General features: G+C 73.0%; 48 protein-coding genes, 5 pseudogenes and 1 riboswitch. Of the genes and pseudogenes, 26 read left to right on the top strand and 27 right to left on the bottom strand.

What is annotated here, in order from left to right:
- From ACFSL4_RS16540 to ACFSL4_RS16525, 4 genes are all read right to left on the bottom strand, one after another.
- Positions 1-1,151: magnesium chelatase ATPase subunit I (locus ACFSL4_RS16540; RefSeq protein ID WP_381083196.1), on the bottom strand; the 1,151-nt coding region annotated here is incomplete at its 3' end.
- 178 nt (positions 1,152-1,329) lie between these two features.
- Positions 1,330-4,980 carry a cobaltochelatase subunit CobN gene (gene cobN, locus ACFSL4_RS16535; protein WP_381083194.1) on the bottom strand — a complete coding sequence of 1,217 codons (3,651 nt, stop codon included), beginning with the start codon at positions 4,978-4,980 and terminating at the stop codon, positions 1,330-1,332.
- Entirely contained in the window at positions 4,977-6,485 is a 1,509-nt protein-coding gene (locus tag ACFSL4_RS16530; protein ID WP_381083192.1) for a cobyric acid synthase, read from the bottom strand. The genes cobN and ACFSL4_RS16530 overlap by 4 nt, the downstream gene beginning before the upstream one ends.
- A complete protein-coding gene (locus ACFSL4_RS16525) occupies positions 6,482-7,438 on the bottom strand; it encodes a cobalamin biosynthesis protein (RefSeq protein ID WP_381083190.1) in 957 nt (318 codons plus the stop codon). The genes ACFSL4_RS16530 and ACFSL4_RS16525 overlap by 4 nt, the downstream gene beginning before the upstream one ends.
- Before the next feature lie 101 nt (positions 7,439-7,539).
- Positions 7,540-7,678, bottom strand: a riboswitch (cobalamin riboswitch).
- Between the two features lie 303 nt (positions 7,679-7,981).
- Between ACFSL4_RS16525 and ACFSL4_RS16520 the strand changes: the two genes are divergently transcribed.
- A complete protein-coding gene (locus ACFSL4_RS16520; protein ID WP_381083188.1) occupies positions 7,982-8,203 on the top strand; it encodes a DUF397 domain-containing protein in 222 nt (73 codons plus the stop codon).
- 270 nt (positions 8,204-8,473) lie between these two features.
- On the opposite strand, the gene ACFSL4_RS16515 is transcribed toward ACFSL4_RS16520, so the two are convergent.
- From ACFSL4_RS16515 to ACFSL4_RS16500, 4 genes are all read right to left on the bottom strand, one after another.
- Positions 8,474-8,926, bottom strand: a complete 453-nt coding sequence (locus ACFSL4_RS16515; RefSeq protein WP_381083186.1) for a hypothetical protein — start codon at positions 8,924-8,926, stop codon at positions 8,474-8,476.
- 41 nt (positions 8,927-8,967) lie between these two features.
- Positions 8,968-9,825: a helix-turn-helix domain-containing protein gene (locus ACFSL4_RS16510; RefSeq protein WP_381083184.1), complete on the bottom strand. Its 858-nt coding sequence runs from the start codon at positions 9,823-9,825 to the stop codon at positions 8,968-8,970.
- A 252-nt stretch (positions 9,826-10,077) separates the two neighbouring features.
- Positions 10,078-10,296 carry a hypothetical protein gene (locus tag ACFSL4_RS16505; protein ID WP_381083182.1) on the bottom strand — a complete coding sequence of 73 codons (219 nt, stop codon included), beginning with the start codon at positions 10,294-10,296 and terminating at the stop codon, positions 10,078-10,080.
- Positions 10,297-10,310: 14 nt separating this feature from the next.
- Positions 10,311-11,591, bottom strand: a complete 1,281-nt coding sequence (locus ACFSL4_RS16500) for an inorganic phosphate transporter (RefSeq protein ID WP_381083180.1) — start codon at positions 11,589-11,591, stop codon at positions 10,311-10,313.
- A gap of 233 nt (positions 11,592-11,824) precedes the next feature.
- On the opposite strand from ACFSL4_RS16500, the gene ACFSL4_RS16495 reads away from it, so the two are divergent.
- From ACFSL4_RS16495 to ACFSL4_RS16485, 3 genes are all read left to right on the top strand, one after another.
- On the top strand, positions 11,825-12,553 hold the full coding sequence (locus ACFSL4_RS16495; protein WP_381083178.1) for a class II aldolase/adducin family protein: 729 nt from the start codon (positions 11,825-11,827) through the stop codon (positions 12,551-12,553).
- Between the two features lie 99 nt (positions 12,554-12,652).
- Entirely contained in the window at positions 12,653-13,783 is a 1,131-nt protein-coding gene (locus tag ACFSL4_RS16490; protein WP_381083176.1) for an alpha/beta hydrolase, read from the top strand.
- Positions 13,784-13,971: 188 nt separating this feature from the next.
- Positions 13,972-15,459: a hypothetical protein gene (locus ACFSL4_RS16485; protein WP_381083174.1), complete on the top strand. Its 1,488-nt coding sequence runs from the start codon at positions 13,972-13,974 to the stop codon at positions 15,457-15,459.
- Positions 15,460-15,466: 7 nt separating this feature from the next.
- On the opposite strand, the gene ACFSL4_RS16480 is transcribed toward ACFSL4_RS16485, so the two are convergent.
- Positions 15,467-15,880: a VOC family protein gene (locus ACFSL4_RS16480; protein WP_381083172.1), complete on the bottom strand. Its 414-nt coding sequence runs from the start codon at positions 15,878-15,880 to the stop codon at positions 15,467-15,469.
- A gap of 250 nt (positions 15,881-16,130) precedes the next feature.
- Here ACFSL4_RS16480 and abc-f point away from each other — a divergent pair, with 250 nt between their 5' ends.
- The 8 genes from abc-f (at position 16,131) to amaP (ending at position 22,517) form a co-directional block, all read left to right on the top strand.
- Complete coding sequence (gene abc-f / locus ACFSL4_RS16475; protein WP_381083170.1) at positions 16,131-17,729, top strand: ribosomal protection-like ABC-F family protein; 1,599 nt, start codon at positions 16,131-16,133, stop codon at positions 17,727-17,729.
- 372 nt (positions 17,730-18,101) lie between these two features.
- Positions 18,102-18,323: a helix-turn-helix domain-containing protein gene (locus ACFSL4_RS16470; protein ID WP_043439149.1), complete on the top strand. Its 222-nt coding sequence runs from the start codon at positions 18,102-18,104 to the stop codon at positions 18,321-18,323.
- A gap of 166 nt (positions 18,324-18,489) precedes the next feature.
- Positions 18,490-19,281, top strand: a complete 792-nt coding sequence (locus tag ACFSL4_RS16465) for an enoyl-CoA hydratase/isomerase family protein (RefSeq protein ID WP_381083167.1) — start codon at positions 18,490-18,492, stop codon at positions 19,279-19,281.
- A gap of 854 nt (positions 19,282-20,135) precedes the next feature.
- Positions 20,136-20,612: an Asp23/Gls24 family envelope stress response protein gene (locus ACFSL4_RS16460; RefSeq protein ID WP_381083165.1), complete on the top strand. Its 477-nt coding sequence runs from the start codon at positions 20,136-20,138 to the stop codon at positions 20,610-20,612.
- Between the two features lie 35 nt (positions 20,613-20,647).
- Positions 20,648-20,833, top strand: a complete 186-nt coding sequence (locus ACFSL4_RS16455) for a hypothetical protein (protein ID WP_381083163.1) — start codon at positions 20,648-20,650, stop codon at positions 20,831-20,833.
- 3 nt (positions 20,834-20,836) lie between these two features.
- Positions 20,837-21,271, top strand: a complete 435-nt coding sequence (locus ACFSL4_RS16450) for an Asp23/Gls24 family envelope stress response protein (protein WP_381083161.1) — start codon at positions 20,837-20,839, stop codon at positions 21,269-21,271.
- Positions 21,268-21,933, top strand: a complete 666-nt coding sequence (locus tag ACFSL4_RS16445; protein WP_381083159.1) for a DUF6286 domain-containing protein — start codon at positions 21,268-21,270, stop codon at positions 21,931-21,933. Before ACFSL4_RS16450 ends, ACFSL4_RS16445 begins: the two co-directional genes overlap by 4 nt.
- Positions 21,930-22,517 carry an alkaline shock response membrane anchor protein AmaP gene (gene amaP, locus ACFSL4_RS16440; protein WP_381083157.1) on the top strand — a complete coding sequence of 196 codons (588 nt, stop codon included), beginning with the start codon at positions 21,930-21,932 and terminating at the stop codon, positions 22,515-22,517. The genes ACFSL4_RS16445 and amaP overlap by 4 nt, the downstream gene beginning before the upstream one ends.
- Positions 22,518-22,605: 88 nt before the next feature.
- Here amaP and ACFSL4_RS16435 read toward each other — a convergent pair whose 3' ends face one another.
- From ACFSL4_RS16435 to ACFSL4_RS16415, 5 genes and pseudogenes are all read right to left on the bottom strand, one after another.
- Positions 22,606-23,361: an SDR family oxidoreductase gene (locus tag ACFSL4_RS16435; RefSeq protein WP_381083155.1), complete on the bottom strand. Its 756-nt coding sequence runs from the start codon at positions 23,359-23,361 to the stop codon at positions 22,606-22,608.
- A gap of 5 nt (positions 23,362-23,366) precedes the next feature.
- Positions 23,367-25,148 carry a glycoside hydrolase family 15 protein gene (locus ACFSL4_RS16430; RefSeq protein WP_381083153.1) on the bottom strand — a complete coding sequence of 594 codons (1,782 nt, stop codon included), beginning with the start codon at positions 25,146-25,148 and terminating at the stop codon, positions 23,367-23,369.
- Positions 25,149-25,245: 97 nt separating this feature from the next.
- A pseudogene (locus tag ACFSL4_RS16425) lies at positions 25,246-25,476 on the bottom strand (hypothetical protein); the annotation flags it as partial.
- A 62-nt stretch (positions 25,477-25,538) separates the two neighbouring features.
- A pseudogene (locus ACFSL4_RS16420) lies at positions 25,539-26,033 on the bottom strand (sigma-70 family RNA polymerase sigma factor); the annotation flags it as partial.
- A gap of 90 nt (positions 26,034-26,123) precedes the next feature.
- Positions 26,124-27,683: pseudogene (locus ACFSL4_RS16415) on the bottom strand (sodium:solute symporter family protein); the annotation flags it as partial.
- 5 nt (positions 27,684-27,688) lie between these two features.
- Here ACFSL4_RS16415 and ACFSL4_RS16410 point away from each other — a divergent pair.
- Both ACFSL4_RS16410 and ACFSL4_RS16405 read left to right on the top strand, forming a co-directional pair.
- Positions 27,689-28,264, top strand: a pseudogene (locus ACFSL4_RS16410) (carbon starvation CstA family protein); the annotation flags it as partial.
- Complete coding sequence (locus ACFSL4_RS16405; RefSeq protein ID WP_381083151.1) at positions 28,261-28,449, top strand: YbdD/YjiX family protein; 189 nt, start codon at positions 28,261-28,263, stop codon at positions 28,447-28,449. The pseudogene ACFSL4_RS16410 and the gene ACFSL4_RS16405, both read left to right, overlap by 4 nt.
- Positions 28,450-28,720: 271 nt before the next feature.
- Here ACFSL4_RS16405 and ACFSL4_RS16400 read toward each other — a convergent pair whose 3' ends face one another.
- From ACFSL4_RS16400 to ACFSL4_RS16385, 4 genes are all read right to left on the bottom strand, one after another.
- Entirely contained in the window at positions 28,721-29,512 is a 792-nt protein-coding gene (locus ACFSL4_RS16400; protein ID WP_381083149.1) for an SURF1 family cytochrome oxidase biogenesis protein, read from the bottom strand.
- 47 nt (positions 29,513-29,559) lie between these two features.
- Positions 29,560-29,793, bottom strand: a complete 234-nt coding sequence (locus ACFSL4_RS16395; RefSeq protein ID WP_381083147.1) for a hypothetical protein — start codon at positions 29,791-29,793, stop codon at positions 29,560-29,562.
- A 92-nt stretch (positions 29,794-29,885) separates the two neighbouring features.
- Positions 29,886-30,884, bottom strand: coding sequence for a DEDDh family exonuclease (locus ACFSL4_RS16390; protein ID WP_381083145.1), 999 nt, complete (start codon positions 30,882-30,884; stop codon positions 29,886-29,888).
- 114 nt (positions 30,885-30,998) lie between these two features.
- Positions 30,999-31,727, bottom strand: a complete 729-nt coding sequence (locus tag ACFSL4_RS16385) for a TetR/AcrR family transcriptional regulator (protein ID WP_381083143.1) — start codon at positions 31,725-31,727, stop codon at positions 30,999-31,001.
- A 100-nt stretch (positions 31,728-31,827) separates the two neighbouring features.
- Between ACFSL4_RS16385 and ACFSL4_RS16380 the strand changes: the two genes are divergently transcribed.
- The 7 genes from ACFSL4_RS16380 (at position 31,828) to ACFSL4_RS16350 (ending at position 38,508) form a co-directional block, all read left to right on the top strand.
- Positions 31,828-32,625 (top strand): acetoacetate decarboxylase family protein, encoded by a 798-nt coding sequence (locus ACFSL4_RS16380; protein WP_381083141.1) that lies wholly within the window; start codon positions 31,828-31,830, stop codon positions 32,623-32,625.
- Positions 32,625-33,509 (top strand): SDR family NAD(P)-dependent oxidoreductase, encoded by an 885-nt coding sequence (locus ACFSL4_RS16375; protein ID WP_381083417.1) that lies wholly within the window; start codon positions 32,625-32,627, stop codon positions 33,507-33,509. The genes ACFSL4_RS16380 and ACFSL4_RS16375 overlap by 1 nt, the downstream gene beginning before the upstream one ends.
- 11 nt (positions 33,510-33,520) lie before the next feature.
- On the top strand, positions 33,521-34,804 hold the full coding sequence (locus ACFSL4_RS16370; RefSeq protein WP_381083140.1) for an amidohydrolase family protein: 1,284 nt from the start codon (positions 33,521-33,523) through the stop codon (positions 34,802-34,804).
- Complete coding sequence (locus ACFSL4_RS16365; protein WP_381083138.1) at positions 34,801-36,027, top strand: amidohydrolase family protein; 1,227 nt, start codon at positions 34,801-34,803, stop codon at positions 36,025-36,027. The genes ACFSL4_RS16370 and ACFSL4_RS16365 overlap by 4 nt, the downstream gene beginning before the upstream one ends.
- A 76-nt stretch (positions 36,028-36,103) precedes the next feature.
- The gene (locus tag ACFSL4_RS16360; RefSeq protein ID WP_381083136.1) at positions 36,104-36,814 is read left to right on the top strand and encodes a VIT1/CCC1 transporter family protein; all 711 of its coding nucleotides are present in this window, start codon (positions 36,104-36,106) and stop codon (positions 36,812-36,814) included.
- A 99-nt stretch (positions 36,815-36,913) separates the two neighbouring features.
- On the top strand, positions 36,914-37,810 hold the full coding sequence (locus ACFSL4_RS16355) for a sterol desaturase family protein (RefSeq protein WP_381083134.1): 897 nt from the start codon (positions 36,914-36,916) through the stop codon (positions 37,808-37,810).
- Positions 37,807-38,508, top strand: coding sequence for a lysoplasmalogenase (locus tag ACFSL4_RS16350; RefSeq protein ID WP_381083132.1), 702 nt, complete (start codon positions 37,807-37,809; stop codon positions 38,506-38,508). The genes ACFSL4_RS16355 and ACFSL4_RS16350 overlap by 4 nt, the downstream gene beginning before the upstream one ends.
- A gap of 61 nt (positions 38,509-38,569) precedes the next feature.
- Here the strand turns inward: ACFSL4_RS16350 and ACFSL4_RS16345 are convergent, their stop codons facing one another.
- The 4 genes from ACFSL4_RS16345 to ACFSL4_RS16330 form a co-directional block, all read right to left on the bottom strand.
- Positions 38,570-39,562: a CopD family protein gene (locus tag ACFSL4_RS16345; protein ID WP_381083415.1), complete on the bottom strand. Its 993-nt coding sequence runs from the start codon at positions 39,560-39,562 to the stop codon at positions 38,570-38,572.
- Positions 39,563-39,719: 157 nt separating this feature from the next.
- A complete protein-coding gene (locus ACFSL4_RS16340; RefSeq protein ID WP_381083130.1) occupies positions 39,720-41,117 on the bottom strand; it encodes a CoA transferase in 1,398 nt (465 codons plus the stop codon).
- Positions 41,118-41,218: 101 nt separating this feature from the next.
- Positions 41,219-42,739, bottom strand: a complete 1,521-nt coding sequence (locus tag ACFSL4_RS16335; RefSeq protein WP_381083128.1) for a S8 family peptidase — start codon at positions 42,737-42,739, stop codon at positions 41,219-41,221.
- 71 nt (positions 42,740-42,810) lie between these two features.
- On the bottom strand, positions 42,811-44,358 hold the full coding sequence (locus tag ACFSL4_RS16330) for a S8 family serine peptidase (protein ID WP_381083126.1): 1,548 nt from the start codon (positions 44,356-44,358) through the stop codon (positions 42,811-42,813).
- Between the two features lie 382 nt (positions 44,359-44,740).
- Between ACFSL4_RS16330 and ACFSL4_RS16325 the strand changes: the two genes are divergently transcribed.
- From ACFSL4_RS16325 to moaA, 3 genes are all read left to right on the top strand, one after another.
- Positions 44,741-45,097, top strand: coding sequence for a DUF485 domain-containing protein (locus ACFSL4_RS16325; RefSeq protein WP_381083124.1), 357 nt, complete (start codon positions 44,741-44,743; stop codon positions 45,095-45,097).
- Positions 45,094-46,713, top strand: a complete 1,620-nt coding sequence (locus tag ACFSL4_RS16320) for a solute symporter family protein (RefSeq protein WP_381083122.1) — start codon at positions 45,094-45,096, stop codon at positions 46,711-46,713. The genes ACFSL4_RS16325 and ACFSL4_RS16320 overlap by 4 nt, the downstream gene beginning before the upstream one ends.
- A 174-nt stretch (positions 46,714-46,887) precedes the next feature.
- Positions 46,888-47,877, top strand: a complete 990-nt coding sequence (gene moaA / locus ACFSL4_RS16315) for a GTP 3',8-cyclase MoaA (RefSeq protein WP_381083120.1) — start codon at positions 46,888-46,890, stop codon at positions 47,875-47,877.
- Between the two features lie 86 nt (positions 47,878-47,963).
- Here the strand turns inward: moaA and ACFSL4_RS16310 are convergent, their stop codons facing one another.
- Positions 47,964-48,233 carry a hypothetical protein gene (locus tag ACFSL4_RS16310; RefSeq protein ID WP_381083413.1) on the bottom strand — a complete coding sequence of 90 codons (270 nt, stop codon included), beginning with the start codon at positions 48,231-48,233 and terminating at the stop codon, positions 47,964-47,966.
- Between the two features lie 281 nt (positions 48,234-48,514).
- The gene (locus ACFSL4_RS16305) at positions 48,515-48,952 is read right to left on the bottom strand and encodes a DUF3099 domain-containing protein (RefSeq protein WP_381083118.1); all 438 of its coding nucleotides are present in this window, start codon (positions 48,950-48,952) and stop codon (positions 48,515-48,517) included.
- A gap of 243 nt (positions 48,953-49,195) precedes the next feature.
- Here ACFSL4_RS16305 and ACFSL4_RS16300 point away from each other — a divergent pair, with 243 nt between their 5' ends.
- Complete coding sequence (locus ACFSL4_RS16300; RefSeq protein WP_381083116.1) at positions 49,196-49,480, top strand: GlsB/YeaQ/YmgE family stress response membrane protein; 285 nt, start codon at positions 49,196-49,198, stop codon at positions 49,478-49,480.
- Positions 49,481-49,541: 61 nt separating this feature from the next.
- Here ACFSL4_RS16300 and tyrS read toward each other — a convergent pair whose 3' ends face one another.
- The 3 genes from tyrS to ACFSL4_RS16285 form a co-directional block, all read right to left on the bottom strand.
- Positions 49,542-50,810 (bottom strand): tyrosine--tRNA ligase, encoded by a 1,269-nt coding sequence (gene tyrS / locus ACFSL4_RS16295; RefSeq protein WP_381083114.1) that lies wholly within the window; start codon positions 50,808-50,810, stop codon positions 49,542-49,544.
- 56 nt (positions 50,811-50,866) lie between these two features.
- The gene (locus tag ACFSL4_RS16290) at positions 50,867-52,261 is read right to left on the bottom strand and encodes a metallopeptidase TldD-related protein (protein WP_381083112.1); all 1,395 of its coding nucleotides are present in this window, start codon (positions 52,259-52,261) and stop codon (positions 50,867-50,869) included.
- An 82-nt stretch (positions 52,262-52,343) separates the two neighbouring features.
- On the bottom strand, positions 52,344-53,867 hold the full coding sequence (locus ACFSL4_RS16285) for a TldD/PmbA family protein (protein ID WP_381083110.1): 1,524 nt from the start codon (positions 53,865-53,867) through the stop codon (positions 52,344-52,346).
- 737 nt (positions 53,868-54,604) lie between these two features.
- On the opposite strand from ACFSL4_RS16285, the pseudogene ACFSL4_RS16280 reads away from it, so the two are divergent.
- Positions 54,605-54,973: pseudogene (locus ACFSL4_RS16280) on the top strand (hypothetical protein); the annotation flags it as partial.

Here is a 54,973-nt window from a genome sequence, read left to right as displayed (position 1 = left end):
CCGGCGGCCTGCGGCCGCCCGTCCTCACCGGCCTCGGGCCGCGCGCCGGTGACACCGCCCTGCGGCCCGGCGTCTGGCTGTCCGCCGCCCCCGCCCGGTCCGCCGCCGTCGGGGCCCGGGTCGGGGCCGGGATCATCGTTGCCCGAGAACTCCTCCAACGTCTCGTCGAGCTTGTCCTCGTCGAGCCCGGGGGCGTCGAAGGGCGAACGTCGTCTGCGATGCGGCAGCGCCAACAGCGCCGCCTGCCGCACGTCCTCGGCGAGCACGTCGGTCCGCCCGGCCCACGCCGCCAGCGCTGTCGCCGTCCGGGCCATCACGATGTCGGCCCGCATCCCGTCGACCTCGAAGGCCGAGCAAGTCGCCGCGATCTGCCGCAGCGCCCCGTCACCCAGCCGCACCGACGGCAGCAGCTCCCGCGCGGCGACGATCCGCTGCCGCACGGCGGCCTCCTCGCCGGCCCAGCGCGCGGCGAAGCCGGCCGGGTCGTCGTCGAAGGCGAGCCTGCGCCGCACGACCTCCACCCGCTGGTCGGGCTCCCGTGAGGCGGCCACCTCGACCGTGAGACCGAAGCGGTCCAGCAGTTGGGGACGCAGTTCGCCTTCTTCGGGGTTCATGGTCCCGACAAGCAGGAACCGTGCGGCGTGCCGCACGGAGACCCCCTCACGCTCGACGTAGGAGGCGCCCATCGCCGCCGCGTCCAGCAGCAGATCCACGAGGTGGTCGTGCAGGAGGTTGACCTCGTCGACGTACAGGATGCCGCGGTGCGCGTCGGCCAGCAGTCCCGGCTCGAACGCCTTCACGCCCTCGGCGAGAGCCCGTTCGATGTCCAGGGCGCCCACGAGCCGGTCCTCGGAGGCGCCGACGGGCAGCTCGACCATGCGCGCGGGCCGTCGCGTGCCCTCGGCCGCCCGGTGCGGCCCGTCCGGGCAGCCCGGGTCGGGCGCGGCGGGATCGCACGAGAAACGGCACCCGGAGACCACGTCGACCGTCGGCAGCAGCGCCGAGAGGGCACGAACGGCGGTGCTCTTCGCGGTGCCCTTCTCGCCACGCACCAGCACGCCACCTACCGCCGGGCTCACCGCGTTGAGCAGAAGTGCCAATCGGAGGTCGTCCTGGCCGACAAGCGCACTGAAGGGATAGGGCGTACTCACGCAGTGATCACTCCTTCGGGCGATGTACGACAGAACGATTCGAACGATTCGTGGCCAAGCCGAAGAACCGCCAAGGCTGAAGTCCGGGCTCCGCCAACGCGGGGATGGTCCGCCCATCGACGCTCCGGGACTGGACGAGGACAAGTGCTCCCCGCCGCCGAGGGGATTTCGAGGGAGATCACGCGTCCCCCTCCAGATCTCCCTCAAGTTCGAGGTAGGTCGCCCGGAGCCGGTCCAGGGTCTCCTGGTCCGGCTCCGCCCACAGCCCCCGGTCAGCCGCCTCCAGCAGCCGCTCGGTGATCCCGCGCAGTGCCCACGGGTTGGACTTCCTCATGAAGTCCCGGTTCTCCGGGTCGAAGACGTACTCCGTGCTGAGCCTCTCGTACATCCAGTCGTCGACCACACCCGCCGTGGCGTCGTACCCGAAGAGGTAGTCCACGGTCGCCGCCATCTCAAAAGCACCCTTGTACCCGTGCCGCCTCATGGCGCTCATCCACCGCGGGTTGACGACACGCGCGCGGAACACCCGGTGTGTCTCCTCGCCCAGCGTCCGAGTCTTCACCTGGTCCGGTACGGCGGAGTCGCCGACATACGCCTCCGGGCTCGCGCCCGTCAGGTGCCGCACCATGGCCACCATGCCGCCGTGGTACTGGAAGTAGTCGTCCGCGTCCGCGATGTCATGCTCTCTCGTGTCGACGTTCTTCGCCGCCACCGCGATCCGCCGGAACGCCGTCTCCATGTCGCCGCGCGCCGCCCGGCCGTCGAGTCCGCGCCCGTACGCGTAGCCGCCCCACACGGCGTACACCTCGGCGAGGTCGGCGTCGGACCTCCAGTTCCGCGCGTCGATCAGCGGCAGCAGTCCCGCGCCGTACGCGCCCGGCTTGGAGCCGAAGATGCGGGCGGTCGCGCGCCGCCGGTCGCCGTGGACGGCGGTGTCCTCGTCGGCGTGCGCCCGCACGAAGTTCCGCTCGGCGGGCTCGTCCAGCTCGGCGACCGCCCGTACGGCGTCGTCGAGGAGGCCCACGACGTGCGGGAACGCGTCGCGGAAGAAGCCCGAGATACGGACCGTGACGTCGATGCGAGGGCGGCCCAGCTCGGCGAGCGGCACGATCTCGAAGCCGGTCACCCGGCGCGAGGCGTCGTCCCACACCGGGCGGCAGCCGAGCAGCGCGAGGATCTCGGCGATGTCGTCGCCCTGGGTGCGCATGGCGGACGTGCCCCAGACGGTCAGGCCCACGGACCTGGGGTACTCGCCGGTGTCGCCGAGATGGCGGGCGACCAGCGAGTCCGCCAGCGACTGCCCGACCTCCCAGCTCAGCCGCGAGGGAATGGCCTTGGGGTCGACGGAGTAGAAGTTGCGGCCGGTCGGCAGGACGTTGACCAGACCCCGGGTGGGGGAGCCCGAGGGCCCGGCCGGGACGTAGCCGCCGTCGAGGGCCGTGAGGATGTGCCCGATCTCGTCGGTGGTCCGGGCCAGCCGGGGCACGACCTCGGCACACGCGAACTCCAGGACGGCCACCGCGTCCGGCGGATCCGTGCCGAGCACCTCCCGCACGAGGCCGGGCACGGCCCCGGCGTCCCAGGCCCGCGCCTCCATGCCCTCCGTGAGGCGGCGGCACAGCACCTCCAGGAGGTCGATCGCGTCCGCCGCGGTACGGGCGGGGCCTTCGACCAGGTCCGTCAGCTCGGCCGGCACCTTCACCGGGGCGCCGGGCCGTGCGAGCAGGTCCTTCTCCACCAGGCCGAACTGCCCGGCGAGCGACGCCCGCAGGCCCGGGAGCGCGTTCGCCCGGCCGCCCCACACCTGCGCGGCGCGCAGCACGGCGAGCACCAGGTTCACGCGCGGCCCGCCCACCGGGCCGCCGCCCAGCACGTGCAGTCCGTCACGGATCTGCACGTCCTTGATCTCGCACAGATAGCCGTCGATGTGCATGACGAACTCGTCGAACGCGTCCTCGTCCGGCTGCTCGTCCACGTGCAGGTCGTGGTGCAGCTCGGCGGCCTTGACGAGGGTCCAGATCTGGGCCCGTACGGCGGGCGCCTTCGCCGGGTCCAGGTCGGACACCAGCGCGTACTCGTCGAGCAGTTGCTCCAGTTTCGCCAGGTCGCCATAGGTGTCGGCGCGCGCCATCGGCGGTACGAGGTGGTCGACGACGGTGGCGTGCCCGCGCCGTTTGGCCTGGGTGCCCTCGCCGGGGTCGTTGACGATGAAGGGGTAGACCAGGGGCAGCTCGCCGAGGACGGCGTCCGGCGCGCAGCCCCGGCCGAGTCCGAGGCCCTTGCCCGGCAGCCACTCCAGGGTGCCGTGCTTGCCCATGTGCACCACGGCGTCGGCCCGGAACGTGTCCTCCAGCCAGCGGTACGCCGCCATGTAGTGGTGCGACGGCGGCATGTCGGGGTCGTGGTAGATCGCGATCGGGTTCTCGCCGAAGCCGCGCGGCGGCTGGATCATCACGACGACGTTCCCGAACCGCAGCGACGCCAGCACGATGTCGTCACCGTCGACGTACAGGCCGCCCGGCGGCTCGCCCCACGTCCGGGTCATCGCGTCCCGCAGCTCCGGGTCGAGAGCCTCGAACCACGCCCGGTAGTCGGCGAGGGGCACCCGCGCGGGCGCGGCGGCCAGCTGCTCCTCCGTCAGCCACTCCACGTCGTGGCCGCCGGCCTCGATGAGCCGGTGGATCAGCTCGTCGCCCTCCGCGGGGTGCCCCTCGACGGCGTACCCCGCGTCGCGCAGCGCGTCCAGGACCCGTACCGCCGACGCGGGCGTGTCCAGGCCGACCGCGTTGCCGACCCGCGAGTGCTTGGTCGGGTAGGCGGTGAAGACGAGCGCGATCCGCTTGTCGGCGTTCGCCGTGTGCCGCAGCCGCGCGTGCCGTACGGCGATCCCGGCGACCCGCGCCGCCCGCTCCGGGTCGGCCGCGTACACCGGTACGCCGTCCGGGCCCTGCTCCTTGAAGGAGAAGGGGACCGTGACGAGGCGGCCGTCGAACTCCGGGATCGCGACCTGCATGGCCGCGTCCATGGGGGAGAGGGCGGCGTCGGACTCCTCCCACGCGGCGCGGGAGGAGGTCAGGCACAGGCCCTGGAGCACCGGGACACCGAGGTCCGCGAGTGCCCCGACGTCCCAGGACTCCTCTCCGCCGCCCGCCGACGCCTGGGAGGCGTGCGTGCCGCCGGCGGCGAGGACGGTGGCCACCAGGGCGTCGGCCCCCGACAGCAGTGCGTACAGCCCCGGGTCGGCGCCGCGCAGCGAACCGCAGTACACCGGCAGGGCGTTGGCGCCCTTCGCCTCGATCGCGTCGCACAGCGCGTCCACGAAGGCTGTGTTGCCGCTCAGTTCATGGGCCCGGTAGAAGAGCACGCCGACGGTGGGCCGCCCCTCGACGTGCCCCCGCTCCCCATGGACCCCGTACTCGGGCATCGTGCGCGGCTCGACGAACCCCTCGCCGGTCAGCAGCACGGTGTCGGACAGGAACCGGGCCATTTCCGCGAGGTTGGCGGGGCCGCCCTCCACGAGGTAGCGCAGCGCCTCGGACACGACCCCCGCGGGCGCGGACGACTCGGCCATCAGCTCGGCGTCGGGCACGGACTCTCCGCCCAGCAGCACGGTCGGGACACCGGAGGCCCTCAGCCGGGCGAGCCCGTGATCCCAGGCTCGCTTGCCGCCCAGCAGACGTACGACGGCGATGTCCGCGCCCTCCAGGAGGGCGGGCAGCTCGGTGTCGACGTCCACCCGGACCGGGTTGCCGATCCGGTAGGGCGCGCCGGAGGCACGGGCCGCCAGCAGATCCGTGTCGGCGGTCGACAACAACAACACTGTGCTCATGCGGGCGCTCCCGGGGGAATGAAGGGCAGTCCTGGCGGCGCGCCCGACTCGATGAGCCGCCACAGCGCGTCCGTGTCCGCGTGCTGTTCGATCAGGTCGCCGAGCCGGTCGAGCTGCTCCTCGCGCAGCGCGGCGAACGACGTGTCGGGCGCGGGCACGAAGCGGCGGCCCGCGGCGGCCGCCACCTCGCGCAGGAACGCCCGCCGGAAACCGTCCGCCTCCAGGGAGCCGTGCCAGTGGGTGCCCCAGGTCTGACCGGCCCGGCAGCCGTCGAGGAAGGGATCGCCACCGGTGACCTCGGCGACCCCGTGGTGGATCTCGTACCCCTCGACGCGCTCGCCGAGGGCCTCGCCGGAGGGCCGGGTCAGGGTCTTCTCCCGCGCGAACCGGACCCGCACCGGCAGCACCCCCAGCCCGTCGACGTGTCCCCTGCGGCTCTCCACCTCGTCCTCGATGTGCTCGCCGAGGATCTGGAAGCCACCGCAGATGCCGAGGACCGGGCGTCCTTCCGCGGCCCTGCGCACCAGGGCGTCCGCCAGGCCGCGCTCGCGCAGCCACTCCAGGGCCCTGACGGTGCCGCGGGTGCCGGGGACGACGACGAGGTCGGCGTCGGCCAGCTCCTCGGGCCTGTCCACGAACCGGACCACCACGCCCGGCTCGGCGGCCAGCGCGTCCACGTCGGTGAAGTTGGACATGAGGGGGACGGCGCACACGGCGACCCGCAGCACGTCCTCGCCGACCGGCGCGGCGATCCGCGACTCGCGCACGGCACCCCGGAGGGACACCTGCAGCCCGTCCTCCTCGTCGATCCCGAGGCCGTGCCGGAACGGCAGCACGCCGTACGTCCGCCGTCCGGTGAGCCCGTGCAGCATGTCGAGCCCCGGCTCCAGCAGTGAGACGTCGCCGCGGAACTTGTTGACGAGGAATCCGGCGACGAGCTCCTGGTCCTCGCGCGAGAGCAGCGCGACCGTGCCGAAGAAGGAGGCGAAGACGCCACCGCGGTCGATGTCGCCGACGACGAGGACGGGGAGCCGGGCGTTGCGGGCGATCCCCATGTTCACGATGTCGGTGCGCCGCAGATTGATCTCGGCAGGACTGCCGGCCCCCTCGCAGATCACCGCGTCATAGGTGCCCCGCAACTCGGCGAGGCAGTCCAGGACGGTGCCGAGAAGCTGCCGTTGCCGCCCCCCGTGGTACCCGCGCGCGCTCAGCTCGCCGACCGGCCTGCCGAGCAGCACGACCTGGCTGCTTCGCTCGCCGCCCGGCTTGAGCAGTACGGGGTTCATCAGCGCGGTCGGCTCGATGCGGCACGCCTGGGCCTGCATGGCCTGCGCCCGCCCGATCTCGGCACCCTCGCGGGTGACGAAGGAGTTGAGGGACATGTTCTGCGCCTTGAAGGGCGCGACCTTCACTCCCTGCCGTACCAGCCAGCGGCAGATCCCGGCGGTGACGACGCTCTTGCCGGCGTCGGAGGTGGTGCCGGCGACGAGGAGTCCGCCGCTCATGACGTCCGTCCCTTCGAGAGAAGCCGTCGGGCCATGAGGCGCCCGGCGAGGGTGACGCCGAGCGCGAGCCCGCTCACCCGGCGGGAGAGCCGTACCGCCCGTTCGATGTCGTCCGTGCGCACCGCGCTCCCCGCCACGTTGAGGACGGGCCGGTGCTCGACACGGCCCCCGTACGACAGCGTTCCGCCCAGCCGTACGCCCAGGGCGCCCGCGAACGCGGCCTCCACCGGGCCCGCGTTGGGGCTCGGATGCCGCGCGGCGTCGGCACGCCAGGCGCGCACGGCGCCGCGCGGGTCGGGGCCGGAGGCCGCGGTGAGGAGGGCGGTCAGCCGCGCCCCCGGCCATCCGGCGAGGTCGTCGAGCCGGGCGGAGGACCACCCGAACCGCCGGTACCGGGGCGAGGTGTGACCCACCATGGCGTCGAGGGTGTTGACGGCACGGAAGCCGACGAGCCCGGGCACACCGGCGACGGCTCCCCACACCAGCGCGCCCACCACGGCGTCGGAGGTGTTCTCGGCGACGGACTCCACGACCGCCCGCGCGATCCCGTCGGCGTCGAGTGCCTGGGGGTCCCGTCCGCACAGATGGGGCAGCCGCGCACGGGCGGCCTCGATGTCCCCTGCCTCCAGGGAGTGCCCGACGGCCCGCGCCTCCCGCGCCAGGGACGTCCCCCCGACAACAGCCCAGGTGGCGGCGGCGGTCAGGGCCAGGGACGCGGCGCGCGAGGGGCGCGCGGCGGACGCGGCCAGCGCCGCGGTCGCCACGGCGCCCCCGGCGCACACGGCGGTGTGCAGCGCGCCCCACCCGCGGTGGTCCCGCCACAACACCCGCTCCACGACGCCCGCGGCCCGCCCGAACGCGGCGACCGGATGCCCTCGGCGCGGATCGCCGAGCAGGAGGTCACCGAGGAGGCCGGCGGCGGCGCCGTACGCGAAGACGCGATCGGCACCCATCGGTTCAGCCGACCGTGGGGTCGGGCAGGGGGCGGGTACGGAACCTCGATCGGCAGCCGCGCATGGCGATATGTCCTCACTCAGGGTGTCCACGCCCTGGTTCGATGAGACCGGCGGTGAGAGTTCCTGGCTCCCGGGACGTTCCTTCCCGGTGACAGTGGCGGGACCGCGCCGGACTTGCACCGGCTTCCTCTCCTGCCGCCGTGGTGGCCCCGGCAGTCCACCACGCCTCCGGAACACCCGTCAACTGGGTCTTGACCTGCGACGCTGCGGTGTGCTGAGCCCCACACCGCTGAAATATCGTCAGCCACCCGAATCGGCGCTTTCTGCGCTCTTTCCGCGCGGAGAAGCTGGGAAGACTAGGGACGGCACTACGAACGAATCGGTATGACCAACGCGGAGAGCGCCGACGAGCGGCATTGGGTGATTCGTTGCGGGGAGACGAACCTGGTGTGGCCGGGCCTCTGTTGCCTGTGGCAGCGGTGGGACACGGCGCTCGGGAGCGTCACGGTGAGGACGCTGTGTCGGTGCGCTGACTGGTGAGTGGAGGTCGGTGTGATCGGCAGGGACCCGACGGGGCGGGTGTGGCGCAAGAGCAGTCACTCGGGAGGGGACAACAACGACTGTGTCGAAGTGACCGTGGAGACAGCGCACGTGCTCGTGCGTGACTCGAAACGGCGGGCCGGGCCGGTGCTCGTCTTTCGCCGTTCCGCGTGGTGTGGTTTGCTGGCTGGACTTGAGAACCCGGCGGCCGACGGTTTCTGAAGGGGCCGTCCAGAGGGCGGGAGGGGACCCGTATGGCAGACAGGGCCAGGGATGTCTCGGCACGCGCGGGCGGTCCCCGCACTCCGCGCCCGTCCTTGTCGGCGGCGGCCCCGCTGGCACTCTTCTCCCTGACCACGGGGGTGTTCGCGGTGGGCGTCGGAGCGCTCGCCGCGCTGCTCGTACCGGGATCCACGGCGCGGGCCCTGGTCTGGCTCGTGGTGACGATCGTCGCGGCCGCCAGCGCCGGCCTGTGGTGGGGCCTCACCCCCGTCACGGAGCGTCTCCGCGTTCTCGACCGGGCTGTGGCGACGGTTCGTCCGCGGGGCTCGGGGACCCGCTGAGCCCGGGGGCGCGCGGCGCCGACGAGCGGCCGCGCAGCGACCGGCCGACGCAGGCCGCGAGCGCGGTGACGGCGGCCGCGCCGAGCACCCCCACCACCGTCGTGGTCAGGGGGGTCAGAGCGTCCAGCGCGAGGCTGGGCGCCACCCGGGCGGACACGGCGATGCCGAACAGCAGGACGCTGCCGCACGCCGTGCCCAGCAGCAGACGGCCGCCCGGGAGCCGTGTGCCGTCCTCGCCGCCCGTGTGCTCCGCCTCATGGAGCGCGGGGGCGCCCTCGTGCGGCCCGGCGGGCCGCGGCGGGACGCCCGGCGGCCTGCCCGTCGCGACGAAGCGGAGCGTGCGCAGCCGCCTGTACCAGTCAGCGATCCCCAAGGCCGCCATGGCCCCTCCCCGTTGTCCGCCCGGGCCGTTCTTCCCGGGCTTCAGCTGTTGTCGAGACTCTCCTTGACCGCGTCGATCAGCTCGATCATCCGGTCACCGTCGTACGCCTTGTTGCTGATGTCCTCGAAGCACTCCTGGTAGCGGGACGTGAGGTCGAGGTCGTCCCGGTTCGCCACGCTGCCGGTGGCGCCCTCCAGATAGAGCAGGTCGTCGTCGTCCTTGAAGCCGAGCAGGGTGAAGGACCCGCCCATGCTGTAGTGGGCGCCCGCCGTGAACGGCAGCAGGCGCATGGTGACCCTGGGGTGCCGGGACATCGTCTTGAGGTGTTCCAGCTGACGTCGCATCACCCCCGGTCCGCCGATGACCCTCCGCACGACCGCCTCGTCCAGCACGATGCTCACGTCGGGCCCCTGCTCGCCGTCGAAGATCCGCTCCTGCCGGGTGGTGCGCAGCTCCGCCGAGCGCCGGGCCACTTCGGCGGTCTCGCGGGGTTCCAGCTGGGCCATCGTGTAGTCCTCGATCTGGAACAGCGAGTAGACGACCGACGGGTGGTAGAAGCGGATCGAGGTCGCGGCGCTCTCGTAGCCCAGGTACTGGGCGAACTGCGGCCGCACCATGTCGCTGTACGGCGCCCACCAGGACGGCCCCTTCGAGCCGCGGGCCGCCTCCTCCAGCTCGCCCACCAGCCCGGGGTCCGTCACCCGGTACAGCTGGAGCAGGGCGCGCAGGTCCGTGACGCTGAGGCTGACCGTGCCGGCTTCCAGCCGGATCAGTTTCGACAGTGACCACTCCAGCGCGTCGGCCGCCTCCCGCTGGGTGAGACCGGCTTCCTCCCGCGCCTTGCGCAACTCGATACGGAGCCTGCGTCGGTTCAGGCTCGGATCGATGTCCCTGGCCATGTCGCTCCCTGCTACACGTCGTCTTCGGCTGGTCGGGCGGCCAACGTCGGGCAGCAACTCATCCATTAGAGTAGGTGAGTTGGGCGTAGGCGGCCAGAGTCATGCCGCTTCGCCACCTGTCTTTTCGACGTGGTCGTATGCGGGGTAGACCGTAGCAAATCGGCATATATCTAACAAAGATCAGCCCCCGCAGTGATCGTCACTGCGGGGGCTTGGCCGTGCGCGCCCGAGCGTGCGGACGAGCTGCGGGGGTTACTTGGCCACGATCAGATAGATCCCGTACGACACCGCCGCCGCGCACGCCGCGAAGCAGACGTACGCGCCGGTGGCCGCCAGGGCGGCCGTGCCGCCACGCGCCGTCTCCTTCTTCGTGAGGCCGACGACGCCCAGGGTGAACAGGCCCACCAGGGCCACGGTGACGATGAGGCTGACGCCGAAGACGGAGCCGAGGGCTGCCCAGTCGATCTTCATGGGGGTGTACTCCCTTATACCGTCGCGGGGCGGGTCGGCTCCGCGGAGGGGCCGTCCGGGGCCTGGAGGGTGGTCTTCGGGTCGGCGCCGTCCGTCGCGGCGCTTTCCGCCGCGGTGTCGTCCGTCGTGACCGGGCTCGCCGGCGGCGGGATCACCGCGGCGATCGCGGTCGTGACGACGCCCGAGGGCTCCGTCTCGACGTCGTTGACGTTGTGGACCGTGACCGGCTTGCGGCGGGAGCGGGCCCAGATGACACCGGCGCCGGCGACCAGCAGCACTCCCGTGGCGGCCGTGCCCCAGGAGCCCTGCTTGGTGAGGACTTCGGCGGCGCCGCCGACCAGGCCGGCGGCCGGAAGGGTCAGGACCCAGGCGACGAGCATCCTGGTCGCGGTCGACCAGCGCACCGCGGCGCCCTTGCGGCCGAGGCCGGAACCCATGACGGCGCCGGAGACGACCTGGGTGGTGGAGAGCGAGAAGCCGAGGTGGGAGGAGGCGAGGATCGCGGTCGCGGCGCTGGTCTGGGCGGCGAAGCCCTGCTGTGGGGCCAGGTCCGTCAGGCCCTTGCCCATCGTGCGGATGATGCGCCAGCCGCCGAGGTAGGTGCCGAGCGCGATGGCCGTACCGGCCGAGACGATGACCCAGGTGGGAGGGTTCGAGCCGGGGGCGACGACGTCACCGGTGACGAGTGCCAGCGTGATGACGCCCATCGTCTTCTGTGCGTCGTTGGTGCCGTGCGCCAGGGAGACCAGACCGGCCGAGGCTATCTGCCCGGCGCGGTAGCCCTTCGCGCTCGCCTTCTCGTCGGCGTGGTGGCTGAAGGTGTACGACAGGCGCGTCGCCAGCATCGAGGCGAGGCCCGCCACGATCGGCGCGGCGACCGCGGGGATCAGGACCTTGGTGACGATCGTCGAGCCGTTCACCGCGGACCAGCCGGCGGAGGTGACGGCGGCGCCGATCAGGCCGCCGAAGAGGGCGTGGGAGGAGCTCGACGGCAGGCCGAGGAGCCAGGTCAGCAGGTTCCAGAGGATCGCGCCCACCAGGGCCGCGAAGATCACTTCGACGCGTATGCCCTGTTCGTTGATGATGCCGCCGGAGATCGTCTTGGCGACCTCCACCGAGAGGAAGGCGCCGACGAGGTTCAGCACGGCGGACATGGCCACCGCCGTCTTGGGCTTGAGGGCACCGGTCGAGATGGTCGTGGCCATCGCGTTGGCCGTGTCGTGGAAACCGTTCGTGAAATCGAACACGAGAGCGGTGACGATCACGATTCCGAGGAGGAGCGTGATGTGTTCCATTTACCCGGGCTTCTCTGGGACGTCAGTGGCGCGTGGACCGTACGTAACCTGGATGAACAGAAGATGAACGAAGGCGGGCCGGGAGGTGTACCGATCGGGGTGTGGCGGCTCCGCTTGGGGTGGGGCGGCGGCGGTGGCGCTCTCGAACGAAGGCGGAATTCCACCCTCCGGAAGCCTTCGGGTCCGCTCGGTCCCGTCACCGGGCTGTACGCGGCGTCTGGCAGGATCGCGTCATGGCTGAGCAGCGAGACGACGCACGGGACGCACGGGCCGTACCGGAGGACGCGGCGGGCGGCCGGGGGTGGGGCGGGACGGATACCGCGGACGAGGTGGCGCGGGCGTGGGACGAACTCGTCGCGACGGCCCGCCGCACCGTCGCCGACGGGCTGGTCGTCGGCACGTCGGGCAACGTCTCCGTCCGCGTCGGAGACATCGTGCTGGTCACACCCACGGGCGTGCCGTACGAGCGGCTGACGCCGGGCGACGCGGTCGGTGTCGGCCTCGACGGCGGGCAGGTGCTCGGCTCGCTGCGTCCGACGAGCGAGTTGCCGATGCACCTGGCCGTCTACCGCACCACCGGGGCGCGTGCCGTCGTCCACACGCACGCCGTGCACGCGACGGCGGTCTCCACCCTGGTCCCGGAGCTGCCGCTGATCCACTACATGGCCGCCGCCCTCGGCGGACCGGTCCGGGTCGCCCCGTACGCGACCTACGGCACGCCCGAGTTGGCCGAGAACACCCTCCGGGCCCTGAGGGGCCGCAGCGCCTGTCTCCTGGAGAACCACGGCACGCTCGCCCACGGGTCGTCGCTGACCCAGGCCTACGACCGCACCGCCCAACTGGAGTGGATGTGCCGCGTCTGGCTGGCGGCGTCCTCCGTACCCGGCCTCACACCGGCACTGCTCACCCGGGAGCAGGTGGCGGAGGTGGGGGAGCGGCTGCGGGGATACGGGCAGCCGTAAGGGCCGGGGCGGCGACGGCCGTGCCCGGACGCGCCCGGCGGGGTCACCCGCGCCGTCCTCCCACTGGCCGGGGGCGGGCTCCACCGCGAGACTGGACGGGTGCGCACTGTCACAGCGGCGACCGCAGCCGCCACCGCAGCCATCGTCGCAGCAGCCGCGGCCGGCCTCGTCGTGGGCCGCATGGCCAGCAACGCGGCGCTCAAGGCGCCGCCGGGCCGCCCGCTGCCCACCGAGCCCCGCCTCACCGTGCACTCCACGGCGGCCGGCCGGATCACCCTCACCCGGGACCTGGCCTCCCAGCGCCCCGGCGTCTACGGCCTGTCCGCCAACGGCTCGCACGCGGTCGTCGGCCCGGTCCTGCACACCGCCCCGCACTCCGCCGACACCGTCGTACGCCGCCTGGAACGCGTCACCCGGGGCACGATGGAACCCGGCGGCCGGGCCTGGCTCACCCCCGCCGTGCACATCGGCGACCCGGCCACCGCCCTCGGCCTCCGCCACACCGATGTCGACGTGCCCGGCGAACTCGGGACCCTGCCCGCCTGGTTCGTACCCGGCGCCCGCGACACGTGGGTGATCACCGTGCACGGCCTGGGCGCCACCCGGGAACATCCCATGAACGTCATGGAGTTCCTCAGCCGCCACCGCTTCCCGGTCCTCGACCCCGCCTACCGCGGCGACCCCGGGGCACCGCGGCCCCCGGACGGCCTGAACCACCTCGGCGAGACCGAGTGGCACGACGTGGACGCCGCCATCCGCTACGCCGTGGTCCACGGCGCCGAGCGCGTCGTCCTGCACGGCTGGTCCACCGGCGCCACCATGGCGCTGCGCGCCGCCGCGTACTCCTCGCTGCGCGAGCGGATCTCCGGGCTCGTCCTGGACTCGCCCGTGCTCAGCTGGGAGACCACGCTGCGCGCCCTGGCCGTGGCCCGCCGCACCCCCGGCGCCCTGCTGCCGCTGGCGGTGCGCGCCGCCCAGGGCCGTGCCGGTCTGCACCTCGACCGGGTACGGGAGACCGTCGCCACGGACCGCCTCTCGCTGCCCGTCCTGATCTTCCACGGCCCCGACGACGCGGTCGCCCCCTGGGGACCCTCGCGCCGACTCGCGCAGCGCCGCCCGGACCTCGTCACCCTTCATACCGTGCAGGGCGCCCCGCACGGAGCGATGTGGAACGCGGACCCCGCCGCCTACGAAGAGGCCATGCGGCGCTTCCTGACCCCGCTCATGTGAGGCGCGGGCCGGCCCGCCGCCCAGCCGCCGCACCCCGGATCGCAACCCCGTGCAGCCTTCCGCTTATCCCGCCGGACAAGCCCTCGCGCCTGCCGCGATCCCTCTCGGAACCCCTCCCTTGGCCGGCCCTGTCGTCCGTCGTGACATTCCGTTTGGGTTTTCGGACCGTCAACCGGAAGACTGCACCCGTGACGTCCCGTAACCCGCGCGACTCCAGGCTCCGACTCGTCCGCCCGCGGCCCCTGGCCGACGCTCCCCGAGCGGTGACCCAGCGCCGCTCGCGCCGCCCCGCCCCCCGGCCGCCCGAGGGCACACCCCCGCCCGCGGAACTGGCCGCCATGGCCCGCGCCCGACTGGCCGACGCGGCCCGTCTCGCCCGCTGGGCCGACACCGCGCTCCGGCCCGGACGTGACGGCGCGGCCCCCGACGGCAAGGGCACCCTCTCCGACACCACCGCCGAACGGGCGGCCGGTGAACTCGGCCTGACCGTCGCTCAGGTCCGCGCCGACTGGGACACCGCCCGCCTGGCCGGCCTCGTCGAGGTGCACGGCGACAGCGCCCGCCCCGGCTGGCGGCTGCGCGCCTGGAACCGCGACGACTCCGCCGTGCTGCGCGGCTGGGTCGCCCTCTTCGACGCCTGGTCGCTCGCCTGTCCCGAGCCCGCGGACCATGAGCACGCCGCAGTGGCCGAGGTCGTCTCGGCCATGCCTCAAGTGCTCTCCTTCCTGCAGTTGTCCGCGGGGCCCGTCCCGGTCGAGCAGCTCCTCGACCTCCTGGAGCAGCGGGTCACCGAACTGCGCACCGAACGCTGCGAGATCCCCCTCGCCCCGGCCGTCGCCGACGGCCCCCACGACGAGGCGCCCCCTGCCGCCTTCACGGGCGCCGCTGTCACCGATGCCGCCCCCACCGATGGCGGCCCCGTGTCGAGGCCGGACCAGGGCCCCGCAGAGGACACGCCCCTCGCCCCTCTGCTCGACTGGGCCCTGCGCGCGCTGGCCTCCGTGGGCGCCCTCGTCTACGGGGACGGACAGGCCACCCTGACCCCGCTCGGCAGCTGGGCGGTCTGGGTCAAGCTGGAGCAGATCTGCGTCGCCGCGCAGAGTCCCGCCGGGAACATCGAGCAGAACGCGGAGGACATGCTCCGCGGCTGCGCCCGGCTCCGCCCGAACGCGGCCCGCGCCGAGTACCGCGCCTGGCTCGCCGCCCGCACCGTCGGCAGCGCCGTGACCGAACTCCTGGACGCCGCCCGCGGCGAGGACGCCCTCCTGCGCGGCCTGGCCTTCGAGGCGCTGCGGGTGGTCGGGGCCCCCGCCGAGCCCGATGTGCGCGCCGCCGCGAAGGAGACCCCGCTGCGCCCCTACGCCCTGCTCTGGCTCGCCGAGCACGACGGCGCAGACCCGGAGGACGCCCACGAGGTGCTGACCCGGGAAGAGGCCACGTGGCTGTGGGTCGACACCGCCGCGGCCGTCGCCGACCACGGCGAGGCCCCGCTCCTCGTGCGCCATCTGGAGTCGGCGGTGCAGCCCACCGTGCCCGCGCTCCTGGACGAGGTGCGGGGCGTCGGGCACCCCCGCACCGTGCAGGTGCTGGTCGCGCTCGCCGCCGCCCACCCGGACCCCGCGCTCGCCAAGGCCGTGCGCCGCGCCGCCTTCCAGGTCCACACCGGCGGAAGCTGACCGCCCGTCAGACGGCTGTGTCCGGGGCGTAGGTACCGAAGTTCCAGATGTTGCCCTCGGCGTCACGGGCCATGTAGTCCCGCGAGCCGTACTCCTGGTCCGTCGGGGGCATCAGGATGTCCGCGCCGTGCTCCACGGCACGCCGGTGGTGCGCGTCGACATCGTCCACGGCGACGTACACCCCGCACGGGCCCGCGCCCTTCATGGCCTCGTCGAAGGCACCGCCCCGGCCCTTGGAACCGAGCATCACCGCGCCGTTGCCCTGCACCAGCTCGGCGTGCAGCACCGAGCCGTTCTCGTCCTCGTACACCGACAGCTCCGTGAAGCCGAACGCCTCCGTGAGCTGCTTGAGCGCCGCCTTCGCGTCGGTGTACAGCAGCGTCGGGCAGATGCTCGGACGCCTCCCGTCCATGCCCGCCATCGTGATCACTCCTCTCTGGTGTCCCTGCCGCAATCACGGCCTGCGCCCAGTCTCGCACCGGCCACTGACAGTGACCCCGAGCCGGTCGCGGGGCGGGGCGGGGAGCATCACGGCGCCGAACGTCCGCACCGGCGAAAAGCGCTTGCGCCGCCCCGTTAGACTGGGGTCCATGGCCTTTCTCCTCGCGCATTAGACGGCGGGAACGTCCTCAGCCGCCCATCCCGCCACCCTCCCGCCCTGGAGTCTGTCCGTGATCTCCGCATCCGGTATCGAGCTGCGCGCCGGTGCGCGCATCCTCATCGAGAACGCCACCTTCCGCGTCGCCAAGGGCGACCGCATCGGCCTGGTCGGCCGCAACGGCGCCGGCAAGACCACCCTCACCAAGGTCCTCGCGGGCGAGGGCATCCCCGCCGGGGGCACCGTCACCCGCTCCGGCGAGGTGGGGTACCTCCCGCAGGACCCCCGCACCGGTGACCTGGACGTGCTCGCCCGCGACCGCGTCCTCTCCGCGCGCGGCCTCGACGTGCTGATCCGCAAGATGCGCGAGAACGAGCAGCGCATCGCCACCGGCCAGGGCGCCACCCGCGAGAAGGCCCTCAAGCAGTACGAGCGCCAGGAGACCGAGTTCCTCACCAAGGGCGGGTACGCCGCCGAGGCTGAGGCCGCCACCATCGCCGCCGCCCTCAACCTGCCCGACCGGGTGCTCGGCCAGCCGCTGCACACGCTCTCCGGCGGTCAGCGCCGCCGCATCGAACTGGCCCGCATCCTGTTCTCCGACGCGGACACCCTGCTGCTCGACGAGCCGACGAACCACCTCGACGCCGATTCGATCACCTGGCTGCGCGACTACCTGAAGACCTACCGCGGTGGCTTCATCGTCATCTCCCACGACGTCGACCTGGTCGACACGGTCGTCAACAAGGTGTTCTACCTGGACGCCAACCGCGCCACGATCGACATCTACAACATGAGCTGGAAGCTCTACCAGCAGCAGCGCGAGGCCGACGAGAAGCGCCGCAAGCGCGAGCGCGCCAACACCGAGAAGAAGGCGGCCGCGCTCAACGCGCAGGCCGACAAGATGCGCGCCAAGGCCACCAAGACGGTCGCCGCGCAGAACATGGCCCGCCGCGCCGAGAAACTGCTGGCCGGCCTGGAGGAGGCGCGCCGGTCCGACAAGGTGGCCAGGCTCCGCTTCCCGGAGCCCGCGCCCTGCGGCAAGACCCCGCTGATGGCCGAGGGCCTGTCGAAGTCGTACGGCTCGCTGGAGATCTTCACCGACGTCGACCTGGCCATCGACAGGGGATCGAGGGTCGTCATCCTCGGCCTCAACGGCGCCGGCAAGACCACTTTGCTGCGGCTCCTCGCGGGGGTCGAGCAGCCGGACACGGGCGCCGTCGTCCCCGGGCACGGTCTCAAGGTCGGCTACTACGCCCAGGAGCACGAGACCCTCGACCCGGACCGCACGGTTCTGGAGAACATGCGCTCCGCCGCGCCCGACATGGACCTCGTCGAGGTCCGCAAGGTGCTCGGGTCCTTCCTGTTCTCCGGTGACGACGTCGACAAGCCCGCCGGTGTCCTCTCCGGCGGCGAGAAGACCCGTCTCGCCCTCGCCACCCTCGTCGTCTCCTCCGCGAACGTGCTGCTCCTCGACGAGCCGACGAACAACCTCGACCCGGCCAGCCGTGAGGAGATCCTCGGTGCCCTGCGCACCTACACGGGCGCGGTCGTCCTGGTCACGCACGACGAGGGCGCGGTCGAGGCGCTCCAGCCGGAGCGCATCATCCTGCTGCCCGACGGCGTCGAGGACCTGTGGGGCGCCGACTACCAGGACCTCGTGGCCCTCGCCTGAGCCCGGCCGCGGCGCCGGAGGCGGTCAGCGCCGTTTGACCGAATGGTTGATCCCCGCGTATGGATCATTCGGCCGACGCGTGATCCATCATCTGTGTGAGATCTCCTCGTACCCGGGTGTGTCCTGCACCGAATCGGCGGCCGGACCCCGTCGTCCCGGGGCTTTGCCCGCCGCGCGCCGCTGACCTGGCGCTTCCCGGATGAACCTGTTCGGGCGTACCGATGCCACCAGGCGGAATTCAAGATTCCGCTTGTGGGGATGCACTCCTGTCGTCACAACCATGTCTCACGGACCTTGCCGAATGGGTGGCCATCACGCCTTCGAGGGGTGATCATGAGGAGACCAGAGCGCACTTCCCATGAGGAGGCACGGGTGGCCGAGACTCTGAAGAAGGGCAGCCGGGTGACCGGCGCCGCGCGCGACAAGCTCGCGGCAGACCTGAAGAAGAAGTACGACTCCGGTGCGAGCATCCGGGCGCTGGCCGAGGAGACCGGCCGCTCGTATGGCTTCGTTCACCGGATGCTCAGCGAGTCGGGCGTCACGCTCCGAGGGCGTGGCGGGGCGACTCGGGGCAAGAAGGCCCCGTCGGCCTGACGCCGGGCGCCCCATCGGCTTCGGTGGTGGCCATCCGGCCGGTCGGTCCCCCAGTGCCTCAAGGGGCCTGGGGGGTGCCCCCATCCGGCCGGGTGGTTACTGTGCAGTCACTTATGGATGCCGTTGCATGGCATCCTCTCCTGACCGCACCCATCGGAGGCGCCCCATGGCTTCGCTCGACCCAGTACTCGACAAGGACGGCGTACGGCTCACCGTCGACGAGGCGATCGCCACGGTGACGTTGACCAACCCGGCCAAGCGGAACGTCCAGAGCCCCGCTCTGTGGCGCACACTCACGGAGGCCGGGCGCGCGCTGCCCGGTTCCGTTCGCGTGGTCGTGCTGCGTGCCGAGGGCAAGTCGTTCTCTGCCGGGCTCGACCGGCAGATGTTCACCCCCGAGGGAATCGAGGGCGAACCGACCTTCGTCGACCTCGCGCGCAGCAGCGACGCCGAACTGGACGCGACCATCGCCGAGTACCAGGAGGCGTTCACCTGGTGGAGGCGCAACGACATCGTGTCCATCGCCGCCGTGCAGGGCCACGCGGTCGGCGCGGGCTTCCAGCTCGCCCTCGCCTGTGACCTGCGCGTCGTCGCGGACGACGTGCAGTTCGCCATGCGCGAGACCGGTCTGGGCCTCGTACCGGACCTCACGGGCACGCATCCGCTGGTGGACCTGGTCGGCTACGCCCGTGCGCTGGAGATCTGCGCGACGGGCCGCTTCGTGGCGGCCGAGGAGGCCGTGGCCACGGGGCTCGCGAACCTCGCCGTGGCCCGTGAGCAGCTCGACGACGCCGTACGGGACCTGGCCTCCGCGCTGCTCGCGGCGCCCCGGGACGCGGTGGTCGAGACCAAGGCACTGCTGCGTGGGGCGCAGGGACGGTCCTACGAGGACCAGCGGGCCGCGGAGCGGGCCGCCCAGGCGCGCCGGCTGCGTGATCTGGCCGGGGTCGGCGACTAGGGTTCGACGGCCGTCACAGCACGGCGGCCGACGGGGGCCCGGCAGGGTCCCGCGTCATCCCGGCCCGTACAACCCGGGACCAGGTCCCGTGCTCGCCGGCACCCGCCGCGACCGACGGTCCACCCGGACAGGGCGGCGCGGCAGGGCCGTGCCGCCATGCCGTTCCTCGCGCCCACCGCCCGGCTCGTGCCGCCAGGACGGCAACCGGATGCCACGCCCGGCACCGGTCCGGTCCGTCGGCGGGTCCCGTCCGCCGCGGGCCGGGACCCGCCGCCGCGGTCGGCTTTCCGTCCCCCGCGGGTCCCTCCCGCGACGGTCAGGCCGAGCCGCTGCGTCGCCGCCGTCGCTGGTGCCCCGGCAGGCGACGTTCGCCCCGTCGCGACGCCGGCACGCTCCCCCGGGCTCTTCGAGCAGGGGGCACCCCCACTCGCCGCACCGGCTGAAAACCCGAGTGCGTCCGGTACGAGGACTTCCGGCCGGCACGCCCAGAGCACGCTCCCCCACTCCCGGCTCCGCTCGCGCGGGCGGTGCCCTCACGACGCCGCTCCCCGACGGGCAGACGTCACCTGCCGGGGCACCAGGACCACGCGCAGACGGGCCGCGTCGCCGGGAGCGGTCCGGCGCCCCGAACGGGGGATCCGCCACCACCGCGAGGCCGGCACTGATCCGCGGCGCACTCGGCGGGACGGCACCGTCGGCGGGGGTGTCTCAACCGCCCGCGGGCGGTTGCGCGCGGTGGCCGGGCCACCCACGGCGAGCGCTCCGCCGTTTCTCCGGCCTGTCGCATGCCGGGCGCAGCACGGTGGAACCCCCTTACTGTGGGTGAAGGAGGACGACCGAGAGGGCGTGCGGTGATGACCGAGACGAACCGGCCGGAGACGGCCTCCGCGGGCGCGACGGAGGCCACGCAGACGCGCATCAGGCCCACCCGGCGGGGCGGCGGCCACCCGGCGACCCGGGGACGGACGACCATCGCCGACGGTGTGGTGGAGAAGATCGCCGGGCTCGCGGCGCGTGAGGTGCTGGGCGTGTATGCCCTGGGCAGCGGCCTCAGCCGCACCTTCGGCGCCGTGCGCGACCGCGTGCCCGGCGGATCACGGGCCGCCGCCCGCGGGGTGAAGGCCGAGGTCGGCGAGGTGCAGACCGCGCTCGACCTGGAGATCGTCGTCGAGTACGGCGTGTCCATCGCCGACGTCGCCCGCGCCGTGCGCGAGAACGTCGTCGCGTCCGTCGAGCGCATGACAGGACTGGAGGTCGTCGAGGTCAACATCGCGGTCATCGACGTCAAGCTGCCGGAGGAAGAGGAGGAGCCGGAGCCGCGGCTCCAGTAGCCGGACGAGGGAGAGGGCAAGGTGAGGAGCGCAGCATGAGATTGGCCGTGATCGGCATGATCGCCGGAATGGCGCTGGGCTTCGCCGGGTACTTCGGCGGATTCGGTGCCTTCCTGCTGGTGGCCGCCCTCGGTGCCGTCGGCTTCGTCGTCGGCCGCTTCCTGGAGGGGGACCTGGACCTGGGAGACTTCTTCCGTCCCCGCGACGGCGGGCGGCGGTGACCCGTGCCCGGCTCCGCCGGTGAGCATCGGCAGACGGACCAGGCCGGACGGGCGGCTTCCGTCGCCGGGCCGGCCGTCGTCGCGCCGGCCGAGCGCGGCGCCACCCGGATCGCCGACCGGGTCGTCACCAAGGTCGCCGCGCAGGCGGCACGGGAGGCACTCGGCCCGCTGTCCCCGGACGCCGCTTCGCCGCAGGCCACGGTCGTCGTGCGGTCCCCGGCCCCCGGCCCCCCGCGAGCGGGGGAGCCCCCGGCCGAAACGGCGAACGTCCGCGTCGTCGTCGAACTCGACTACCCCTGCGACATCGGCGGCCGGTGCCGTGCGGTGCGTCGCCGGGTCGCCGAGCGGGTAGGCGCTCTGACGGGGATGGACGTGTACGAGGTGGCCGTCCGGGTGGAGCGGCTGCATCTCGCACCGGCACACGGGAGGACGCAATGAGCGAGTCCCAGGGCCACGAGAGCACCCAGCGGCTCCCGGTCCTCGAAAAGACCGCGGACGGCGGACCCGGGCAGCTCTCGTCGGCGGCGGCCTACGGGGCGGCTTCCGGAGCGGACGGCGGGGGCCGCCGGTTCTGGTCCGTGCGGCGGGTTCCCGCGGGCGTCCTCGCGGTGCTCGTCCTGATCTCGGCCGGCCTCTTCCTGTACGACATCGCGGCCGTCCGCGCCCACCGGCCCGCCATGCGCTGGCGCCCGGCCCTCGCCCACCGGCTCGCCGGGCTTTCCCTCGACGACACCCGGGTGCTCGTCGGGGCGGGTGCGGTGACGGCCCTCGGCCTGTGGCTGCTGGTGCTCGCCGCGACACCGGGACTGCGGCGTGTGCTGCGGATGCGCCCGGCGCACGCGGACGTTCGGGCGGGGCTGCACCGTGAGGCCGCGGTCCTGGTGCTGCGTGACCGGGCCATGGAGGTCTCCGGGGTGCAGTCCGTGCGGATCCGTCTCGGGCGCACCCGCGCGGATGTGCGGGCGGTGTCGCATTTCCGGGAACTCGACGACGTACGCGCCGACCTGGACACCGTGCTCGCCGACGCCGTACGGGGCCTCGGGCTCGCCCGGCCGCCCGCGCTGTCGGTGCACGTGCGGCGGCCCGGGCGGAGGGGGTGAGCGCGGTGCTGCGGATCGTCAACCGGGTGCTGACAGGGCTGGCCGGAGTGGTGTTGCTCCTCCTCGGCGGCTCCGTGCTGGCCGTCGGCCTGGGCGCCGCACCGCCCTCGTGGTGGATCCACCGGGGACCGCACGACGTCCTGCTGAGCGACGCCGAGCGCACCCGGTGGCGGGACCAGGGCTGGTGGTGGCCGGCGGTCCTGGCCGGGCTCGTCGTCCTCGTGCTGCTCGCACTGTGGTGGCTGTCGGCGATCCTGCGCCGGCACCGGCTCGCGGAGATCCTCGTCGACACCGGCGACGGCGAGGGCGCCCTGTTGCGCGGCCGGGCCCTGGAGGACGTACTCGCCGGTGAGGCGGAGCGGTTGGACGGCGTCGAGCGGGCGCATGTGCTGCTGTCGGGGCGGCGCAGCGCACCCGAGGCGAGGGTGCGGCTCCTGCTGGAACCGCACGTGGACCCCGGTGACGCGCTGCGCCGCCTGACCACCGAGGCGCTTGCCCACGCCCGCGACTCCGCCGGGCTGGCCGTGCTGCCCGCGGAGGTGCGACTGCGTGCTGTCGGGCACCGGCCGGAGCGAGTGAGCTGACGCCCGGGCCACCGGTCCACGCCGCCGATGCCCGTACGCGCGACCGGTCCACGCCGCCGATGCCCTTGCGCCGGCGTGGACCCGGGCGTCAGAAGCCGTGCCGGGCGCCGCCGTCCACCGGCAGCATGATGCCCGTCAGGTACGACGCCGCGGGGGACAGCAGGAACGCCGCCGTGCGGCCGAACTCCTCCGGGGTGCCGTAGCGGCGCAGCGGGATGCGGGCCTCGGCGGCCGCGCGCGTCGCCTCAGGGTCGGCGGACAGGGCGTCCAGCTCACGGACCCGGTCCGTGTCGATGCGGCCGGGGAGCAGCCCGACGACGCGGATGCCGCGCGGGCCCAGCTCGCTCGCGAGGGACTTGGCGAAGCCCGCGAGTCCGGGTCGCAGACCGTTGGAGATGGTCAGTCCCGGGATCGGCTCGTGCACGGAGCTGGACAGCACGAGGCCGATGACACCGCCCTCCGGCAGTTCCGCGGCGGCCGCGCGGGCGAGCCGCACCGCGCCGAGGAAGACCGACTCGAAGGCCGCCGTCCACTGCTCGTCCGTGTTGTCGGCGACATGGCCGGGCGGCGGGCCGCCGACGCTGATGAGGACGCCGTCGAAGCCGCCGAAGTGCTCGCGCGCGGTGGCGATGAGCCGGGCCGGCGCCGCGGGGTCGGCGTTGTCGGCGACCACGCCCGCCGCGTTCGCGCCCAGTCCGGCCGCGGCCTCGGCGGCCCGCTTCTCGTCCCGGCCCGTGACCACCACCTTCGCACCGTCGGCGACGAGTTCCCGCGCTGCCGCGTTGCCCAGCCCGCGCGTGGCGCCGGTGACGACGTACACGCGGTCCTTCAGTCCAAGATCCATGCTCCCTATCCTGCCGTCCCGTCCCCGAAAAGGTCGAGGGCGCCGGCCACCAGGCCGAGATGGCTGAACGCCTGCGGGAAGTTGCCGAGCAGACGGCCGGAGGCCGGGTCGTACTCCTCGGAGAGCAGACCGACGTCGTTGCCGAGTCCCACCAGGCGTTCGAACAGCTCACGGGCCTCGTCCGTGCGGCCGGTGAGGTGCAGGGCGTCCGCGAGCCAGAACGAGCAGACGATGAAGGAGCCCTCCCTTCCGGGCAGCGAGTCCACCGAGCCGTCCGTGGAGTACCGGCGCAGGAGGCCGTCGCAGGCCAGTTCCGACCGCACCGCGTCGACGGTGCCGATGACGCGCGGATCGTCCGGCGGCAGGAAGCCGACGTGGGGGATCAGCAGCAGCGCGGCGTCGAGACCGCGGGAACCGTAGTACTGCGTGAACGTGTTCCGCTCGGGGTCGAAGCCGCGCTCGCACACCTCCCGGTGCACCTCCTCGCGCATGGCCCGCCAGCGCTCCGGATCGCCTTCGAGCCGCGGGTCCGCCTCCAGGGCGCGGACGGTACGGTCGGCGGCCACCCAGGCCATGACCTTCGAGTACACGAAGTGGCGGCGCGTGCCGCGCACCTCCCACACCCCCTCGTCCGGCTGCCGCCAGGCCGACCGCAGGAACTCCATCAGCGCGCACTGCACCTGCCACATGTGCGGTTTGACCGGCAGCCCCGAACTACGCGCCAGCGAGAGCGAGTCGATGACCTCGCCGTACACGTCGAGTTGCAGCTGCTTCACGGCCTCGTTGCCGACCCTGACCGGGGCCGAGCCCTGGAGGCCGGGCAGCCAGGCCAGCTCGTACTCGGGCAGCCGACGCTCGCCGGACAGGCCGTACATGACCTGCAGGTCCGCCGGGTCGCCGGCGACCGCGCGCAGCAGCCAGTCGCGCCATGCCTCCGCCTCCTCGTGGTAGCCGGCCGCCAGCAGCGCCTTCAGGGTGAGCGTCGAGTCGCGCAGCCAGCTGTAGCGGTAGTCCCAGTTGCGCACGCCGCCCGGCACCTCCGGGAGCGAGGTGGTGGGGGCGGCGACGATGCCTCCGGTGGGTGTGTAGGTGAGGGCCTTGAGGACGATCAGGGAGCGCATGACGGCGTCCCGGTGCGGGCCGCGGTAACGGCAGCGCGCCGCCCACGCCCGCCAGTCCGCGACGCTGCCGTCCAGCGCCTCGAACGGATCGATGAAGGGCGGACGCGGCTCGTGCGAGGGATGCCAGGTGAGGACGAAGGCGACCTTCTCGCCCTGCCCGACCGTGAACTCGCAGTGGGTGACGAAGTCCTCGCCCCAGGTGCGCACCCGGGGCAGGCTGCGCAGCCACACCGAGTCGGGACCCGCGACCGCCACGTGGTGGCCCTCGGCCCGGCGCAGCCACGGCACGATCGAGCCGTAGTCGAACCGCAGCCGGATGCTGCCGTGCAGGGTGACGCGGCCGTCGAGACCCTCGACGACGCGGACCAGGTCGGGGGCGCGGTCGCGCTGGGGCATGAAGTCGGTGAGGCGGATCCTGCCGTCCGGGGTGTCCCACTCGGAGTCCAGGACGAGGGTGTCGGGGCGGTAGGCGCGGCGGGTGCACGCGTCGGCCCCGTCGGGCGCGATCCTCCAGTGGCCGTGGTCCTCGGTGCCGAGCAGCCGGGCGAAGCAGGCGGCCGAGTCGAAGCGGGGCAGACACAGCCAGTCGATCGAGCCGTCGAGGCCGACCAGCGCGGCCGTCTGCCGGTCGCCGATGAGCGCGTAGTCCTCGATGCGCGGGTGCACGGGGTGCGGGTTCCCGGCGAGCCGGGCGTCGAACCGGGCGCGAGGCGGCGGTGGCCCGGTCGGCGTACCCCCAGGTTGTGGCCCGCCCGAGTGCCCAGGACACGCCGGTGCCGCCGTCGGCGCGGGAGAAGATCACGCCGGGGTCCGCCGGGGCCCGGTTGAGGACCCACAGTCCGATCAGCACGGCCAGGGTGAAGACGACCGCGATGAGCACGGCGAGGACGAGCCGGCGCCGGCGCTCGCGGCGCAGCCATTCGCCGCGTGCGGTGCGATAGGCGTCGGGGGCGGCGCGTACCCCGTCCGCCAGCGCGGCGAGGGCCTCGCGCAGCTCCCGCTCGGTCCGGTCCGGGCTGGTGTCGTTCGTCGCCGGGCCTCCATGGCCTGCGTCAGGGCGGCGATGCCGCGTGCCGTGTGGGTCTTGACGGAGCCGCAGGAGATCCCCATCGCCGCGGCGATCTGGCTCTCCTTCAACCCGAGCCAGTGCCGCAGTACCAGTGCCTCGCGCTGCCGGGCCGGCAGTTGCTGGAGGGCGTCGATCAGCACGCGCTGGTCGTCGCGGTGGAGTGCGGTGCTCTCGGCCGAGGCGACGACGTCGTCGGCCGGCTTCTCAAGGTGTTCGAGGTGCTCGACGTGCTTGCGGGCGACCTGCAGGTGGCGTATGCGCATACGCGTCAGATTGCAGACGGTGGAGCGCAGATACGCCTCCGCCGCCTCCGTGTCCCGCAGCCTCCGCCACCTTCGGTAGATCTGGTAGTACGCCTCGGCGACCACGTTCTCCGGGTCGTCCGCGCCGAGCAGCACGGCGAGGCGCAGCATGGAGGCGTAGTGCAGCTCGAACAGCCGGGCCAGGGCGGCCTCGCGTTCCAGCTCTGCCGGGTCGCCCACCGCGGGGGCGAGGGGCTCGGCGGGGCCTGCGGGCTGCGGGACGAACGGCTCCTGCGGCAGCGTGGCGGGCGGGCTGTGTCTGCGTCTCCACGGGTTGTTCGCTCCGGTCTCGGGGCGCCGCCTGGCGGTCAGGCGCGACGGTAGGTCGGTCGCGTCGGCGCTGCGCGGGACACCGAGGCGTTCGAGGGCCGCAGTCCCGGCCACGGCGACGGTCAGGCTCAGGAGCAGGGCCGCGAGCCCCGCGTAGATCTCCAGGGGCGGCTGTGCGGTGGTGAGGGGCACGATCGACGAGAATCCCTCCCGTACGACCAGGAACGTTCCTGCCGTCATGCCCACGCCCCATCCGGCGAGCAGGGCCCGCGGGTGCAGCCACCCGGTGAACAGCCCCACGGCCACCGCCGGGAAGATCTGCAGGATCCAGACCCCGCCGAGCAGGTGGAGGTTGATGGCGTCCTGGTCGCGCAGCCCGAACACGAACGCCACCGCGCCCGCCTTCGCGGTGAGGGACACCGCTTTGGCGATGCGCACCTGCCGCTTGGGCGTGGCCGTCGGGTGGACGTACTCGACGTAGACGTTCCGCACGAATCTCGTGGCGGCCGCGATGGACATCACGGCCGCGGGGACCAGCGCCCCCACGGTGATCGCGCCGAACACCAGCCCGGCCAGCGGCCCCGGCATCAGCCGGTCCACCAGCATGGGCACGGCGGCCTCGGCCCCGCCCTCCGGGGCCCGGACCCCCGTCGCGAGGGCCGCGACACCGAGGAAGCCGAAGAGTGCGAGAAGCCCGGTCCAGGCGGGAAGCGCCACGCAGACCTTGCGCAGGGTGCGCGGACCGTCGGCGGCGAAGCCGGCGGTCAGCACGTGCGGGTACATCAGCAGGGCCAGCGCGGAGCCGAGGGCGAGGGTGGCGTAGGCCGGCTGCTGGGCGGGGGAGAGGAGCAGCGGGGAGTGCGCGGTGTCCGTCCCGCCGAGCCGCCGTGCCGTGCCGTCGAAGACCGGACCGGGGCCCCCGAGCCGGTGCAGGAGCAGCCAGCAGACGGCGGTCAGCGAGACGAACACGGCCACCGCCTTGAGCGCGGAAATGACGGCGGGCGCCCGCAGGCCGTGCCGGTACGTCGCCACCGCGAGCCCCGCGAAGAGCGCCACCATCACCAGGTCGCCGGTCGCGCCCCGCGGGTAGACGCCGCCGGCCGTCAGCACCGCCCGGATGCCGAGCAGCTGCAGGGCCAGGTAGGGCATGGTCGCGAGGATCCCGGTCAGCGCGACCACCAGGGCCAGGGGCGGTGACCCGTACCGGCCGCGCACGAAGTCGGCGGCGGTGACGTAGCCGTGCCGGCGGGCCACGGACCACAGGCGGGACAGCAGCACGAACGCGAGCGGGGAGACGATCACGGTGTACGGCACCGCGAAGAAGGCGGGCGCGCCGGTGCCGTAGGCGAGTCCGGGTACGGCGGCGAACGTGTACGCGGTGAAGACCGTGCCGCCGAGCAGCATCCAGGTCCACACGGGGCCGAGGCTCCGGTCGGCGAGGGCCCAGCCGTCCAGGGAGGGCAGCCGGTGGCTGGGGCGCAGCCGGCGTGCGGTGACGGCGAGCAGCGACGCTCCGCCGGTCACGGCGAGGAACGTCGCTGTCATGGCGCTGTCGGCCATGGGCCAAGCCGGGCATCTGGCTGTGCAGCGGTCTCGTCGTGGCCGCCTGGGGATACTTCCTCTACACCGGGGCCACCGACCCGCTCGGCGGGATCAACCAGCTCTTCCCGCTCTTCGGCATCGCCAACCAGCTGCTCGCCGCGATCGCCCTCGCCGTGTCCACCGCCATCCTCGTCAAGTCCGGACGGCTGCGCTGGGCCTGGGTCACCGGTCTCCCGCTGGCCTGGGTGGTCGCGATCACCTTCACCGCCGGCTGGCAGAAGATCTTCTCCGACGACCCGAAGATCGGCTTCTTCGCCCAGCGTGCGCGGTACGCCGACGGCATCGAGGCCGGCACGGTCCTGCCGCCCGCCAAGACCCTCGACGACATGCACACCGTGGTCACCAACTCCACCGTCGACGGCGTGCTGATCACGCTGTTCCTGCTGCTGGTCGCCGTCGTGATCGGCAACGCCGCGGTGGTGTGCGTCCGGACGCTGCGCTCCCCGGTGCCGCCGCCGACCACCGAGGCGCCGTACGTCGAGTCCCGCATCGACGTGCCCGAGCAGGCCGGCGGCCCGTTGGTGGGGGCACCCTCATGAGCGCCCGGACGTGGGCGCGGGCCGTGCGCTGGTACCTGCGCGAGCTGACGGGGGAGGCGGAGTACGACCGGTACTGCGAACACCACCGGCGCCGCCATCCGCACGCGCCGGTGCCGACCCGTCGCGAGTACGAGGTGCTGCGCACACGGCACCGGGAGACCCATCCGCAAAGCCGCTGCTGCTGACGCGCGCGGCACCGAACGCGGCGAGGGCGCGCCGCACCGGCAGAACGACGACACACCCGCCCCGCCCGGCCGGCGCCCGGCTTGCTCGGCGCCTGCTCGGTCGGGTGCCGTTCGGTGTGGCGTCCGGTGCGGCCGGTGTCTGTCCGGTCGGCGTCCGGTTCGGTGGGCGCCTGCTCGGTCGGGTGCCGTTCGGTGTGGCGTCCGGTGCGGCCGGTGTCTGTCCGGTCGGCGTCCGCCCGGTCGGCGTCCGCACCGGCGCTGCCGACGGAGCTCAGGCCGTGGCCGGTGCCGGCTCCTGGCTCGGCCGCTTCGCCGCTGCGGCGCGGTCGCGGGCCTCCCGGCGGGCCAGGACGGCCCAGCCGACCGGGACGCCCGCCGAGAACAGCCACCACTGGATGGCGTAGGCCAGATGCGGCCCGATGTCGCCGTGCTCGGGGTCGGGCAGCAGCTCGGGGCTGCCGCCCTTGGGGGCGGGCGAGGTCAGCTCGACATAGCCGCCGAGGACCTGCCTGCCGCCGAGGAGCTCGGCCTCCTGCCCGCTGTCGATCAGCATGACCTGGCGGTCCGGCAGGCCCCGCACGTTCTTGATGCCGCTGCCCGCGGTCGTCTCGTCCGGCATCAGCCGGCCCGTGATGGTGACCTCGCCGGGCACGGGCGCCGGGATCCTGGGGAACGAGGTCTGTGCGGTGCCCGCGGGGACCCAGCCGCGGTTGACCGTGAGGACCTTGCCGTCGTCGAGGACGAAGGGGGTCAGGACGTGATAGCCGACCTCGCCGTCCGCGTTGGTGCGGCGGCGCACCACGACCTCGTGCGTGGTGTCGAAGGTCCCCCTGGCCGTCACCCGCCGGTACAGGTCCCGGTGCGCGACCGTCGCTCCGGGGGAGGTGAGCGACTCGGCGGGCACCGGCTTCGCCGCAAGAGAGTCGGCGATCACCTTGTTCAGCGCGACCCTGTGCTCGTGGCGGTGCAGCTGCCAGAAGCCCAGCTCGATCATCGTCGGGATGAGGGCGAGGGCGACAAGGGTGAGGATCACCCACTGCCGGGACAACAGGAAGCGGTACACCCCACGACCGTACCTCTCGGGACGTGGGGCGCCCGCACAGGGGCCCTTCAGGCGTGGTCGACGATTCCCGCCTTTCCCTCCGCCCGGGAGCAGTGCGCCCCGCAGTAGAAGTGGCCGTCGACCTCGACACCCTGCCCGATGATCTGGACGCGACAGTGTTCGCAGATGGGTGCCATCCGGTGGATGGCGCAGGAGAAACAGTCGAAGACGTGCACCGCGCCCTGCGCGTGCACCTCGAAGGTCATTCCGTAGTCATTGCCACATACTTCACATCTCGCCATGCGCCACAGGGTGGGCCGTCGGCGCGGCGCGGGCGAGCGGGCGCCGGGCGAGTCGCGCGGCAATCACCCGTACGTCGGTCAACCGCCGTCCTTCACTCCTTCGCGGCGGGCGCCGCGCCGCCCGCCGCGGGCTCGACGTCGCGCAGCAACTGCCCGAACGCCGCCTCGTCCACCACCGGCGTCCCGTACTGCCGCGCCTTGACCACCTTGGAGGTGCCCGAGTCCGGATCGTTGGTGACGAGGAGACTGGTCAGCCGGGACAGGCTCGTCGCGACGTGCAGCCCGGCCTCGACCGCCCGGTCCTCCAGCAGCTCGCGGTCGACGGAGGTGTCGCCGGAGAACGCGACCCGCATACCCTGCTTGAGGCGCTTGCCCTCTTCGTACCGCCCCGGGTTGGGGTAGGGGCAGGCGGGCCGCTTGCGGGAGGGACGCCAACTGCCCGGATGGTAGGCCGGGGAGGACTGCCGGCCGATCGCAGGGGAGGCGGACCACTCGACCAGCGGGCGGCACTCCAGCAGCGGCAGCCGCAGGCCCCCGCGCGCCGCCGCGTGCAGACTCGGCCGGAACGCCTCGGCCAGCACACGCGCGTCGTCCAGCGCGTGGTGGGCCCGACGCTGGACGACGCCGAAGTGCGCGGCCAGCGTCTCCAGCTTGTGGTTGGCCAGTGGCAGGCCCAGCTCCTTGGAGAGCGCGATGGTGCACAGCCGCTGGCGGACCGGCGCCTCGCTCTGCGCGCGCGCGTACTCCCGGGCGATCATCGACCAGTCGAAGACCGCGTTGTGCGCGACGAGGACACGGCCGTCGAGCCGGTCGGCGAACTCCCCGGCGATGTCCCGGAACAGCGGCGCCCCTTCCAGCGCCTCGCTCGTGAGACCGTGGATCCACACGGGGCCCGGGTCGCGCTCCGGGTTGACCAGCGTGTACCAGTGGTCCTCGACCTCGCCGCGCGCGTCCAGCCGGTAGACGGCGGCAGAGATGATCCGGTCGTCCCGGGCCAGGCCGGTGGTCTCCACGTCGACGACCGCGTACCCCTCCGGGTACGCGGCCGGCCAGGCGGCCGGGGCCGCTGCGGTCGTACGGTCTTCGAGCATGGTCACTGAGGATACGGGCCGCGTCTGACACTCCCGCGCGCACCCGCACCCGGGAGCCGGACCGCGTCACGCTCGCGCGGGGGCGCGCACAACCGGGCGGTGTGCCGCGGGAGTTCACCGCCCGCCCGGACGCCGCCTTGTCGGCCGCCTGTCCGGGATGGACGCCCGTGGGGCTTTCGGCACCTCCGTCCGCCGGTCGTCCGCCGGTCGTCCGCCGGGCGCGTCCGCGGATGCCAGCAGGGATCGCGTCAACGCCTCCACGGAGGTGACGAACAGCCGTTCCAGGTCCGGCGGACCGGCCAGCGCTTGGGCCAGCGCGGGATCGTCCCCGGCGGACGCCGCGTCCCACAGCTCCTGCTCGCCGGGGTGCTGCGCGGGGGCACGCTCGCGGTTGCGCTCGACCAGGACGTGGCCGACTACCTGGAACTGCACGGCCCGTACGAGGTCCGCGGCCCGGGCGCCGCGCAGTCCGGCCGCGTGCGCCTCGCGCACCAGGGACTGCTGGGCCGGCAGGAACATGCGCTCCGTCAGACCCCGTTCGTGGACCATCGCGATGAGGTGGGGGCGGTCGAGCAGTTGGCGGCGCAGGGCCCGCGCGACGGACACGATCCGCTGTGCGGGCGTGCGCCCCGACGGCCGGATCTCGCCGAGGTCGGAGACCGTCCGCTCGACGAGCGCGTCGAGCAGGGACTCGCGGTTGCCGACGTGCCAGTAGATCGATGTGACGGCGGTACCCAGCCGGGCCGCGAGCCCGCGCATGGTGAGCAATTCCGGACCGTGCCGCCTCACCAGGTCCGCGGCGGCGTCCAGGACCTCGTCCCGCGTGAGTGCCGCTCTCGCCATGATCCCCCCGAGGTCCGCCCGTGCAGCCCTGTTTACCCCGCACGAGGAGTGCTGTAACTGTGTTACAGGTGACGGCCCATCAGAAGAAGGGCGGTACGACATGGCACGAGTGCGCTACGGCGCGCGCACCGAGGCGGAGATCGCCGCGGCACGCACCGCACGGGCGGAGCTCCCCGACATCTGGTCCACGGGCGTGGTGGCCGTCTGGGAGAGCGACCCGGACGCGGTGGCGGCGGTGCTGCCGCCACCGCTCGAACCCACCGGGCGGCCCCTGGTACGGGTGAACATCAGCACGGTCGAGCTGCCGGGATACCCGCTGGGCGCGGGCTCCTTCGCGGTCGCCGCGGCGCACGGCGGCGTCGGGGGCTGGTACCCGTTGGTCATGCCGATGACCCACGAGCGGGCCCTGACCGGCGGCCGCGAGGTCTTCGGGGAGCCGAAGAAGCTCGGCGAGGTGACGGTCGAGCGCGACGGCCCCGTCGTCCGTGCCTCGCTGGCCCGGCACGGCGTCGCGTTCGTGGAGGTGCGCGGCACGGTGAGCGGTGACCTGCCGGTGCCGGAACCCCGCCCGAAGACCGACTTCTACTTCAAGTTCCTCCCGGCGGTGGACGGCTCCGGCTTCGACGCCGGCCCCGTCCTCGTGCACTGCGTACGCCGCGAGACGGTGCGCAGGCTGGAACGGATCACCGGGGACGTCGTCCTGCGCGAGTCGGCGTACGACCCCGTCGCGGACCTCCCCGTGCGCCGGCTCGTCGAGATCACCATCGGCGAGAAGACCAGCGACCAGCGCGGCAAGGTCGTCGAACGGGTCAGCGCCGAGGCCCTGCTGCCCTACGCCCACCAGCGCTACGACGACCCGCAGCAGGTACACGACGGACTGCCCGAGGGGAGCGCGTGATGGAGCTGAGCGCCGGACAGGTCGCCGTCGTCACCGGCGCGGCGAGCGGCATCGGCCTCGCGATGGCGCGGCGGTTCGCCGCCGAGGGGCTGCGGGTCGTCCTCGCGGACGTGGAGGAGGGCGCCCTGGAGAAGGCGGCGTCCCTGCTGCGCGAGGAGGGCGGCACCGTGCACGCGCGCGTGGTCGACGTCGGGGAGCGCGCCGAGGTGCTGGCCCTCGCCGACGACGTGTACGAGCGGTTCGGCGCCGTCCATGTGCTCTGCAACAACGCGGGTGTCGGCTCGGGCGCCGAGGGCCGCATGTGGGAGCACGACCCGAACGACTGGGCGTGGGCCTTCGCGGTGAACGTGTGGGGCGTCCTCCACGGCGTCCAGGCGTTCGTACCGCGGATGCTCGCGGGCGGGCAGGCCGGTCACGTCGTCAACACCTCGTCGGGCGACGGCGGCATCGCGCCGCTGCCCACCGCCTCCGTGTACGCCGTCACCAAGGCGGCCGTCGTGACGATGACCGAGTCCCTGTACGCGCACCTGAGGGCCGAGCACGCGCGCGTGGGCGCCTCCGTGCTCTTCCCGGGCCCGCACATGCTGCGCACCGGACTGTGGGAGTCGCACCGCAACCGGCCCGCCCGGTACGCCAAGCAGAAGCCCCGCAGGACCCCGTACCGCAGCCTCGCGCAGTGGGAGTCCGCCATGAGGGCGGCGGGGAACGAGGTGCGGTTCACACCCGTCGAGGAGGTCGCCGGGCTGGTCGTGGACGGCATCCGCGCGGACCGCTTCTGGCTGCTGCCCGGCAGCGAGCACAGCGACGCACAGATCCGGGCGCGGGCGCGCTCCATGCTCGACCGCGCGAACCCGTCGTACCTCGAACGCTTCATCCTCGACTGACAGGGGCCGCCGTGACCGACCACGACCCGTACCTGATCATCTCCTCCGACTGCCACGCCGGGCTGCCCACCGAGGAGTACCGGCCCTACCTGGAAACTCGTTTCCACCGGGACTTCGACGAGTTCCTCGCGGGGCGCGACCGCCGCCGCGAGGAGATGACCCGGCTCGGCATCCGCAACGAGGCGTTCGCCGCCCGGTGGTTCCAGGACAACGAGGAGGGGCTGCGCGGAGGATGGGACACCGCGCGGCGCCTCAAGGAACTGGACGGCGACGGGGTGGCCGCCGAGGTGGTCTTCCCCGACGCCGACGCGGTGGACAGCCGCACGGCCGCGCCCTTCGGCGTGGGCCTCGGCCTCTCCGGCGACCAGGACCCCGAGCTGGGCATGGCGGGCGCGCAGGCGCACAACCGCTGGCTCGCGGACTTCGTGTCCGAGCACCCCGAGCGGCACTGCGGGGTGGCCTTGCTGCCCCTCACGGCGGAGACCGGCCGCGTCGTCGCGGAGGTGCACCGCGCCAGGGAGTCCGGTCTCGGGGCGCTGATGATCCCCTCCATGTGGGCCGGCAAGGAGCCCTACCACGACCGCCGTTACGACCCGGTGTGGGCCGCGGCGGCCGAGTGCGGGATGCCCGTCCTCACCCACTCCGGGGCCGCGCCGCGGCACGAGTACGGGGACCACCTGGGCATCTACGTCTCCGAAGTCACCTGGTGGCCGACGCGCCCGCTCTGGTTCCTGCTGTGGTCCGGGGTGTTCGAACGGCACCCGGGGCTGAGGTTCGGCGTGGCGGAGTCGGGCTGCTGGTGGCTGCCGAACCTGCTCTGGTTCATGGACCGCCTCTACCTGGGCGCGCACGGCGGCAAGAAACTCTCCCCCTTCGCCGAGCTGAAGCGGCCGCCCCACGAGTACCTGGACCGGCAGGTCTTCGTCTGCGCCACCAACACCAAACGGCGCGAACTGGCCCAGCGGTACGAGATCGGCGTGGACAACATCCTCTGGGGCAGCGACTTCCCGCACCCCGAGGGCACCTGGCCCGACACGCGCGCCTGGCTGAGGCGCACCTTCCACGACATCCCGGTGGGCGAGACGCGCCGCATGCTCGGGCTGGCGGCGGCGGAGGTCTTCGGCTTCGACGTGGAGCGGCTGACCCCGCTGGCCCGGCGCATCGGCCCGACCCCGGCGGACCTCGGCCAGAGCGACGACCAGGCCGCCGTGGAGGCCTCGTGGGCCCGCTCGCGCGAAGTGGGCCGCCACTGGCTGACCGGCGAGGACTTCCCGGCGCTGGGGGCGACCCCGTGAACGAGCGGTACACCGTGATCTCCGCGGACTGCCACGCGGGCGCGGACCTCCTGGACTACCGGCCCTACCTGGAGTCGCGGTACCACGACGACTTCGACACGTGGGCGGCCTCGTACGTCAACCCGCACGAGGACCTGCTCGCCGACACCGCCGACCGGAACTGGAACTCGGACCGGCGCCTCGCGGAGCTGGAGGCGGACGGGATCGTCGCGGAGGTCGTCTTCCCGAACACGATCCCGCCGTTCTTCCCGTCCGGCTCGCTGATGGCCCCGACACCCACGCGGGAGGAGTTCGAGCGGCGCTGGGCGGGCCTGCGGGCGCACAACCGCTGGCTGGCGGACTTCTGTTCGGCGGCTCCCGGCCGCCGGGCGGGCGTCTTCCAGATCCTCCTCAACGACGTCCAGGAGGCGGTGAGGGAGATCCGGTGGGCGGTGGCGGCGGGCCTGCGCGGCGGTCTGCTGCTCCCCGGCACGCCGCCGGGCTCGGGCCTGCCCGAGCTCCACTCCCGTGCCTACGACCCGATCTGGGGGGTGTGCGAGGAACTGGAGGTACCCGTCAACCACCACGCGGGCTCGGCGTCGCCGCCCCTGGGGGACGAACCGGCCGCACGTGCGGTCTTCATGGTCGAGACGACGTGGTTCTCCCACCGCGCCCTGTGGCACCTGGTCTTCGGCGGGGCCTTCCACCGTCATCCCGGGCTGAAACTGGTGCTGACCGAGCAGGGCTCGGGCTGGATCCCCGGCGTGCTCGACATGCTGGACTACTACCACGGCCGGCTGGTCGCGGCCGGCACGAAGGCGTCGACGGCGGAGTCGAGGTTCGGCGCGGGCCTGGCGGCTTCGATGGGCAAGCGCCCTTCGGAGGTGTGGCGCTCCAACTGCTTCGTCGGCGCGAGCTTCATGCGTCCGCACGAGGTGCCGCTGCGCGACCGCATCGGCCTCGGCAAGATCATGTGGGGGAGCGACTACCCGCACGACGAGGGGACCCACCCCTACACACGGGAGGCCCTCAGAGCCGCCTACGCCGGCGTGCCGCGTGAGGAGGTGGCGGCGATGGTCGGCGGCAACGCGGCCCGGCTGTACGGCTTCGACCCGGCCCTCCTGGACCCGATCGCCGCCAGGGTGGGCCCCACGGTGGCGGGGACCGCCGAACCCCTGACCGAGCCGCCGGGGGACGCGACGAGTCCCGTGTTCGCCTGGGGAGGCCGGGTACGGGTCTGGTGACGGGCGGCGCACCGGTCCGGCCCGGCGGCCAGGGGCGGTGCGCCGGAGGGCGCACCCGGGATGCCATCCTCACCCTGTGACGAAACCCATGCACCCCGAGCCCCACGGCGGCGATCTCGGCACCCGGCTGAACTGGCTGCGGGCCGCGGTCCTCGGCGCCAACGACGGCATTGTCTCCACCGCGGGCCTCGTGGTCGGCGTCGCAGGCGCGACGACGGACCGCTCGGCCCTGCTGACGGCCGGTCTGGCCGGGCTGCTGGCCGGATCCATGTCCATGGCGGTCGGCGAGTACGTCTCGGTCTCCACCCAGCGCGACTCGGAGAAGGCGGCGCTGGCCCTGGAGAGATGGGAGCTGAGGGAGCAGCCGGAGGCGGAGCTGGAGGAGCTGACCCAGCTGCTCCGGGAGCGCGGCCTGTCGCGGGAGGTGGCCCGCGAGGCGGCGGTCCAGCTCACGGAGCGGGACGCGCTGCGCGCCCACGCGCGCGTGGAACTCGGCATCAACCCCGACGAGCTGACCAACCCGTGGCACGCGGCGTGGGCGAGCTTCCTGGCGTTCACGGTGGGCGCCCTGCTGCCGCTGCTGGCGATCGTGCTGCCCCCGACGGGCTGGCGGATCCCGGTGACCGTGGTGTCCGTCCTGGCCGCGCTCGTGGTCACCGGCTGGACCAGCGCGAGCCTGGGAGCGGCCGAGCCGGGGCGGGCCGTGCTGCGGAACGTGGCCGGCGGGGCGCTGGCGATGGCGGTGACGTACGCGGCGGGCGCGCTGCTGGGCGCGACCGGGGTCTAGCCGTCCATGGGCGGAGACCACCGAACGCGCCCCCGCCCCGGCCATACTTGTCGGTAACAACCTCTAGCCTCAGCGGCCCGGCGGCCCTACGGTTCATCCATGCCGAACCTGCCCGATGTCGTGCTGTGGTCGATACCCGCCTTCGTGCTGCTCACCGTGATCGAGGCGGTGAGCTACCGGATCCATCCCGACGAGGACGCGGAGGGATACGACGCCAAGGACGCCGCGACCAGCATCAGCATGGGGCTCGGCAGCCTCTTCTTCGACTTCCTGTGGAAGATCCCGATCGTCCTGGTCTACGACGCGGTCTACGGGCTCACGCCGCTGCGCGTGCCCGTGCTGTGGTGGACGGTCCCGCTGATGCTTCTCGGGCAGGACTTCTTCTACTACTGGTCCCACCGCGGGCACCACGTCATCCGGATCCTGTGGGCATGCCACGTCGTGCATCACTCCAGCCGCAAGTTCAACCTGAGCACCGCGCTGCGCCAGCCCTGGACGTCCCTCACCGGCTGGCCCTTCTACGTCCCCCTGGTCGCCCTCGGCGTACACCCGGCCGCGCTGGCGTTCTGCTCCTCCACGAGCCTCGTCTACCAGTTCTGGATCCACACCGAGCGCATCGACACGATGCCCCGGTGGTTCGAGGCCGTCTTCAACACGCCGTCGCACCACCGGGTGCACCACGCGTCCCAGGGCGGTTACCTGGACCGGAACTTCGGCGGCATCCTCATCGTCTGGGACCGGCTCTTCGGATCCTTCGTCCCCGAGACGGAGCGGCCGGTGTACGGGCTCACCAAGAACATCACCACGCACAACCCGCTGAGGGTCGCCACGCACGAGTACGTGGCCATCGCCAAGGACGTCAGGGCGGCGCGCGGTTGGCGCGAGCGGGCCGGGCGGGTGTTCCGCGGGCCAGGCTGGGAGCCGGCACCGGCACCGGCACCGGCACCGGCCGCGGCCGTCGCCACGGCACCGGCCGTCGAGGAGCCTGCCGCATGAGCCCCCTGCGCGAGCGCCTCGCGCGCGTGACGTTCCTCGCGTTCGGGGCGGCCGCCGCCGTCGACCTCGGGTCCCTGGCCGCCGGCTACCACCCGGGGCACGTCCTGGCCAAGCCACTCCTGATGCCCCTGCTCGTCCTCCACGCGCGCGTGCGCGGCGGTCCGCGCCTCCTGATCGCGGCCCTGCTGCTCGGGTGGGGCGGCGACCTCCTGCTGATGTCCCACGCCGACGCCGCCTTCCTCGCGGGCATGGCCTCCTTCGCCGCGGGGCACGTCTGCTATCTCCTCCTCTTCCGGCGGTACGGCGCGCCGGGCCCGCAGCGCGCACGGCTCGCCGCCGCCTACGGCGTCGCCCTCGTCGTCCTCGTCGCCCTGCTGTGGCCCGGGCTCCCGGCCGGTCTGCGCGTCCCCGTCGCCGGCTACAGCCTGCTGCTGACCGCCATGGCGTACGGCGCCACCCGGCTCGGACCCGTCGCGGGCGCGGGCGGTGCGCTGTTCATGCTCTCCGACACCCTCATCGCCACCGGCGTCGCCGACTGGCCGCAGCTCCCGCGACCGGACTTCTGGGTCATGGCCACCTACGCGGCCGCGCAGACGCTGCTGGTGCGGGGCGCCCTCGACGGGCGACGGGAACCGGCGACGGGAGCCGCCGACGGCGTACGGCACGGCGAGCCCGTCCACCGCCCGACGGGGCGGTGAGAAGCCCGGACGGCAGTGCCGAGCGCCCGGAGCCGGCCGTCGACGCGCCCGCCACCGCGCATCAGGACCAGCGGATCGGCGGCGGCAGCGCCGTCAGCAGCCCCGACACCGCGACGACCAGGCACAGCGCCGCCACCTCCGCGCGCGCCGGGGAACAGGCGCTGAGCGGATCGGCGGCATGCCGAAGCCGCCGGCGCGCCATCAGGGCGAGCGTGGCGACGACGGCCACGAGCAGCAGCTTGGCCAGCAGGGCGCGGCCGTACGCCGTCGTCGTGAGCTGGCCGAGGATCGTGTCGGTGGGCATCCGGCGCAGCGAACTCCACACCCCCGTCGCGGTGATCGCGGCCAGCAGCACGGCCGCCACGCGCGCGTAGAGTCCCAGCAGCGCGGCGCCCGCCCCGGGGACGCCACGCCAGCGCCGCACCGTCCGCAGCACGGCCGGCAGACCCCCCGCCCACAGGGCCGCGCAGGTCAGGTGAACCAACGTCAGGCCCGAGCCGGTCAGTGCACCGTGCTCCGTCGTGGGATGGGCGCGCAGTGCCTCCGCGACGACCACCGCGGCCGGCGGCCACAGCCGCAGGGACGGCCGGCGCGAGAGGGCGCACACCCCCGCCGCCAGGAAGGCGTTGACCTCCAGGAGGGCCAGCGAGCCGTCCCTGGTGCGGTACAGCCCCCCGAGGTCGATCTGGTCGAGCCGGTCCGGGACCAGGTTGCCGGCGGCCACGACCGAGGCGAGCGCCAGCGCGGCCGCGAAACCCGCGACGGCCGCCCAGGGCGCCAGGCTGCGCGGCGCACCGGCCCGGGGCGCGTCCGGCACCCGGCGGACCAGCCGGGCGCAGAGGAACTCGCCCGCCGGCACGCACAGCGCCGCGAACAGGACCGTGCGCAGCAGGCCCGTGCCGCCGGCCCCGGGCGCGGCCGCCTCGCCCGTGTCCCGCAGTGCCGCCGAGGGACCCAGCAGGGGTATCAGGGCGGCGGCGCTCACGAGGGCGAGGACGGCGACGGCGCGCCGGGCCGACGGGTGAGGGAGGGCGGGGGAGAGCGGCGCGGGCACGGACGCCGCGCCGGCGCCCCCGCCGCCGGCTTCGGCCGGAGGTCGGATCGGGCTCACCCCAGGATCGTCACCAGTCGGCGCAGAACCGGGCAAGAGGATGAGAACAACTGGGATGGTGGCATTCCGCCCGGAGGTGTGCTTCCGGCCGTCCGGTGGCTCAGCCGCGGGGCGCGGCCGGCGCCCAGCGCGCCGGATCCTCCCCCCACCGCCCCGGTGGCCGCGCCCAGTTTGCCGGCCCGCCCTCGAAACGCGTCGCCGGCAGCGCGTACCGCAGCCGGCCCAGTACGCTGTCGGACTCCGTGAGCCAGGCGTCCGGGCCGTCGTACGCCGCCCGCGTGTCCCCCGGGGCCCGCACGGCCCCGTCCGTCAGCCAGGCGGCCGTGCGCGCCAGCGCCAGCCGTACGACCCGGGTCCCGCCCTCCCGGGTCTGCTCGGTGAGGGACCTCAGGACCGCCGCGGCCAGCAGATACCCGGTGCCGTGGTCGAGGGCCTGCGCCGGCAGGGCGCCAGGCCGGTCGGCCGACCCCTCGGTCACCGCGATGCCGGCGGCGACCTGCACCAGGCTGTCGAAGCCACGCCGCCCGCCCCAGGGACCGCACGCGCCCCACGCCGACAGCTGGGCGATGACGAGGCCGGGGCGCCGCTCGGCCAACTGCCCGGGAGACAGTCCCAGCCGGTCGAGCGCTCCGGGGCGGTATCCGCTGACGACCACGTCGGCCTGCGCCAGCAGCCCGTCGAACGTCCGCCGGTCCGCGGACGCCGTCAGATCGAGGAGCGCGGACCGCTTCCCGATGTCCATGTCGGCGTGCAGGTCGGGGAGTTCGCGTAGACGCGGGCTGTCGATCCGCAGCACGTCCGCGCCGAGCAGCGCCAGCGTGCGGGTGGCCGAGGGGCCGGCGATGACCCGGGTGAGGTCCAGTACGCGCAGGCCCGCCGCGGGCAGCAGCGGCTGTCCGGCGAGCGGTACGAGAGGTCGTACGGGGGCGTCGTCGAGCCGCTCACGGCCCACCAGGGGGTGTGCGGCGATCGCGCGCCCCTGCTCGTGCGCCGCCCACTCCGCCGGGGTGCGCAGCGCGACCGCGAGCCCTCCGGCCGCGTACACGCTCTCCTCCACCTCGGTCGCCGACCGCTCGGCGAGCGCCGGGGCCACGGTGTCCGGGGACGCGTCCGCCGCCAGCCCGAGGGCACCGAGCAGCCGCGCCCGGTGATGCGGATAGTTCGCGTGGGTGCGCACCCAGCCGTCCGCGGTGCGCCAGAACCGGGACAGCGGGGCGAAGGTGACGGGTGCGCGGCCGTCGACCAGCAGGTGCCGTTCGCTGTGGAAGGCAGTGGCCACGGCCCCGTCGTCCACCCGGACCCGGGGCACGGCCGGGAGCCCGGCCCGCCGCGCGCCCCATTCGGCGGCCGCCAGGGCGCAGGCCCCGACACAGGCCCTCGCCACCTCCCGCACGGGCAGGCGCGAGGGCAGTGCCCCGTCCCGCACGACGACCGAGATCCCCGGCAGCAGAGCGGGATCCCCGCCCAGTGCCGCCCATGCCATGTCCATATCCGTCATGGGGGCACTATGCAGGGTGTACCGGATCAACACGGCTGCCGGGGCCGGGCGGTGGCCCGGCCCCGGCAGCGGCCGGTCCGTCGTTCCGGCGGGGGCCGTCCTTACCTGGTCACGGCCTTCAACGCGTCCACGGTGCCCCAGCCGTAGAACCCGTTGCGGTTCTTCGAGCCCTGGCACACCGCGTCGACCTTGCCGTCGGAGTCGATGTCGTACGGATCCGTGCACGGTGTGGGGTCGGCCTCGGCGTAGAGCAGTGCCTTCACCAGGGCCGCGGAGGCGTGCGGGTGCGTCGACTTGATGAGCGCGGCCACTCCCGCGGCGTGCGGGGACGCCATCGACGTGCCCGCCATGTAGCCCCACCTGCCGCCGGGCAGCGGGCCGAGGATCAGACCGCTGGTGGCAGGCGGTGCGGGGGTCTGGTAGCGGGTGGCGTCGCCGCCGGGTGCGGCGACGTCGATGACGCCGAGGCCGTAGTTGGAGAACGACGACTTGATGCCCTTGGCACCCGTCGCGGCGACGGTCACCACACCCGGCAGCTGGGTCGGTATGTCGAAGCACCGGTGCGGGTCGATCACCCGGTCGCTCGGCGTGCCGTCGTTCGGGGAGACCGGGTCGGTGATCGAGTCCGCGTCCAGGTCGTAGTTCTCGTTGCCGGCGGCCGCGACGTTCACCGTGCCCTTGCGCTCCGCGTACAGCGAGGCCCGGGTGATGGCGTCGACGAGCGCCTTCTGGTCCGGGTCGTCGGTGCAGTTGAAGTACCAGGGGTCGGTGTAATAGCTGTTGTTGGTGACGTCGACGTGGTGCTCGGCCGCCCACACGAAGCCGCACACCACGGCCTCGGTGTAGAAGTAGCCCGCCGTCGTGGCCACCTTGATCCCGGCGACCCTCACCCCGGGGGCGACCCCGGTGATCCCGACGCCGTTCTTGGCGCCCGCGATCTCCCCCGCCACGTGCGTGCCGTGCGGGCTCTCCGACGCGCTCGGCCGCCAGGCCCCGTCGGTCGTGTCCGGTTTGCCCGACACGCAGTTGACGGACGCGTCGCGGTCGAAGTTCGGCGCGATGTCCGGGTGCGTGTCGTCGACGCCCGTGTCGATGACGGCGACCGTGACGTCCCGGCTGCCGAGCGTCTTCTCGTGCGCCTTGTCCGCCTTGATGGCGGGCAGGTCCCACTGCAGCGGCTCCAGCGGGTCCTGCCCGTCGGTGGCGCGGGCGCTCGCGGCCTCCGCGGAGGTGAGCACCTTCGGCGTGCCGACGTCGGTCGTCGACTGTGCGGGAAGCGGTGCGTGGCGGGTGGCTCCCGCCGACTGCACCCCGCGCACCGTGCGGATGGTCCTGGCGAAGTCGGGGTTCGAGGAGTGGACGACGATCACGCCGATCCGGTCGTACGAGATCACGATCGTGCCGCCCGCGTCGGCGATCGCCTTCTTCACGTGTGCGGAAGGGCCGTGGCCGGGGCGGACGTTGACGACGTAGCTGAGCGAGGCGGCGTCCGCCGTCGTGGCCTTCGGGGCCGCCTGGGCCGCCGACGCGGTGGCGTTCGGCAGGAAGGCGAAGGCGGTCGCCATGGCCATGCCCAGCGGTAGGGCGACGAGACGGCGTGAGCGCTTGCGCGGCGCTGTCATGGAGGTCTCCAGTTCGTTCGCGAGAGCAGCGGTACGGGCCGTGCGGAAGCCCGATGAACGGGCCCGTGCGGCTACTTGACCGCCCGCAGGGCGTTGACGACGCCGAAGCCGTAGAAGCCGTTGACGCGCTTGCCGCCCAGGCAGGTCGCGTCCACGACGCCGTCGCCGTTGCCGTCGTAGGGCTCGCTCGGGCAGCCCGGGTTGTCCGCCTGCGCCTTGAGGAGCCACTGCAGCTGGGCCGGCGTCGCCCACCGGTGCGTGGACTTCAGCAGCGCGGCCACGCCCGCGGCGTGCGGGGACGCCATCGAGGTGCCCTGGAGGAAGCCGTACTGGCCGCCCGGCATCGTGGAGAGGATGCGGCCGTTGGCCGACGGCGTGTCCGGGATCTGGTACTTGTCGCCGCCCGGCGCCGCGACGTCGATCACGCCGTCGCCGTAGCTGGAGTAGTAGGACTTGGTGCCCTTGACCCCGGTCGCGCTGACCGTGACGACGCCCGGCAGCTGGGTGGGCACGTCGAAGCACTCGTGCGGGTCGACGGTGCGGGTCACCGCGGTCGAGTCGTCGGGGCTGGAGTCGTCGACCAGGGCGTGGGAGTCGAGGTCGTCGTTGGAGTTGCCCGCGGAGGCGACGTTGAGGGTGCCCTTGCGCTGGGCGTACAGCTGGGCCCGGTTGACCGCGTCGACGATGGCCCGCTGGTCCGGGTCGTCCATGCAGTTGTACAGCCACGGGTCGACGTAGTAGCTGTTGTTCGTGATCTCGACGCCGTGGTCGGCGGCGAACACGAACGCGCACACGACGCTCTCGGGGTAGAACAGCTCGTTGACCGGGTCGGCGACCCTGATGCCGGCGACCTTGACGCCCGGGGCGACACCCGCCACGCCGATGCCGTTGCGGGCCGCCGCGATCTCACCGGCGACGTGCGTGCCGTGGTAGTGGTCGGGGCTCGCGGGCCGCCAGGCGCCGTACGAGGTGTCCGCCTTGCCTCCGACGCAGCTCGCGGACTGCGACGCGGAGAAGTTCGGGGCGAGGTCGGGGTGGGTGTCGTCGACGCCGGTGTCGATGACGGCGACCGTGACGTCACGGCTGCCCGGGTTGATCTGCGCGGCCTTGTCGGCGCCTATGGCGCGCAGGTCCCACTGGTCGGCCTCCAGGGGCTCGCTCTCGCCGGCGGAGGCCGACGCGCTCGTGATCTCCGCGGCCTCCGACTTCGTCAGATACTGCGCGGCCCCTTCGTCCGTCGTGCCCGCGGCCGTCAGCGGCGCGGTCCGGGTCGCGCCCGCGGACTGTACCCCGCGGACAGTCCGGAGGGTCTTGGCGAAGTCCGGGTTCGAGGAGTGGACGACGAAGACGCCAATCTTGCCGTACGTCACCACGATGCTGCCGCCGGCCGCCTCTATCGCCCGACGCACCGTTGTGATCGTGTGACGGTCCGTGCCGGTGTTGACGACATAGGCGAGAGCGGGACCGTCCGCGGTCTGAGCGGTCTGAGCGGTCTGAGAGGTGGTGGCGGTGCGCGGGGCGGCCGAGGCGGCACTCGGCAGGAAGCCCAGCGAGGCGGTGAGCGACAGCACGACGGGCACGGCGAGGGCGAGCCGACGTCTGGAGGGCAGATGAGCCATGGGGTCTCCACATCATCCGGAAACGTGAACGAGCCGGAGCGCGGGTGGCGTCCGGCAGGTACATGACGGGTGGTGCAGGGCGAAGCTATCTGCCGTTACGGCTGGCCATCAATGACTTTCGGCGATGACTTTCGGCGAGGGCGGAGAAGAAACGAACCGCGTTGAACCGGTCCCCGCGTCGCGCCGTGAACGTTGTGCAGGGAGCAGGGAGACGATCGAAGCTCCCTGCCGGATCACTTATCAGAGCACTACCGTCGCACTCGGTGATGTGATCCAGGTCACCGTGGGGTCATACCGCGCGCCCGCACCGACCCGCCCCGGCGGCGAGGCTCACTCACCGCCGACCACCGCCGTCACCGCACCCGCAACGCGAGGAGACACCGTGGCAACCGACGCACCACCCCCTTCGACGACGACACAGAGCCTTCCGTCGGCCGAGGAGTTCATCTCGGTCCAGGAGAGCGCCGAATTCGGTGAACTGCGCCGTACTTACCGCTCGTTCGCCTTCCCGCTGACCGTGGCGTTCAGCGTCTGGTACTTCCTCTACGTCCTGCTGTCGATCTACGCGAGCGACTTCATGGGCACCAAACTCTTCGGCAATGTCAACGTCGCCCTGATGCTGGGCCTCGCCCAGTTCCTCACCACGTTCCTGATCGCCTGGTGGTACGCGCGGCACGCTGCCGCCAAGCTCGACCCCAAGGCGGAAGCCATCAAGTCCCGCATGGAGGGCGACGCATGAGCCACGCATTCACTCTGGCCGCCGGCGCTGCCAGCGAGCACAGAGGGCTGATCATCAGCCTGTTCTCGCTGTTCGTCGTCGCGACCCTCGTCATCACCGTCTGGGCGGGCCGCCAGACCAAGGACGCGTCCGACTTCTACGCGGGCGGCCGTCAGTTCAGCGGTTTCCAGAACGGTCTCGCCGTCGCCGGCGACTACATGTCCGCGGCGTCCTTCCTCGGCATCGCGGGCGCGATCGCCCTCTTCGGATACGACGGTTTCCTCTACTCCATCGGATTCCTGGTCGCCTGGCTGGTGGCCCTGCTCCTGGTCGCCGAGCCGCTGCGCAACTCCGGCCGCTACACCATGGGCGACGTGCTGGCCTACCGCATGCGCCAGCGCCCGGTCCGCACCGCGGCCGGCACCTCCACGATCGTCGTGTCGATCTTCTACCTGCTCGCCCAGATGGCGGGCGCGGGCGTCCTGGTCTCGCTGCTCCTCGGCATCACCAGCGACGGCGGCAAGATTGGCATCGTCGCCCTGGTCGGCGTCCTGATGATCGTGTACGTCACCATCGGCGGCATGAAGGGCACCACCTGGGTGCAGATGGTCAAGGCCGTCCTGCTGATGGCCGGTGCGCTGCTGCTGACCTTCCTGGTGATGGTGAAGTTCAACTTCAACATCTCGGACCTGCTCGGCAAGGCCGCCGACAACAGCGGCAAGGGCGCCGCGTTCCTGGAGCCCGGCCTCAAGTACGGCGCCACCAGCATGACCAAGCTGGACTTCATCTCGCTCAGCATCGCCCTGGTGCTCGGCACCGCCGGCCTGCCGCACATCCTGATCCGCTTCTACACCGTGCCCACCGCCAAGGCCGCCCGTAAGTCCGTGATCTGGGCGATCGGCCTCATCGGCGCCTTCTACCTGATGACCCTCGCCCTCGGCTTCGGCGCCGCCGCGCTGATCAAGCCGGACGAGATCATCAACTCCAACAAGGCGGGCAACACGGCCGCACCCCTGCTCGCCCTGCACCTGGGCGGCGTCGACTCCACCTGGGGCGCGATCCTGCTGTCCACCATCTCGGCGGTCGCCTTCGCCACGATCCTCGCGGTCGTCGCGGGTCTGACCCTGGCCTCGTCCTCGTCGTTCGCGCACGACATCTACGCGAACGTCATCAAGAAGGGCGCCGCCACCGAGAAGGAAGAAGTGCGCGCGGCCCGCCTGTCCACGGTCGGGATCGGCGCCGTCTCCATCGTCCTGGGCGCCCTCGCCCGTGAGATCAACGTGGCGGGCCTGGTCGCCCTCGCCTTCGCGGTCGCCGCGTCCGCCAACCTGCCGACGATCCTCTACAGCCTCTTCTGGAAGAGGTTCACCACTCAGGGCGCGCTGTGGTCGATCTACGGCGGTCTGATCACCGCGGTCGGCCTGGTGCTGTTCTCCCCGGTGGTCTCCGGCAAGCCGACGTCGATGTTCCCGGACGCCGACTTCCACTGGTTCCCGATGAACAACCCGGGTCTCATCTCGATCCCGGTCGGCTTCCTGCTGGGCTGGCTCGGCTCGCTCCTGTCGAAGGAGGAGCCGGACACCGCCAAGTACGCGGAGCTGGAGGTCCGGTCCCTGACCGGCACCGGAGCGCACTGACGGCTCCCCGGCGGCGGTCGCCTGGCCACGGTCCGTGCCGACGGCCGCGTCGTGGGGACCCACGACGCGGCCGTCGGCATATTCCTCGGGATCAGGCCGGTGCCGATGCCGGTGTCGTCACGTAGGCTCTCAGAAGTTGGCTTCGGGTGATCCGCGACGCGGGAGGGAACCCACGTGCTCATCGACACCTACGGTCGGGTGGCGACCGACCTGAGGGTCTCACTGACGGACCGGTGCAATCTGCGGTGTACGTACTGCATGCCCGAGGAGGGCCTGCAGTGGCTGTCCAAGCCGGACCTGCTGACGGACGACGAGATCGTCCGCCTGATCGGCATCGCGGTCACGACCCTCGGCATCACGGAGGTCCGCTTCACGGGAGGCGAGCCCCTGCTGCGCCCCGGCCTGGTCGGCATCGTGGAGCGGGTGGCCGCGCTGCGGCCGCGCCCCCAGATGTCGCTCACGACGAACGGCATCGGCCTGGGCCGCACGGCGGCGGCGCTGAAGGCGGCGGGCCTGGACCGGGTCAACGTCTCGCTGGACACCCTGCGCCCCGATGTGTTCCGGGCCCTCACCCGTCGCGACCGGCACCGGGACGTCCTCGACGGCCTCCGGGCGGCCCGCGAGGCGGGCCTGACCCCGGTCAAGGTCAACTCCGTCCTGATGCCCGGCCTGAACGACGACGAGGCTCCCGACCTGCTCGCCTGGGCGGTCGAGCACGACTACGAACTCCGCTTCATAGAGCAGATGCCCCTGGACGCCCAGCACGGATGGAAGCGCGAGGGCATGGTCACCGCGGGGGACATCCTGGCCTCGCTGCGGACGCGCTTCGAGCTGAGCCCCGAGGGCGCCGACGAGCGGGGCTCCGCCCCGGCCGAGCGCTGGGTCGTCGACGGCGGCCCGCACCGCGTGGGCGTGATCGCCTCGGTCACCCGCCCGTTCTGCGCCGCCTGCGACCGTACCCGGCTGACGGCCGACGGACAGATCCGCACCTGCCTGTTCGCCACCGAGGAGACCGACCTGCGCGCGGCACTGCGCTCCGGCGCCCCGGACGAGGAGATCGCCCGCGTCTGGCGGCTCGCCATGTGGGGCAAGAAGGCGGGCTCGGGGCTGGACGACCCGTCGTTCCTGCAGCCCGACCGGCCGATGTCGGCGATCGGCGGCTGAGCCGGCGCCCGCCGCGGACCGCCGGTCCCGGACGTACGTCCGGGACCGGCGGGCCCGTTCGGTGCGGGCGGCCCGGGGCCCGTGGGTCAGCCCGTCCCGGGCTCGTGCGGCTCCCGCGATCCGGCGTGCTGCGGGGACTCCCACTCCGCCAGCGGCACGACGTCCTTGAGGAACCCGCGCACGCCCAGGAACCGGGACAGGTGCTCGCGATGCTCCTCGCAGGCGAGCCATGTCTTGCGGCGTTCGGGCGTGTGCAGCTTCGGGTTGTTCCAGGCCAGGACCCATACGGCGGCGGCGCGGCAGCCCTTCGCGGAGCAGAACGGGGAGGGCGCGGCGGAGCCGGGGGCGTTCACCATCACCCCCCGACCCTAACGCCCGCCGCTTCGGGGCGGGCGCGCGGTGAGGGGTGCTGCGGGGGACGTTCGACACGTGACACCACGCGGCGTCCAAAAGGCGACGCCGGGCAGCCACGGGGGGAGCTGCCCGGCGTCGGTCCGTCGCTCCGACGGGGGATGCGGAGCGCGTACGAAGTATGTCATGGGTAGCCCCGTGCCCGGCAGCGGAACAGCATGATTGATCTGAGCTTTTCTTGAGCTTCGCGCGGGGCCTGGTTCCGTTTCCCGGCGCCCCGCCCCGGTCAGGTCCGCTCGCGCGGCTGGCCCGGCATGCCGGCCGCGCGCCCGGCCGGGGCGTCCCCCTGGTCGCGTTCCGGGTCCGGTTCCGTGGAGCCGCCCGGGGCTCCACCCGGGCGGGGGGCGGCTTCCGCGGAGGGCTGCGTGAGCATCGGACGCAGCGGCACGGTGACGAACGTCGACGGGAGCGACGGCGCGTTCTCCCGTCCGGCGTTGGCGATGACGACGGCGACGTAGGGCAGGGCGGCACCCAGCACCAGCGCGATGACGGCGACCGGCCGCTCCACGTTCCACAGGGTGGCCGCGAGGATCACCGACACGGTGCGGACGCTCATCGAGATGACGTAGCGGCGCTGCCGGCCGCGGACGTCCTCCGCCAGCCCCTGCCGGGCACCCGTGATCCGGAATACCTGGGCGTTACCCCCGCTTCTGGGCTTCCGCATCACACTCCACCGCCCGCTTGCCTCGGACTTTCCCCGGCCCGTACCTGGTCCGTACCCGGCCAGGACCTGGGCCCGAACATGTTCCACGTTACGCCGCGCCTGCGCAGCCCACGAGACCGGGGCAGGCGCGGCGTGGGCGGAGGCGCTGCGCGATCCCGCGTACGGAGGACTCGGCATGCGCCGTACGACGGACGGCCCGAGACTGGGCGTACTGCTCACGTCGAGCCGTACGAGGAGGCGGTCATGGGCTGGTTGTGGGCGATCATCGTCGGATTCGTGCTCGGTTTGCTGGCCAAGCTGATCCTGCCGGGCAAGCAGCACAGCCCGCTGTGGCTCACCACCCTCATGGGTGTGATCGGAGGCATCGTCGGCAACGCGGTCGCGCGGGCCCTCGGTGTCGCGGCCACCCCGGGCATCGACTGGAGCCGCCACGGCCTGCAGCTCGCCGCGGCGGTGCTCTTCGTCTTCCTCGGCGAGATGGCGTACATGTCGACGAAGGGCAGCGGCGGACACCGGGGGCGGGCCTGAAGGCGCGAACGGAGGGGGCGACCCCGTGCGGGACCGCCCCCTCCGTTCGCGCCAGAGCGCCTCAGGCGCCCGTGACCTCCACCGCGGCCAGGTTCTTCTTGCCGCGGCGCAGCACCAGCCAGCGCCCGTGCAGCAGCTCCTCCTTGGCCGGGACGGTGTCCTCGGCCGTGACCTTCGCGTTGTTCACGTACGCGCCGCCCTCCTTCACCGTGCGCCGCGCGGCCGACTTGCTGGGCACTAGGCCCACCTCGGCGAACAGGTCCACCACCGGGGCGAGTCCCCCGACCCGGGCGTGCGGCACCTCCGAGAGGGCCGCCGCCAGCGTCCTCTCGTCGAGCTCGGCCAGCTCGCCCTGGCCGAAGAGCGCCTTGGACGCGGCGATCACGGCGGCCGTCTGCTCCGCGCCGTGCACGAGCGTCGTCAGCTCCTCGGCCAGCGCACGCTGCGCCGCACGGGCCTGCGGGCGTTCCTCGGTCTGCTGCTCCAGCTCCTCCAGCTCCTCGCGGGACCTGAAGGACAGGATCCGCATGTACGTCGAGATGTCGCGGTCGTCCACGTTCAGCCAGAACTGGTAGAACGCGTACGGCGTGGTCATCTCCGGGTCGAGCCAGACGGCGCCGCCCTCCGTCTTGCCGAACTTGGTGCCGTCGGCCTTGGTCATCAGCGGTGTCGCCATGGCGTGCACGGCGGCGTCGGGCTCCAGCCTGTGGATCAGGTCCAGGCCCGCCGTGAGGTTGCCCCACTGGTCGCTGCCGCCCTGCTGGAGTGTGCAGCCGTACCTGCGGTAGAGCTGCAGGAAGTCCATGCCCTGCAGGATCTGGTAGCTGAACTCCGTGTAGCTGATGCCCTCGGAGGACTCCAGGCGCCGGGCGACCGAGTCCTTCGTCAGCATCTTGTTGACACGGAAGTGCTTGCCGATGTCCCGGAGGAACTCGATCGCGGACAGTCCCTGCGTCCAGTCGAGGTTGTTGACCATCACCGCTGCGTTCTCCCCCTCGAAGGAGAGGAACGGCTCGATCTGGCGGCGCAGCTTCTCGACCCAGCCGGCCACCGTCTCCGGAGCGTTCAGCGTGCGCTCCGCGGTCGGGCGCGGGTCCCCGATCAGGCCCGTCGCGCCGCCCACCAGCGCCAGCGGCCGGTGCCCCGCCTGCTGCAGCCGACGCAGGGTGAGCACCTGCACCAGGTGCCCCACGTGCAGCGACGGCGCCGTCGGGTCGAAGCCGCAATAGTAGGTGACGGGACCGTCCGCGAGCGCCTTGCGCAAAGCCTCCTCGTCGGTGGACAGGGCGAACAGCCCGCGCCACTTCAGCTCGTCGACGATGTCCGTCACGGTTCTCGTGTCTCCTCGGGTGGTCCTCGGCCATCGGGTGACAGCCGACTACGAGGTTATACGCCCTGGCTGACAGAGCTCATGTTGAAATCGGGGACGCGCACCGGGGGCATCGCGGCCCGTGTGAACCAGTCGCTCCACTCCCGCGGCAGCGTCTTCTCCGTGCGGCCCGCCTCACTGGCGCGGCCCAGCAGATCGACGGGGGACTCGTTGAAGCGGAAGTTGTTGACCTCGCCGGTGACCTCGCCGTTCTCCACCAGGTAGACGCCGTCCCGGGTCAGGCCGGTGAGCAGCAGGGTCGCCGGGTCGACCTCGCGGATGTACCACAGGCAGGTCAGCAGCAGCCCGCGCTCGGTACGCGCGACCATCTCCTCCACAGACCGGTCGGCACCGCCGTCCAGGATCAGGTTCCCGATCGACGGGGTGAGCGGCAGGCCGGTCAGGGCCGCACTGTGCCGGGTGGTCGTCAGGTGCTTCAGCTCGCCGCCGCCGATCCACTCCGTGGCCTTCAGCGGCAACCCGTTGTCGAACACCGAGGCATCGTCGCCGGAGGCGTGCGCGATGACGAAGGGCGCCGTCTCCAGGCCGGGCTCGTGCGGATCGCTGCGCAGGGTCAGCGGCATCTCCGAGAGCCGCTCGCCGACGCGCGTGCCGCCGCCGGGCTTGCTGAAGACCGTGCGGCCCTCCGCCGCGTCCCGGGCCGCCGCCGACCACATCTGGTAGATCAGCAGATCGGCGACCGCGGTCGGCGGCAGCAGCGTCTCGTAACGGCCCGCCGGCAGGTCGATCCTGCGCTCCGCCCAGACCAGCCGCCGGGCCAGTTCCGCGTCCAGCGCCGCCGGGTCGACGTCCTTGAAGTCCCGGGTGGAACGTCCCGCCCATGCCGAGCGCCGGTGGTCCGGCGACTTCGCGTTGAGCTCCAGCGTGCCGCTCGGCTGGTCATGGCGCAGGCGCAGCCCGGTCGACGTGCCGACGTACGTCGACACGAGCTCGTGGTTGGCGAAGCCGTACAGCTCCCGGCCGCCCGCACGCGCGCGTGCGAACGACTCGCCGAGCGCCGGCGCGAAGTCCGCGAAGACGGCCGACGAGGTCTCGGCGGGCGCCTGAGTGAAGTCCGGCGCCTCGGGCACGCCCGTGACCAGCGGTTGCGCGTCCTCGGCGGGACCGGCGGAGCGCGCGGCGGCCTCCGCCGCCCGGACGAGCGGTTCCAGTTCGTCGGCGGTGACGGCCGAGCGGGAGACGACGCCGGACGCCGTGCCCTGTGCTCCGCCGACGGTCGCGATGACGGTGAGGGTGCGCCCGCGCGTGACACCGTTCGTGGTCAGCGCGTTGCCCGCCCACCGCAGATTGGCGGTGGAGCGCTCGTCGGCGATCACCACACAGCCGTCCGCCCGGGACAGTGCGAGGGCCCGCTCGACGATCTCGTGCGGCTTGTGCGTACGCGCGGTCATCGGCCGGCCTCCTGGGTGGTGTTCGGACTGTGCTTTCCCGGGGGGCGACCCCCGGACCCCCGGCCGGCCCTGGAGCTGGCGGTCATCGCCCGGCCTCCTGCGTGGTGTTGAGGATGTTGACGCCGCGGAAGAGGGCCGACGGGCAGCCGTGCGAGACGGCCGCGACCTGGCCCGGCTGGGCCTTGCCGCAGTTGAAGGCGCCGCCGAGGACGTACGTCTGCGGACCGCCGACGGCCGCCATCGAGCCCCAGAAGTCGGTGGTCGTCGCCTGGTAGGCGACATCGCGCAGCTGACCGGCGATCCGGCCGTTCCTGATCTTGAAGAACCGCTGACCGGTGAACTGGAAGTTGTACCGCTGCATGTCGATCGACCAGGAGCGGTCCCCGACGACATAGATTCCGCGGTCCACCCCGCCGATCAGGTCCTCGGTGGACAGCCCCGCCGGATCCGGCCGCAGCGACACGTTCGCCATGCGCTGCACCGGCACATGCGAGGGCGAGTCGGCGTAGGCGCACCCGTTGGACCGCTCGAAGCCGGTCAGCCTGGCGATGCGCCGGTCCAGCTGGTAGCCCACGAGCCTGCCGTCCTTGACCAGGTCCCAGGACTGGGCCTCGACGCCCTCGTCGTCGTAGCCGATCGTCGCGAGCCCGTGCTCGGCGGTGCGGTCCCCGGTGACGTTCATCAGCTCGGAGCCGTATCGCAGCCTGCCCAGCTTGTCGAAGGTGGCGAAGGAGGTACCCGCGTACGCCGCCTCGTACCCCAGCGCCCGGTCCAGCTCGGTGGCGTGGCCGATGGACTCGTGGATGGTCAGCCACAGGTTGGACGGGTCGACGACCAGGTCGTACACCCCCGCATCGACGCTCGGCGCACGCATCTTCTCGGCGAGCAGCTCCGGCATCCGCGCCAGCTCCCGGTCCCAGTCCCAGCCGGTGCCCGTCAGATACTCCCAGCCGCGGCCGACCGGCGGCGCGAGGGTGCGCATCGAGTCGAACTCGCCGGTGGACTCGTCGACCGAGACCGCGGTGAGCTGCGGGTGCAGCCGTACCCGCTGCTGGGTGGTCACGGTCCCGGCGGTGTCGGCATAGAACTTGTTCTCGTGGACGGTCAGCAGGGAGGCGTCCACGTGGTCGACGCCCTCGGCCGCGAGCAGCCGCGCGCTCCAGTCGGCCAGCAGTCCCGTCTTCTCCCCGTCGGGCACGGTGAAGGGATCGATCTCGTACGAGGAGACCCATGTCCGGTCGGCGTGCACCGGCTCGTCCGCCAGCTCCACCCTCTCGTCCGACCCGGCCGCCCGGATCACCTGCGCCGACAGCTCGGCCATCGCCACCGCCTGCGAGGCGACCGCGGCGGCGGCGTCCGCGGTGAGGTCGACACCGGAGGCGAATCCCCAGGTGCCGCCGTGCACGACCCGGACCGCGTACCCGAGGTCGGTCGTGTCCGACGAACCGGAGGGCTTGCCGTCGCGCAGCCGCCAGGACGCGCTGCGCACCCGCTCGAACCGGAAGTCCGCGTGCTCGGCCCCCAGTGACCGTGCGCGTGCCAGCGCGGCGTCGGCCAGGGCCCTGAGGGGGAGCGCCAGGAATGACTGATCGACTTCATGGGGCACGAGTGGGATTCCCTTCGGGGGGCTCGCGTGTGTGGACCGTCGCAGGCAGTGAATCATGTCTCAGCGGCCGGGTTCCCGGGGACGCCGCGGCACCCCACTTCTCCACGCCGTATCAGGCGAAAACGCCGGCGGAAGCGTCCTGCCGGGGCAGTGGGCTGGCTCAGCCGCGTGACGCGTCCCGAGGCGCGTGACGTCGAGGCGCGCCGGGGCGGGCGGGCGGACACCGGCCGAGGAAGCGGCGGACCCGAGCGGACCATTGGCTCTCCGACTGCTTCGGCCGCCGCCCGGGAGCTGGCGATCGTGCTCCGTCACCAGGACCGCGACGAGGAGGCCCGGCGCCTCATGCCGTCGGTGGCCGCCGACGACGAGGCGACGGGCCTGGGCACCGACGCTTCCGCGTCCGCGTACGCGCAGATGCTCAGCACCTTGGCCTACACCGCCGCCCGGGGCGGGCAGCGGGCCGAAGCCCCGGCGGTGATCGAGGAGGCCCGCCGCGCCGTCCGCCGCAGGCCGGATTCTGCGAACTCTGCGGGCAGACCGCAAAGATCAAGGTCCAGGTCCACCGGGTCCATAGACTCGCAGACCTCGACCGGCTCGGGCAGACTCGCCTGTGACCGGGCGGTTCTCATGGCCGGGAAGCGACGCGAGACCCTTGCCGTCTGGCTGTCCTGCCACGAAGATCACGCCGATCGGCCCGGACTGGGCCCGGCCGGTTCCGGCCGCACTACGGTGGAGTCATGTCCAGCAAACGGCACACCGGGCGCAAGAGCGGCAAGAACAAGAGCGGGGCGCGCACGCCCCGGCCCACCTCCGCGTTCCGCCCGAGCGGGCCCCCGCCCCCGGCCGCCTGCGCCGAGGAGGCGCGGGAGTGCGAGGAACTGGCGGAGCGGCACCCCGAGGACCGCGAAGAGCTGCTGATGGAGGCCGCCGACGCCTGGAGCGAGGCGGGCGAGTGCGACCGCGCCGTCGCCGTCTACGAGCGGCTGCTGGACCCGCAGGGCGGTGGCTGCGCGGAACCGGACCTGGTGGACGCCTGTCGGATCGGCGCGCTGTGGGAGGCCGGACGGGAGGAGGAGGCCCGGGGTGCCGCCGCCGCGTTCCGGCGG

The sequence above is a fragment of the Streptomyces caeni genome, assembly GCF_042678285.1.
Taxonomy (GTDB): domain Bacteria; phylum Actinomycetota; class Actinomycetes; order Streptomycetales; family Streptomycetaceae; genus Streptomyces; species Streptomyces caeni.
This window is presented reverse-complemented; position numbering and strand designations above follow the sequence as displayed.

Bases quoted from the DNA above. Each gene is read 5' to 3' on its own strand.
- cobN (WP_381083194.1), bottom strand. From the start codon at position 4,980: ATGAGCACAGTGTTGTTGTTGTCGACCGCCGACACGGATCTGCTGGCG.
- ACFSL4_RS16300 (WP_381083116.1), top strand. From the start codon at position 49,196: ATGGGCTGGTTGTGGGCGATCATCGTCGGATTCGTGCTCGGTTTGCTG.
- ACFSL4_RS16330 (WP_381083126.1), bottom strand. From the start codon at position 44,358: ATGGCTCATCTGCCCTCCAGACGTCGGCTCGCCCTCGCCGTGCCCGTC.
- ACFSL4_RS16525 (WP_381083190.1), bottom strand. From the start codon at position 7,438: ATGGGTGCCGATCGCGTCTTCGCGTACGGCGCCGCCGCCGGCCTCCTC.
- ACFSL4_RS16305 (WP_381083118.1), bottom strand. From the start codon at position 48,952: ATGCGGAAGCCCAGAAGCGGGGGTAACGCCCAGGTATTCCGGATCACG.
- ACFSL4_RS16445 (WP_381083159.1), top strand. From the start codon at position 21,268: ATGAGCGAGTCCCAGGGCCACGAGAGCACCCAGCGGCTCCCGGTCCTC.
- ACFSL4_RS16385 (WP_381083143.1), bottom strand. From the start codon at position 31,727: ATGGCGAGAGCGGCACTCACGCGGGACGAGGTCCTGGACGCCGCCGCG.
- ACFSL4_RS16510 (WP_381083184.1), bottom strand. From the start codon at position 9,825: ATGGCCAGGGACATCGATCCGAGCCTGAACCGACGCAGGCTCCGTATC.
- ACFSL4_RS16530 (WP_381083192.1), bottom strand. From the start codon at position 6,485: ATGAGCGGCGGACTCCTCGTCGCCGGCACCACCTCCGACGCCGGCAAG.
- ACFSL4_RS16380 (WP_381083141.1), top strand. From the start codon at position 31,828: ATGGCACGAGTGCGCTACGGCGCGCGCACCGAGGCGGAGATCGCCGCG.
- ACFSL4_RS16335 (WP_381083128.1), bottom strand. From the start codon at position 42,739: ATGACAGCGCCGCGCAAGCGCTCACGCCGTCTCGTCGCCCTACCGCTG.
- ACFSL4_RS16515 (WP_381083186.1), bottom strand. From the start codon at position 8,926: ATGGCGGCCTTGGGGATCGCTGACTGGTACAGGCGGCTGCGCACGCTC.
- ACFSL4_RS16455 (WP_381083163.1), top strand. From the start codon at position 20,648: ATGAGATTGGCCGTGATCGGCATGATCGCCGGAATGGCGCTGGGCTTC.
- ACFSL4_RS16495 (WP_381083178.1), top strand. From the start codon at position 11,825: ATGGCTGAGCAGCGAGACGACGCACGGGACGCACGGGCCGTACCGGAG.
- ACFSL4_RS16460 (WP_381083165.1), top strand. From the start codon at position 20,136: ATGACCGAGACGAACCGGCCGGAGACGGCCTCCGCGGGCGCGACGGAG.
- ACFSL4_RS16310 (WP_381083413.1), bottom strand. From the start codon at position 48,233: ATGGTGAACGCCCCCGGCTCCGCCGCGCCCTCCCCGTTCTGCTCCGCG.
- ACFSL4_RS16350 (WP_381083132.1), top strand. From the start codon at position 37,807: ATGAGCCCCCTGCGCGAGCGCCTCGCGCGCGTGACGTTCCTCGCGTTC.
- ACFSL4_RS16405 (WP_381083151.1), top strand. From the start codon at position 28,261: ATGAGCGCCCGGACGTGGGCGCGGGCCGTGCGCTGGTACCTGCGCGAG.
- ACFSL4_RS16465 (WP_381083167.1), top strand. From the start codon at position 18,490: ATGGCTTCGCTCGACCCAGTACTCGACAAGGACGGCGTACGGCTCACC.
- ACFSL4_RS16505 (WP_381083182.1), bottom strand. From the start codon at position 10,296: ATGAAGATCGACTGGGCAGCCCTCGGCTCCGTCTTCGGCGTCAGCCTC.
- ACFSL4_RS16435 (WP_381083155.1), bottom strand. From the start codon at position 23,361: ATGGATCTTGGACTGAAGGACCGCGTGTACGTCGTCACCGGCGCCACG.
- ACFSL4_RS16340 (WP_381083130.1), bottom strand. From the start codon at position 41,117: ATGACGGATATGGACATGGCATGGGCGGCACTGGGCGGGGATCCCGCT.
- ACFSL4_RS16355 (WP_381083134.1), top strand. From the start codon at position 36,914: ATGCCGAACCTGCCCGATGTCGTGCTGTGGTCGATACCCGCCTTCGTG.
- ACFSL4_RS16390 (WP_381083145.1), bottom strand. From the start codon at position 30,884: ATGCTCGAAGACCGTACGACCGCAGCGGCCCCGGCCGCCTGGCCGGCC.
- ACFSL4_RS16480 (WP_381083172.1), bottom strand. From the start codon at position 15,880: ATGGCGGGCATGGACGGGAGGCGTCCGAGCATCTGCCCGACGCTGCTG.
- ACFSL4_RS16395 (WP_381083147.1), bottom strand. From the start codon at position 29,793: ATGGCGAGATGTGAAGTATGTGGCAATGACTACGGAATGACCTTCGAG.
- ACFSL4_RS16320 (WP_381083122.1), top strand. From the start codon at position 45,094: ATGAGCCACGCATTCACTCTGGCCGCCGGCGCTGCCAGCGAGCACAGA.
- ACFSL4_RS16500 (WP_381083180.1), bottom strand. From the start codon at position 11,591: ATGGAACACATCACGCTCCTCCTCGGAATCGTGATCGTCACCGCTCTC.
- ACFSL4_RS16375 (WP_381083417.1), top strand. From the start codon at position 32,625: ATGGAGCTGAGCGCCGGACAGGTCGCCGTCGTCACCGGCGCGGCGAGC.
- ACFSL4_RS16290 (WP_381083112.1), bottom strand. From the start codon at position 52,261: ATGACCGCGCGTACGCACAAGCCGCACGAGATCGTCGAGCGGGCCCTC.